This is a genomic window from Microbacterium sp. zg.Y1084 (assembly GCF_024623595.1).
GTDB lineage: Bacteria > Actinomycetota > Actinomycetes > Actinomycetales > Microbacteriaceae > Microbacterium > Microbacterium wangruii.
In genome coordinates, this window is sequence record NZ_JANJGV010000013.1 from 1 (window position 1) to 51,233 (window position 51,233).

Here is a 51,233-nt window from a genome sequence, read left to right on the forward strand (position 1 = left end):
AGGGAGCGCGTTTCGTCTCGCTCCGCTCGCTCAACGACCGGGAGGACGGCGCGCGTTTCGTCTCGCTCCGCTCGCTCAACGACCGGCAGGACGGCGCGGGTCGTTGAGCGAGGGAGCGGAGCGACCGAGACGAAACGCCGGAAGAAGCGCGCGTTTCGTCTCGCTGCGCTCGCTCAACGACCAGGGGGCGGCGCTCAAGGACCGGTGAGGGCGCGGCCCAGCTTTGAGTCGGATGCCGCGGGACGCCCGCCCGCGGCGGACACCAGGGCGTCGGCGGCGGCGAACAGCGCCGCCCGCCCCTCCGCATCGGCGGGCGCGGCGGGGCCGAGCTCCAGCTCCCACTCGCGCCACGACGCCTCGGTGCCGCGGCGTTCATCGCGGGCGGTGACGTGATCGTCGACGAACTCCGCCACCAGCGCACCCTCGGCGTCACGCAACGCGTAGGCGTGACGCTCGTTGCGAATCCGCGCGAGCGCGGCGAAGGGCGGCGACGCCCACTGTGCCAGCGCGGCGACCACCGGTTCGGGAACCGGCAGATCGCTCACGTCGGCCGCAGGCTCGGCGCCGAGGGGCCACGCCCACTCGTGCTTGCCCTCGGGCGTGGAGATCTTGATGTGCCAGCCGGCGTCGGGACCGCCGGAGCGACGCCGCACCGCGACGCCCGACCGGGCGAGATGTCCCTCCGCGGTGTCGAGGTAGCGGGCGTCGAGTCGTCGGTGCTCGGCCTCACCGACGCCCGCGACTCCGGGCAGTGCCGTCCAATCGGGCACGACCGTCGCGTCGTCGACGTCGTATTTGCGCTCCACTTCCAGCGAGCGCTGCGGCTCGGCGGCTGCGGCGCGGTCGGCGCTGTCCTCCATGCGGTTACGGCAGGTCAGGGTGGTCGTCGGGGTCGGGGTCGATGTCGTCCTGCGACTCGACATAACGGAAGACCGCCTCGGTCGGGCCGTCGTCGTCGCCGGTGTTCTCCGGTGCGCCCTCCCGTTCGTAGACGACCTGCGTCTCGCTGTAGGGCAGGATCAGCCGGTCCATGTCGGGGTCGTCGAGGGGAAGCATCTGTCCGTCGAGCGGACCTCCGTGCATACGTGCAATAGCCATGATGTGACCTCCTGATCCGACCCTAGACCCGGGTGCCCGGGTGCTCCGCGTCGTTGCCCGGCGAGGTCGGAAATGCTAGGCGCGAGCGCCCTCCCAGCCCTGCAGCGTGCCGTCGGGCGAGGCGAAGCGCGCCATGAGCGTGCAGTCCTTGCCGCCCAGCCCTTCCGCGGCGAGCTGCTCGAGCTGCGCCAGCGCGAGCTGCGCCGCAGGCAGGTGCACACCGGTGGCCTCCCCCGCTGCCACCGCCAGCGCGGCATCCTTGCGCGCCAGGTCGACGGAGAACGTCGCATCGAAGTCGTGGTTCGCGGCTGCGGTCGGCACGACGCCCGGCACGGGGTACCAGGTGCGCTGCGCCCAGGACTGGCCGGACGAGGCATCCACCACCTGCCAGAACACGTGCGGATCCAGGCCGAGCCGCTGGGCGAGCTGCGACCCCTCCGACATCGCCAGCACGCTGATGAACAGCATCATGTTGTTCGCGAGCTTGGCGGCGATGCCGCTGGTGGCCTCGCCGCACGCGATCACCGTGCGCGCCATCGGGTCGACGATCCCGCGCGCGCGCTCGACGTGGTCGGGGCGGCCGCCGAGCAGGAACGACAGCGTGCCGCCTTCCGCTCCCGCCGTCCCGCCCGAGATCGGGCTGTCCACGAACGCGAGTCCGCGTGCGGTCGCCTCGTCGTGGCACCACTGCGATGTGCCGACGTCGACCGTCGAGGTGTCCAGCAGCAGCGTGGTGGATGCCGCGTGCGCGAAGATGCCGCCCTCTCCCCCGTACACGGCGCGCACCTGGTCGGGGCCGGGAAGCGAGGTGAAGCAGGCATCCGCCCCTGCCAGCGCAGCGGCGAGGCCGTCGACGACGTCGATGCCGCGTGCGGCAGCCGCGTCCCGCGCGGCGGGTGATGGGTCGGCGCCGCGCACCGTGTGACCGGCGGAGACGAGGTGGGCGGCCATGGGCGCACCCATGTGGCCGAGACCGATGAAGGCGATGGTGGACATGGGGTTCTCCCTGCGACGTCGTCGTCGCGGCCGCGGGGTGTGCGACCGACACCAGCCACCCTAGGGCGCGCCGCGCGCCCGATCGAGCATCGACCGCTCCGGCAGCGGCGTCGGCACCGTTCGGGCGGCGGTGCACGGCGGAATAGACTCGTGCCGATGAAGCCCTTCCTGCTGTTGGCGACCCGCGCCGAAGACGTGCCCGCCGACGAGGAGTACGCGCTGTTCCTGCGCTACACCGGGCTGGACGAGCGCGATCTCGAGCGCCGACGCCTCGAAGCGGAGTCCTTGGGCCACGTGGACCTCGATGCCTACTCCGGCATCTTCGTCGGCGGCGGACCGTTCAACGCCTCCGATCCGCCGGAGAAGAAGTCCGCCGTGCAGCGCCGCGCCGAGACGGAGGTCGCAGGGCTGCTCGACGAGGTGGTGGCGCGCGACTTCCCGTTCCTCGGCGCCTGCTACGGGGTCGGCACGCTCGGCGCCCATCAGGGCGCGGTGATCGACCGCACCTACGGCGAGCCGATCAGCGTGATCGAGGTGCAGCGCACGCCCGAGGGTGCCGCCGACCCGCTGCTGGCCGGCCTGCCCGACGCGTTCGCGGCGTTCGTCGGCCACAAGGAGGCCATCACCCGGCTCCCCCCGTCGGCGACGCTGCTGGCGACGTCGACGGCGTGCCCCGTGCAGATGTTCCGCGTCGGACGGAATGTGTATGCGACCCAGTTCCACCCCGAATGCGACGTGGAGGGCATCTCCACGCGCATCCGCGCCTACGCCCGGCACGGGTACTTCGCTCCCGACGAGCTCGACCTGACCCTCGACGCGGTCAGGAGGCTGCCGGTCACCCACACCGGCAGCATCCTGCGCACGTTCGTCGAGCGCTACGCCCGCTGAGCCGCGCCGCCGGCGGCTCAGGCCACCGGCGAGGCGTGCCAGATGCGGTCGAGATACTCCCGCATGGAGCGGTCGGACGAGAAGTACCCGGTGCGTGCGACGTTGAGGATCGCCGAACGGGTCCACGCGTCGCGGTCGGCGTAGGCGGCATCCACCCGCGCCTGCGCGTCGAGGTAGGAGCGGTAGTCCGCCAGCACCATGAACCGGTCGTCGTAGAGCAGGTTCGACACGATCGGCTCGAACACCGAAGCGTCTCCGCCGGAGAACGCCCCCGAGGCGATGAGGTCGATGGCACGACGCAGGTCGTCGTCGGCCTGGTAGAACTCGCTCGGCCGGTAGCCGGCGACAGCCAGCGCCTCGACCTCGGGCTCGCGCATGCCGAACAGGAAGAAGTTCTCGTCGCCGACGAGTTCGCGGATCTCGATGTTCGCGCCGTCATCGGTGCCGATGGTGAGCGCGCCGTTGAGGGCGAACTTCATGTTCCCGGTACCCGACGCCTCCTTGCCCGCGAGCGAGATCTGCTCGGACAGGTCGGCGGCGGGGATCACCCGCTCGGCGAGGGTGACGTTGTAGTTCGGGGGGAACAGCACCTGCAGGCGCCCCTCGACGCGGGGGTCGGTGTTGACGACCGAACCGACTGCGTTGATGAGGTGGATGATGCGCTTGGCCATGCCGTATCCCGGCGCCGCCTTCGCGCCGAAGATCACCGTGCGAGGCTGCACGTCGGACGCAGCGAGCCGTCCCGACACGATGCCCTCGTAGAGGGTCACCACGTGCAGCAGCTTGAGGGTCTGGCGCTTGTATTCGTGCAGGCGCTTGACCATCACATCGAGCAGGTGGCCCTCGCGCACCTCGAGCCCGTCGCGGGCGCGCAGCACCTCGTCGAGACGGCGCTTATTGCGCGCCTTGACGTCGGCGAAGGCGTCTCGGAAGGCGGGGTCGTCGGCGTAGGGCTCGAGCTCGCGCAGCCGCTCCAGGTCGGTCTCCCAGCCGTCGCCGATCGCGGCGGTGATCAGCGCCGACAGCTCGGGGTTGGCCAGCCGCAGGAAGCGGCGGGGCGTCACCCCGTTGGTGACGTTGGTGAACTTGCCGGGGAAGAACTCGTCGAAGTCGTGCAGCACGGTCTCGCGCAGCAGCTGCGAGTGCAGCTCGGCCACACCGTTGACCTTCGACGCGGCGACGGTCGCGAGGTACGCCATGCGCACCGACCGCTCGGGGAACTCCGCGATGATCGACATGTCGCGCACGCGCATCTCGTCGTTCGGGTAGGCCTCCCGCACCTCCGCGAGGAAGTCGGCGTTGATGCGGAAGATGATCTCCAGGTGGCGCGGCAGCAGCCGGCCCAACAGGTCCACCGGCCAGGTCTCGAGCGCCTCGGGCATGAGCGTGTGGCAGGTGTACCCGAAGCACTGGCGGGCGATCTCCCACGCGGCATCCCAGTGCATGCCCCGCTCGTCCACGAGCACCCGCATGAGTTCGGGCACGGCGATGACGGGGTGGGTGTCGTTGAGCTGGAAGGCGACGCGGTCGGGCAGCGTGCGCAGGTCGGCGTCACCCATGTCGTGCATCACATCGGCGATGGATGCCGCGACGAAGAAGTACTGCTGCTGCAGGCGCAGCTGCTTGCCCTGGGGCGTGGAGTCCTCGGGGTAGAGCACCTTGGAGATGTTCTCGGCGTAGGTCTGCGCGCGCACGGCCTCTTCGTAGTCTCCGGCGTTGAAGATGCGCAGGTCGAAGGCATCCGTCGCCTGAGCGGACCACAGCCGCAGGGTGTTCACGCGCCCGTTGCGGTAGCCGGGGACCATGTAGTTGTACGGCACCGCCCGCACGCTCCAGTCGGGGATCCAGCGCGTGCGCGTCTGCCCGCCGTCGTCGTAGGTCTCGGTGTGACCGCCGAACGAGACGGTCTGAGCTGCCTCGGGGTGCGGGAACTCCCACGGCGAGCCGAGAGCGAGCCACGCGTCGGGCTGCTCGACCTGCTGTCCATCGACGAACGTCTGACGGAAGATGCCGTACTCGTACCGGATGCCGTAGCCGACGTTGGGCACGCCCATCGTGGCGAGCGAGTCGATGAAGCAGGCGGCGAGGCGCCCCAGTCCCCCGTTGCCGAGGCCCGGCTCGACCTCCACGGCGCGGAGCTCGTCGATGTCGACGCCGCAGGCCGCCATCGCCTCGGTGGCGATGCCGGTCAGGTCGGCGGCGAGCAGATTGTTGTCGAGCTGGCGCCCGAGCAGGTACTCGGCCGAGAGGTAGCAGACCGTCTTGGCCCGCGTCTCGCGCTGCGCGCGGCGGTCCTCCAGCCAGCGGGCGACGAGGTAGTCCCGCACGGTGGTGGCCAGGGCGACGTAGCGGTCGTTGACGGTGGATGCCGACAGCGTGACCCCTCGTTCGAGGTTCAGGTTCTGCAGGAACTCCTGCACGAAGCCGTCGACCGTGGGTTCCGGCGGCGTCACGGGCTCCAGTGCCAGGGGGTGCGTCGCCCCGAGCGGGTGGGCGGGAATCTGGGTCTCGGACTGTTCTGTCACAGGTACGACGCTACCCATCCCGGAGGCGTGCGCGCACCACGGTGCCCTCTGCGCCACCCGAAGGGCACGGGTGGCCGTGTCAGCGAGCGCCGTCGAAGAGGTCCACGTCGCCGGTCGCGACCGCTTCGTCCTCGGGGAGGCGCAGCCCCAGGTCGACCAGCACGATGCGTCCCGCCCGTCGCGCGCCCTCCGCGCAGACGAGTCCGGCCTTGACGGCGCCGAACGTGACGGTCACCGCTGCGGGCAGCACGACGTCGTCGCCGACGGTGCCGTCGTCGGGCTGAACGCCGCTGGGGATGTCGACCGCGACCACGCGGGAGCGGCCGGCGCGCACCGCAGGCAGCAGCCGCGCCACCGCCTCTCGCGCTCCGCCACGCAGGGTGGGGTCGGCGGACGAGCCGATGCCCACGATCCCGTCCACGATGAGGGCGTAGTCCGGCCCGGCCACCGCTTCGTCGAGGCTCACCACGCGCGCGCCGGCATCCCGCGCGGCGGCCAGGCCCCGCGGATGCGCGGCATCCGCCGTCAGCAGCACGTCGACGTGCACTCCCGCGCTCGCCAGCGTCGCGCCGGCCAGCAGCGCATCGCCGCCGTTGTCCCCGCGGCCGGCGACGACGAGCACCCGCCCCACCGGGGGAAGCTCCGCCCGCAGCACCGCGGCCAGGGCGGCGGCGGCTCGGTCCATCAGCGGCTCCCCGGCGGCGAGCAGCGGCGCTTCGGCAGCCCGCACCTGTGCGGCGGTGTAGGCGCGTACGCGGGTCATGCGTCCACCTTCTCGCTGGCCTTCTCGGCTTTCTCCTGCGCCGCGCGGCGCTCTTCCGCCTCGGCGTCGCGGGCGGCGTCGAGTTCGCCGGACGCGACGACGACGGCGTTCTCGGCGCGGCGCACCCGCCGCTGCGCGAACGTCTGCGCCCCGTAGCGAGCGCGCACCCGGTCGGCCTCCTCCTCCACCCCGGTGACGATGTAGGCGCTGGCGATGAGGATCACCTGGGCCGACAGGTTGAACCACAGCAGCAGCGCGATGAGGGAGGCGAACGTCGCCAGCAGGGGGTTGGCGGATGCCCCGCCGACGAACAGTCCCGACAGCACCTGCAGCACCGTCAGTCCGATTCCACCCACCACGGCGCCGCTCCACAGCGCCCTGGCGGAGGCACGCAGACCCGAAAGCACGCGGAAGGACGCGGCGACGATGGCGGTGTCGAGGACGAAGACGACGACGATCGTGAGCGCGCGACCGCCGATCTCCAGCAGCGCCGACGACGAGGAGACGCCGAACCAGTCGGCGACGATCGCGAGCCCGGTGGTGCCGAGGAACGTGATGGCCGCGGCGGCGACCAGGCCGAGCCCGATGCCGATCGCCAGGGCGAGGTTGCGCAGCAGCACCCACACGATCATGAGGTCCTCGGTGACCCGGTCGGCGATCATGCGGATCGCCGCGCGCAGCGTGCCCACCGCACCGATGGCCGCACCGATCAGTCCGACGAAGGAGAGGATGCCGGTGACGGTGAAGCTCACCGGCACGGCGACGGACCGCGGGTCCTCGATGATGCCTCCGTCCCCGACGATGCCGGGGATGACGCTGTCCACGGCGTCGATCAGCGCGTCGAAGGCGGCGGGGTTGCCCGCCAGCCAGAGGCCGGCCACCGAGAAGCCGAGCAGCACGCCGGCGAAGACGCTGAACAGGGTGCGGTACGTGACGCTGTCGGCGAGGACCGGACCACGGTGCTCGAGGTAGAGCAGCAGCGCGCGCACCGGCTTGATGGAGAGGGCCCAGGCGATGACGCGCGGCAGGTTCATCGCGCCAGGGTATCGGGCGGGTGGGACCGGGACGCGGACCTTGACAGGAGTTCGAGGGGTGGGCCGCGTTCGGGTCGCCGCCCACCCCAGCCTGGGTCACGACGTGGGCATCAGCACCCAGGTCACGCCGGTGATCGTCAGCGAGCTCTGCTCGCCTCCCCGGTAGTCGCTGCCGCCGATCGTGATGACGCGCGTCGAGCCCTGCAGGTTCGCGGCGAACCTCTCCAGGTCGGGCCGCGGGCCTTCGGCGGTGAGAATGAGCGGTACGCCGATGAAGCCGCCGGTGGGAGCGTCCAGACCCACGCCCTCGGGTCCGGCGAAGCTCACCGCCGGCTCGAACGTCAGCGACCGGATGCCGACGCCTGCCGCAGCGGCAGCGGCGTCGATCTGGTTGATCAGCTCCTGCTGGGCGCGCGCAGCGGGAATCCGCTCCTGCCGTGCGGCGAGCTCTGCTTTGTACGTGTCGAGGTTGTCGTTGTCCACGGCCAGCGCGCGGTTGCGCTGCTCCTGCACGTCGTTGGTCTGCCGGATCGAGGTGGTCTGCGCGTCCGCGCGCGTCATGCGATCGAGCTGGGGCTGCACGCCGAGGAACCACCCGCCCAAGACGATGGCGACGGCGAACACGCCGATGACGATGAGGCTGAGCCTGTGCTTGTCCATCGGTCACTCCCCCGCTTCTGTGGCGTCGGTGAGGTCGCTGACGTCGTCCGCTTCGGCTGCGGCGTCGGCCGCCTCCAGCGCGGCTCCGGTCGCCACCGCTTCGAGCGCGAGCTGCAGCGCCGCGATGACCTCGGGGTCGAGTGCCTCCGCCCGCGCGGTTCCGCCGAGCGCATCGGCCCCGAGCTGGATCACCCCGGTGACGACGTACCCTGCCTCGCCCGTCGCCGAGACGGCGTCGACGGTCGCGCTGACGTACCCGGTGAGCCCGCGCAGCGCGTTGAGCAGCGGGGTGGGCGAGTCGAAGCGGGCGGCGGTGGCGGTGAAGGTGATCTCGATGACACCCTGCGCGTCCAGTCCCGTGCCGCCGGCGCCCCCCCGCGTGTCGGCGCTCACGCCCTTGACCGTGATCGACTCCGCCGTGAGGGCGAAGTCCTCGGGCAGGGCGGTGTCGAGCTCTGTCATGAGCCGGAACCAGTCCGCCTCGGCGTAGAGGGTGACGACCTCAGCGAGCTCGTGATCGGCGAGCTGCGATTTCACCGTGGCCAGATCGGTGTACTTGGCCTGCTCGATGAGCAGCAGCTGCGTCCGGTTGCGCTCCGCGGCGAGGTGCCCCTCGGCGGTGGTGGCCAGCAGCGACACGGCGACAGCAGCCATGACGACGACGACGAGCAGAGCGATGAGTCCCAGGGACAGCAGTCGGACCGTTCTCCCCTGCCGGCGCCGGACTTCGACGATGGGTGGCAGCAGGTCGACGCGCGCCACCGAAAGGGTGGAGCCGGTCGGCCACGTGATCGGCGGCTCCGACTGGCGCCGCTCGCGGCGCTCCCTCACCTCGGCGGTCACTTGTGCGCCCCTTTCGTCTTGGCCTTCGCCTTGCCCTGCGCTGCTGCGCTGCGCGGGCCGGTGGCGGCGGGACGCGTGCCCCTCGCGGATGCCTCGGCCCTCTTGCGTGCCTTCGCCGCGGCCTTGTCCTCGACGTGCGTGCTGGTCTTCGCACCGACCGCGACACCCAACGGCGCCGCGAGCTCGAGCCCCCAGTCGTACAGGCCGGAATCGCGCAGCTTGGATGAGACGGTGAACCCCGCGAACGGGTCGCCGTAGGTGGTCGGAACGCCCAGCGCCCTCGTCAGCACGGGGGCGAGGCCTGTCAGCCGACTGCCGCCGCCGGTGAGCACGACGCTCGCGACCGGGTGATCGGGATGCGCGTTGACCCAGAAGTTGAGGGTGTTGCGGATGCTGTCGATGATGTTGGCGACGTTCTCGCGCAGCACGGTCTCGGCCTCGATGTCGCGCGGTGCCGTCGCGCCGCCCTGCAGCCCACGGGCGATCTTGTCCTGCTCGGCCTCGGCGAAGCTGACCCCGAGCGCACGCTCCATGCTGCGCGTGATGTCGTCGCCCCCGCTGGGCACGATGCGCACGAACTGCGGGCTGGCGGCCGCGGCGATGATCACCGTCGTGCACGACGCGCCGACGTTGACGAGGGCGTGGATGCCGCGCAGCGGTCCCGGCAGCAGGCGCAGCAGCGAGAACCCGGCGAAGTCGATCGCGTCGACATACCGGCCGGAGCGCTCGATGGCGTTGACGGTGGACTCCAGGCTGCTGCGCACCGTCGCCACGAGCAGACCCTCCTGGTGGGGGCCGTCGTCACCGTGGTGGTCGCGCATGGGCAGGAAGTCGAGGATCGCGTCGTCCAGATCGATGGGGATCTGCCCCTCCACGGCGAACCGCAGACCCGCCGCGCGGCGCGGCCCGGTGAGGGTCGGGAGCGTCACCTCGCGCACCACGACCTTGCGGTTGCTGACGCCGAACACGACCTTCTTGGTCGTGAAGCCGCCGACCTTCCACAGCTCCTTGATCGCCTTCACGGCGCGCTGCTGGTCGATGATCTCGCCGTCGAAGACCGTTCCCTCGGGCACCTCGACCGCGGCGAAGCGGGTCAGCTTCGGCCGTGCACTGTAGGGCGCGTCGATCTGCACGCCGCGCAGCCCGCCTCTGCTGAGGTCGAGCGCGACTACTGCTGCCATGTGTGTCCTCCGTGGGGTGTCATGCGAGTCCCGTCGCACTGAGATAGAAGCCGGCGATCGCCGGACCGGCGAAGACGCCGACCCACGACCCGAGAAGCATGAACGGCCCGAACGGAAGGCGGGATTTGCGCCCTGCCCTGCCCGCGACCATGAGCACGACGCCGACGATGCCGCCGATGACGAAGGCGCTGAATCCCCCGACGACCAGCTGCGGCCACCCCAGCCAGCCGAGCAGCAATCCCAGCGAGCCGGCGAGCTTGACGTCACCCAGTCCCATGCCCCCGCGGTAGGCGACGGCGAGCAGCAGGTAGAAACCGCCCAGCAGCGCAAAGCCGGCGGCCGCGGTCAGCAGCCTTCCGTACTCGCCGAGCAGGACGGATGCCGCGACGGCGAGCACCGCGGTGACGATGTAGGCCGGCAGGGTGATCACGTTCGGCAGCCGGTGGTGGTCCAGGTCGATGAGGGCCAGCGCGATGCCGATGGACGCCCAGTAGAGAAGGAGGGGCAGGATCGCCGCGGGGTACGTTCCGACGAGCGCTCCCCAGACGACGATCGCGAACGCGATACCCGTGCCGAGTTCGACCAGCGGGTAACGCGCGGAGATGTGCGTCGCGCAGTGGCGGCACCGGCCGCGCAGCACGAGGTACGACACGACCGGCAGATTGTCGTACCAGGCGATGGCTCGCCCGCACTGCGGGCAGGCGCTGCCGGGTCGCACGATGCTCTCGCCGCGCGGCACCCGCCAGATGACGACGTTGAGGAACGAGCCGATGAGGGCACCCAGCACGCCGGCGACGAGCAGGATGAGCGCCGTCGGGAGGGCCTCACCGTCGAGCAGAGCGACCGCTGCGCGGATGTCCACGGTCATCTCGCCGATCCGTCCGGGTTCCACACGGCTGCGCTCTCGATCCACGAGGTGACCCCGTAGGTGGTGGTGACGGGGCTCAGGAACTTCGGCGGCGCCTGCAGCTTGAACCGCGTGTCGTAGACGTAGTTCTTGGCGTAGCCGGTGACGATCCCCGCGCTGTTCCCCGTGCCCACCGGGCCGCGATACTTCTGCGCGATGGCACCCTTCACGGTGAGGGTGCCCTGCCTTCCGCCCTTGTCGTAATTCTGCACCTGGAAGGTGTGGGCGACCGAGAGGATCGCCGCCTCGATGGTGCGATCGTCGGGGAGGATGTTGTCGCCGTTGCTGCGGCGGGGGTTCCACACCCAGACGGCGTTGTTGCCGATGAGTCCCAGGATGTCGTCCTGGTTGTCGACGTAGGTGAGGTCCCCCACGACGAACACGAAGTTCTCGGCGGCGAGCGTCACCGCGCCGTTGAACCTGCCCTTGACGAACACGTCGCCCGCGCGGCACCCGTAGGTGGTGCTGCTCGGTGCCACCTCGGTGTGTGTCGTCATGGCAGAGATGCGGACGTCCGCGGGATAGCCCGACCGGCTGCCGCCGGTGCCCAGCGACCAGCCGCGCTTGCCCGAATCACCGCTGCTCACGCAGGTGAAGCCTGCGGGGTTGGTGGCGGCGGGCCAGTGGTTCACGTCGCCGCTGACTGCCGGCACGTTCTGCACGTAAAGCACGTTGTTGTCGATCACCGGGATCGTGGCGCCGGCGGGCGACTGCAGCTGCGAGATGATGCCGCACTCCGGCGGCGTCGAGCCGGCGGTGGCGGCCGCGTTGCCGATGCGTGTGGACTTCGTGAAGGGCGATTTGATGTTGACGGTGCCGTTGTCGAAGAACTCGAACTGGGTCGGTCCGGTGTAGAGGCACCCGGGACGCGGGACCTCGATCGGCAGATCGGTGCGGGTCTCCTTCTTCAGCTGCGCGTTGGTGGCCGGCATGCCGATCACGCCGCCGCTGAACGCGGGGTAGCCGGAGAGGGTGAACACGGCCGCACCGCAGGCGACGTTGCTGGCGTTGACGTTGCGATAGAACGGCGTGGTCGGCTTGGCGGTGGTCACCGTGCCGGTGAACCTCGAGCCGCAGGCACGGATGGTGTCGTTGGAGTGCACCGGTCCCTTGGTCTCGTCCGACTCACCGAACGAGATGTCGTTGCAGCCGGAGGTGGGGCGGCTCTCCCAGGCGTACTTGAGTCTCGTCCTGGCCGCGTCGCTGAAGCAGTTCGCGTTCGTCGATCCTGCCAGGGCCGGGTCCTGCACCTCGTAGTCGGTGAAGTACAGGAAGTCGATGAACCCCTCCTGCTTGAGGTCCGCGACCACCGTGCGCGTCGCCTGCCCCACCTTGCCGGTGGAGCGGATGCGGATGCGGCCCGTGGTGGGGTACTTCGAGTTGTCGACTTCGTAGCGGAACTGCGCCCGGTCGTCGCTGCCGGCGAGCGTCGCCCACGTTCCGCCCGCGCCGACCCCGAAGGCGAGGTTCGGGTCGGTCGCGGGAGGAAGCGACACCGAGCTGGTGCTGCTGAAGCTCGACGCAGGATTGCCGTAGCGGTAGTAGCTGGTGTCCGCCGACAGCCGGCTCTGGTATTCGTCGACCCCGGCATACGCGGCGGCCAGTGCGGCGTTCCAGTTGGCATCGGTGCTGGCCTGCTTGGTGCCGTTCACCGAGACGGTCACGAGCAGCGTCATGAGCATGGCCACGACCGCGCCCACCGCCACGACCATGATCATGGCGGCGCCTTGGTCCTCTGTCCGGTTCACGTTCATCCTCATCAGGGCACGTCCACGCGGGCGACGCCCAGGTTGGGCAGGCCCACCATGTTCTGGACCGAGACGGGTTCGACGCGCCCGCTCTCGTCCGCCTGCACACGCATGGTCACGCGCACGCTCGCCACGTTGCGGATCTGGGCGACGGTGAGGCTGCCACCCGCGGGCGGGGTGAGGGCGACGCCGTCTTTGTCGTAGTAGCGGAACAGCGGCGTGCTCGCGGTCGCCGGCGTCAGCGACCTCGCGATGAGACGCGTCGAGCTGGGGGTGGTGTCGAACGCCCAGTACGTCGTGTGCACGTGGTGGGCGGCCCAGCGCGTCTCCATCAGCTCGTTGCCGGAGCCTCGTGCGAACTGCACGCGCACCGGAGGCGCGTCGGGCGCCGTGCCGGCGTCGATGAAGGAGTGCATGATGATCTGCTCCGCTCCCGCGTAGACGAACACGGGGTCGTTGTCAGGGTTGTTCCACCGCGGAATCTCGGTGCCGGCGCGGATCACGCGGGTGACCTCGTTCATCGACGTCGAGGCGAGGCGGCTGTTCTCGACGACGCCCTGCTGATCGCTGAACGACCGTGAGGCGGTGACGAACATCGACACGATGAGCGCGAGCAGGATGCTCGACACCCCCATCGCGACGATGAGCTCGAGCACCGTCATGCCGGCGTCGGCGCGGTGCGCGTCGCGGGCGGTCCGGCGGCGGCGCCCCGCCGCGCGCGTCATCCCGGCCCCCGCGGGTCGAGCACGACGGTGCTGCCGCTGGCGGTGCCGCCGGACAGGACGGTGATGCCGGTCACCGGTGTCGCCTGGGCCGAGGCAGTGCCTCGGAACAGCTGCCACGTGCCGTAGGGCAGCGCTATGGTCGCCGAGCCGCCGGCGACGCTGCCGAACCGGTAGGTCATCCCCGCGGCGCAGCCCGGGTCGCCGGGGCCCCCGCCGACGTAGACGGCCTTGAGATTGTTGCCGGAGGCGGGCAGTGCGGGGATACGGATCTCGCCCATCGGCACCGCGGCGGCGACGGCGCCTCCCGGTGCCCCCGCAACCGGGTCGGGTCGCACGCCCACCTTGCCGGGTTCGGCGATCCACTGACCGGGGTCGGGCGCGAGGCAGCTGGCGCCCGGGTTGTCGGGGGCTTCGGCGTAGTCCCCCGCCAGCACGCTGTAGCCCGAGGGAACGGGGTAGAGCGAGTGCGCCTTCGTTCTGGCGTTGCCGGTGAGGTTCTGGGCGAAGGCGCCGTAGGTCGAGATGAACGTCGTTGTCAGCTCGGTCGGAAGGCGCACGCCGGGGGCGGCGTCGGGCGCGTAGGTGACGTCGAACCGGGTCTGCCGTTCCAGGGCGAAGCTGACGCGCGACGAGCCACCGGCGGTCACCGGCACTGATGCCTGGGGCTTTTCGACCTGCCGTTCACTGATGAAGCCCGTCTTCTCGGCAGTGACGGTGTACGTGCCCGCGGGAACCTTCAGCAGGTAGGCGCAGCCGTCGGAGTCGGTGGTGGCCGCGGCGACGCCGCCGCTGGGCGTCAGACTCACCTTTGCACCGGCGACGCCCGAACCTGCGGAGTCGAGCACCCCGACGAGCACGGTGCCGAGCGAGGGGTCGTTGATCTTCGTCTTCGGAGTGATGTGGGTGTCGCTGTAGACGGGCTGCGCACCTTCGCGCATGTTGTCCCAGGTCACTTCGATGCTCACGTGCTTGTAGGCCAGCGAGCCCACGGCCGCCCCCGCTTCGCAGCTGGCGGTGGTGCCGCCGGCGGCGACCCATTGCGTGCGCACGCGCACATGGAAGGTGTCGCCGTTGAGCTCCACGTCGCGGGTGGAATTGGTCACCGCGAAGGCGTCGGCGGCGGAACGCAGCACGTCGATCTGCTGAGAGGCGAGGTTCGCGGCGACGATTCGCGTGCGGGTGTCGCGCGTGGCGGTGAGGCTGGCCGTGATCGTGTAGACGAAGCCCGTCAGAATGATGCCGAAGACGAGCATGGCGACGATGACCTCGACGAGAGTGAAGCCGTCATCGCTGTCAGGCTGTTGCGTGCGCACGGGCATCCACTCCCTCCGTTCGGTCGCTGGTGACACGTTGTGGCGGCGCGGGAAACCCCGCCGGCCCAACCGGTCGGGTGGTGCTGAAACCCGTTGTGACCCGAGCCCCCCCCCCCCCCCGGGGGGGGCGGCGGGCGACGGGTGGGCCCCGCCCCCCCCCCCCCCCCCCCCCCACGGTTCGGGTGGTGCTGAACGCCTTAGTCCCCGGAGCCGCCAGGGGTCCAGTCGGATTCGAGTCCGCCCGCGGCGCTGTCGTACTTGAGGGTGTCATTACCGCTGTTGATGTTCTCGTTCGCGCCGACGATTACGTAAGCGTTGCCGTTCGGCGTGATCGTGAGCTTGTTTCCGTCGGTGACCGTGATGGTGCCGACCACAGCACCACCGGCCCCCTTCGTGATCTCGAGGTCCGCGCCCGCGAAGTCGGCGGAGCTGGGGATCGTCAGGCCCGAGAGCGAACCGTTGTTCTCGGTCACGGCGGCTTCGATCGCCAGCGCGGCATTCGACAGGTCGGATTCCACAGAGGAACGCCACGCACCCTCGCGCATGTTGAGGAAGACCGGGATGGCGACGGCGGCGAGGATGCCGATGATGATGACGACGACGAGAAGCTCGATCAGGGTGAAGCCCTTTTCGCCGTTCTCCTTTTTCGCGAGCGCCCGCGACACAGACTTGATCATTCTGAATTCCTTCTTCTTTGGGGGGAAATCGGGTTCGGTCAACTCCGTTGGGGCGTCGTCGACGACCTCAAGCTAGCAGTTTCCCTACCAAATTAGAAGGCTCTAATGTGCCAAATGTTCCAAATTGTTATCCAACTAAATCGCTTGGAAGACCATGAACATCGGCATGTAGAGGGCGAGGATCATGAATCCGAGAAGCGCGCCCATGAACACGATCATCAACGGCTCCAGCATGGCGGTGAGCTGGGAGCTCATCGTCTCGACTTCGTCGTCATAGAAGTCCGCGGTCTTCTCGAGCATGGTGTCGATGGCGCCGGACTCCTCGCCGATGCCGACCATCTGGATCAGCATTTCGGGGAAGATCTCCACCTCGGCCAGCGACTCGGCGATCGGCCGCCCCTGGCGCACGCCCTCCTGCACCCCCTGCAGCGACGACGTCACGACGTAGTTGCCGCTGGTCGCCCCCACGATCGCGAGGGACTGCAGGATCGGCACCCCGGAGGCGAGCATCGTCGAGAAGTTGCGGGTGAAGCGGGTGAGCGCGATCTTGGTGTTGAGCTGGCCGAACACCGGCACCTTGAGCTTCATCGGATCGACGACGCGACGCACCGCCTCGGTGTTCTTGTTCATCCCCCACCAGATCGAGAACGCGACGGCGACAACCACGATGATGGGCACGGCCACCGGCATGGCGTTGGACATGTTCACCAGCAGCTGCGTCACCGCGGGCAGCTCGCTGCCGAGATCCCGGAACATCGCGTCGAACACGGGCACGATGAAGATCAGCATGGCCGCGACGGCCACCAGCGCGATGATGAGCACGACGACCGGGTAGGTCAGCGCCGCCTTCACCTTGCTGCGCAGCTTGGTCTCGGCCTCGAAGTTGTCGGCGACCATCAGCAGCGAGCGGTCGAGGAAGCCGCCCGTCTCACCCGCGCGGATCAGGTGCACCATGATCGGCGGGATGACGCGCGGGAACTCCTCGAGGGCGACCGACAGCGCGGTGCCGCCCTCGACCTTCGACGCCGTCTCCTCGAGGGTGCGCCGCAGCTTCGCGTTGTCGGTCTGCGACGTCACGATCGTGAGTGCCCGCAGGATCGAGACGCCGGCATTGACCATCGTCGCCAGCTGGCGGGTGAGCAGCGCCAGGTCTTTCAGAGAAGGAGCGCGCTCCAGCCCCGGGATCGTGATCTCCTGCTGCAGACCCGTGCCGCCGCCCTTGCGGGACAGCGTGTCGGGCACCACCCCGCGCGCCTTCAGCTGCTGCACCGCGTGCGCCTCGCTGGGCGCCTCGAGCACGCCCTTGGTCTTCTTGCCGGAGGAGTCGAGTCCCTTGTAGGCCCACTGCGCGGGCTTCACCTTGGTCGCCATGGTCAGGCACCCCCTGCGACCTGACGGGTGCCCTCGGGCACCTCGGCATCGGCGGGGGTGCGGGCCAGACCGCGGTTGCGCACGAGCTGTTCGAACTCGGTCTCGTCCTGCGCGAGCTCCAGGGCCTGGGAGTGCTCGATCTGTCCCGACAGCACAAGCCGGGCCAGGTCCTGGTCGAGTGTGTGCATGCCGATGGAGTTGCCGGCCTGGATCGCGGTGCGCATCTGGTGGGTCTTGCCCGCCCGGATCAGCGCCTGGATCGCCGGGGTCGAGAACATGACCTCCGTCGCCACCGCGCGGCCGCGGCCTCCCGATCGGCGGATCAGGGTCTGCACGACGACGGCACGCAGCGTGGCGGCGAGCTGGGTGCGCACCTGCGCCTGCTGGTGCGCGGGGTAGACGTCGATGATGCGGTCGATCGTCTGTCCGGCATCCTGCGTGTGCAGCGTCGCGAACACGAGGTGACCGGTCTCGGCGGCGGTCAACGCCGTGGAGATCGTCTCCAGGTCGCGCATCTCACCCACCAGGATGATGTCGGGATCCTGACGCAGGGAGTGCTTGAGCGCCTCGCTGAAGCTGTGCGTGTCGGCGCCCACCTCGCGCTGGTTGATGATGCCGCGCTTGTGGTGGTGGAGGAACTCGATGGGGTCCTCGACCGTGACGATGTGGGCGGCGCGAGACGAATTGGCCTTGTCGATGATGGCCGCGAGCGTGGTCGACTTGCCCGAGCCGGTGGGGCCGCACACCAGCACCAGGCCGCGGGGCAGGCGGGCGAGGTCGACGAGTTCCGGCGGCAGGCCGAGCTGCACCACCGACTTGATCTGGGTCGGGATGATACGCAGCGCCGCCCCGAGGCCGCGCTGGTCCTGGAAGATGTTCACACGGAAGCGGGCGATGTCGCCGACGGAGTAGGCGAGGTCGAGCTCGAGATCCCGCTCGAACGCCTCCATCTGCTCTGCGGTCACGAGGCCATCGATGACGCGACGCACCCGGTCCTTGTCCCACACGGTGGTCTCGGCCACGGACTTCAGCTCGCCGTCCACACGCACGACCGGGGTCGACTCCGCCACCAGGTGAAGGTCGGAGGCACCGAGGTCGAGCACCGACGCGACCGACGAGATGAACTCGGGGTCGACCTCGGGGTTCTGCGCGCGCAGCACCTCGGCGACCTCATCGCGACGGGACTCCGGCTCTGCCGGCACCTGGGACGCGGCACTGCGCCCACCCAGGCGCGAGGCGACGGGCTCCGGATCGAAGAAGGACATCGTCGGCACCGTGGGCGACGGGATCACCGGCGCCGGCGGCAGGGGCTCCTGCGACGCCGCGGCCGGGTACGACACGGGTGCCGGCGACATCGGCATCGTCGCGGCCGTGGACACCGGCACCGTCGGCGCCGCCGGCACCGCGGGCTCCTCGAACGGCCATGACGTCGTCGGCTGCGCCACCGGCTCGGGCTCGGGCGCTGAGGGTTCGGCGCCCGGAAGCGTCACTCCCGGAACACCGGTGAGGAACGACCGCAGCGCAGGGTCGACCTCGTCCCCGCGCATGAGCGCATCGAAGCGCGAACTGCTCGTCATGCGCATCACACCGTCTTCGTCCGCCACCATGTCTTGTTCTCTTCTCTCCTTCAGGGTTCTGTGCTGCAACCGCTAGACGGTCACGCGCAGAATCTCGTCGATGGTGGTGTGTCCACGCAGCACCTTCGCCCAGCCATCCATGCGCAGACGCATCATGCCGTTCGCCTCGGCGTGCGCGGCGATCTGGGCGGTCGGCGCGTTCGCGACCGCCAGCCTCTCGATCTCGTCGTCGACGGCCATCACCTCGTGCAGGGCGATGCGGCCGCGGTAGCCGGTGTTCGAACACTGCGAGCAGCCGGTCGACCGATACACCTTCGGCGGTCCCGCCGCGGGGTCGACCGCCACACCCAGGATCGCCAGTTCCGTCCCGGTCGCCACCGACTCGACCTTGCACTTCGCGCACAGCCGTCGGGCCAGGCGCTGAGCGACCACCGAGTCCAATGCGGAACCGACCAGGAACGGCTCGACACCCATCTCGATGAGACGCGTGACCGAGCTCGGGGCGTCGTTCGTGTGCAGGGTCGAGAGCACCAGGTGGCCGGTCAGCGAGGATTCGATGGCGATCTTGGCCGTCTCCTCGTCGCGGATCTCACCGATGAGGATGACGTCGGGGTCCGACCGCAGGATCGAGCGCAGCGCCGCGGCGAAGGTCAGTCCCGCCTTCGGGTTCACCTGCACCTGGTTGATCCCCGACATCCGGTACTCGACCGGGTCCTCCACGGTGATCACATTCACGGTCGGCTTCGAGATGGTGGCGAGCGTCGTGTACAGGGTCGTGGACTTGCCGGAACCGGTCGGACCGGTGACGAGGATCATCCCGTACGGCTTGGAGAAGCTGGCCCGGAAGACGTCCATGTTGCGCTCGAGCATGCCGAGGTCATCGAGCTTGAGGCTGGCGACCGGGGAGTCGAGGATTCGGGCGACGACCTTCTCGCCCCACACCGTCGGCAGCGTCGCGACACGCAGATCGACGGTGCGCCCGGCGTGGCCGACGGAGATTCGGCCGTCCTGCGGCTTGCGCCGCTCGCCGATGTCGAGTTCCGCCATCACCTTGAGCCGGCTGATCACGCCGGGGATCATCGACCGCGGCACGGTGTGCACCGTGGTCAGCACGCCGTCGATGCGGTACCGCACCCGCAGCTCCTCACGGCCCGGCTCGATGTGGATGTCGGACGCGCGGTCCATGATCGCCTGGCTGATGATGACGTTGACGAAGCGGATGATGGGGCCTTCGTCGGCCGCCGAGTCGCCGACGTCCTGACTCCAGGCATCCTCTTCGGCGGTGCTCTCGAACGACGAGGTCAGCTCGTCCATCTCCGCATCCGCGCGGTGGTAGCGGTCGATCGCCGCGAGGATCGCCTCCGGCTCGGCGACGGCCGCGACGATGGGCGCCCGCACGACCGCCGCGACGTCGTCGAGCACCACGACGTTGCCGGGATCGGACACCACGACCATCAGCCGCTCCCCCACGCGGGAGATCGGCAGCACCAGGTGCTTGCGGCACATCTGGTCGGGGATGAGGTGCACCACCGTGGGATCGACCGCGAACTCGGTGAGGTCGACGTAGGCCAGGCCGTGCCGGGCCGCCAGCGCGACGGCGAGCTGCTGCGGGGTCTGCTCGGGCTCCGGCTCGAGCTCGGGCACCGGCGCCGGCGCCGGTGGGGGAATCGAGGGGCCGGCGGGGGGCGCGGCCGGCGCCACGGGGGGCGCGGCCCCGGCCGAGGCCACGTGCACCGGCTGCCCGGGGCGCGTCGTCGCGGCGAACTCCGCGAGCATGGCGAGGTCGCTGCCGTGCCCGCCGGCGGCGGGCGCGGGCGCGGACGGCGGGGTCTGCTGCGGGGCGCGTGCCTGAGGCAGGGACTGCGCCGGGGCCGAGGGTGCGTTCGGGGCGGCGGGCGCGACCGAGGCAGGGGCGGCGGGCGCGACCGCGGCCGGGGCGGCCTGCGGCGGCTGAGGGCCCCGCGCGGAAGCAGCACCGAACGCCGGTGCGCCCGACGAGGCGACCATGCCGGCACCGGCATCGTGGCCGATCGGCCGTGGGGCCGGCGGGTGGCCGACGGCGGGGCGCTCGGCCGAGGCGACCAGGATGGGGGCGTCGCCTACGCGAGTCTCCTCCTGCGAGGAGAGCGCCCGCTGCCGACGCCGCGTGCGCAGCGCGACGGGAGCCGTGTCCGCCACCGGCTCCCTCACCGGTGGGTGCGCCGCGGAGACCGACGAGGCTGCCGCGTGCGCGGCTGGCGCCGACAGCGCAGACGGTTCCCGCCGCTCCGCCGCTGGGCGGGACGGGGTGTGGGCGCCGAGCATGGCGTTCCAGATCTGGTCCTCCGGCGCCGGTTGTCCCGCGGCGCTGTCACTGCGGGCGCTGCGCCGCCGCCGTTCGCCGTCGCCACGGGCCGCGTGCCCCGAATCGTGTGATGAGAACTCCATCGTCCTATCCCCCTGCCCCGCTCATACCGGCGCGCGGGCGGGCCGGTGGCCGATCCGCTCCGGCTCGTCGGCTCACGTCGAGAGACCCGCCCGGCCGCCGGGCGGCCGCCGCCCGGCACCCTGGCCGCGGGAGCGGTCGCCGCGCGCGCCGGACCACGGTCACCGGCGCGCGAAGCGCAAGGGGTGCCGGAAGAAGTGCGGCCATCGCAGGTTCCGTTCGAGCGGAGGTGGGGGGAACTACTCGAAACGTAACGCGGCCGGTCGTCCCGACTCGGGCGTCCCGGACGGACGACCGCGTACGTGATCACTATGGAGGAAGATGCCCTCCCTGCGCCAATCCGCCGCACCGACCGGCGCCGTGACCCGGCCGCGCGGCGGCCGGCAGCCCTTACCAGAGCGGGTGGATGTCGGCGCGCAGGTACCGGTCGTACACGTCGCGCACCGCGGCGTCGAACGCCTGCACGTCGAACGCGTCCGACTCCATCAAGGCCGCCGCGGCGGCGTTGGACGCCGCCTGCCCGACGTTGCGCGCGCCGGGGATGACACTGGTGACCCCGGGGCGCGTGGCACCCCAGACCAGCGCCGCCGCCGGCAGCGGCAGGCCCTCGGGCAGCGCCTCGGTGAGCGCAGCCACGGCGGCGAGGCCGGTCTCATAGTCCACGCCGGAGAACGTCTCGCCCCGGTCGAACGACTCCCCGTGACGGTTGTAGCTGCGGTGGTCGTTCTCGGCGAACGTCGTCGCCCGGGTGTACCTGCCGCTGAGCAGGCCCGACGCGAGCGGCACACGGGCGAAGATCGACACACCGGCATCCGCCGCGGCCGGCAGCACCTCGTCGAGGGGCTTCAGCCGGAACGGGTTGAGGATGATCTGCACGTTGGTGACGTTGGGCCGCGCGATCGCCGCGAGCGCCTGCGCGCACGTCTCGACCGAGACGCCGTACGCGGCGATGGCGCCGTCGGCGACGAGCGCGTCCAGCGCGTCGTAGGTGGCATCCGCCTCGATCACCTCGGTGGGCGGGCAGTGCAGCTGCACGAGGTCGAGCGTGTCGACCTTCAGGTTCGCGCGGGACCGATCGGTCCAGGCGCGGAAGTTCTCCGGCGTGTAGTTGGCGGGTTCCTGCGCCATGCGCCGGCCCATCTTGGTCGCGACGGTGACGCCGTGGCCGGGACGCTGGGCGAGGAACGCGCCGATGATCGTCTCGCTGCGCCCGTCGCCGTAGACGTCGGCGGTGTCGAAGAGGGTGACTCCGCTCTCGAGCGACGCCTGCAGCACGGCCAGCGCATCGACCTCGTCGACCATTCCCCAGTCGGCTCCGAGCTGCCAGGTTCCGAGTCCGATGGCTGAGACGGATCGACCGGTGCGGCCGAGGGGGCGCTGCTGCATGAAAGCTCCTTTGACCTGTCCAGGATGCCACGCCCGCCGAGCCCCGCGCGCACCAAGCCGGTCCGCGGGGCTGCGGTCTCAGCTCGTCGGCCGCCGGAGTGGGCGCCGTCGCCGCACCCCCGCCGCGACGGCCGTGTCGGCGAGGACCGCGACGGCGATCGTCAGCAGGTAGACGAGCAGGTCGCGGGGGTCGAAGACGGTGCCCAGCAGCAGCATCGCCGGCGGGAACGCCGCGCCGAGACGCTCCGGGGCACCCGTCAGCTGCAGCAGTTCCACCGCGGTGCACCAGGCGACGGCGGCGACGGCGATGAGCCACGGGCGAGGCCGCGGGAAGATCATCACGAGCCCGGCGTAGGCGGCGAGCGCGTACAGCGCATCTCCGGCGATGTCGGATGCCGCGGTGTCGGCAGCCCAGCGGTGCACGGCCAGTCCCGTCGCGACCGTCGCCACCAGCGCGAGGGCGGCGATCAGGCGACGGCGGGCGGGGCGCGGCATCCGGTCACTGTACGCCGTCGACGACCCGCGACCCCGACGGGCGGGGATGCGGGAGGATCGGGGGATGGATGCCGCGCTCCCCGGACTGACCCGCCTGCCCGCACCGCAGTTCGTCATGACCGCCGACGGCGACCGCATCGCCACCTACACCTGGGGCGACGAGACCGCCCCGACCGTGCTGTGCGTGCACGGGTTCGGCTCCAGCACCCGCGACAACTGGGTGGCCACCGGCTGGGTGCGCGACCTGCTCGCCGCCGGCATGCGCGTGCTCGCCGTCGACCAGCGCGGCCACGGCGCCAGCGACAAGCCGCATCTGCCCGGGTCGTACGGCATGAGCGCACTGGTGGGCGACCTGGTCACCGTGCTCGACACCTACCTTCTCGACACCGTGCGCTACGTCGGCTACTCGCTCGGCGGACGCGTCGGATGGCAGACCGCCGTGGACGTGCCGCACCGCATCGAGCGCGCGGTGCTCGGCGGCATCCCCGACGGCACTCCCCTGGCGCGCATGCGCATCGACCAGGTGCACGCCTACCTCGACAGCGGCGAGCCGGTGGCCGATGAGGTCACCCGCCGATACGTGTCACTGGCCGAGCGGGTGCCGGGCAACGACCTGCGAGGTCTGGTGGCGCTCGCCGAGGGGATGCGCGACGGGGACGCCGACCCCGACCCCGCGTCGCCGCCGGTGCAGCCGGTGCTGTTCGCGACGGGAACGGACGACCCGATCCTGGAACAGTCGCGGCGACTGGCGTCGGTCGCCCCGCAGGGGACGTTCCTCGAGATCCCGGGCCGCACGCACGTCAACGCGCCGGGATCGCGTGACTTCCGCCGGGCCGGGGTGGCGTTCCTCGCAGCCTGACCGGGGCGAGACAGGGCGGGGCGAGACGGGGCGGGTCTTCGCGCCGTTACGGGTCACTCGCCGGCAGCGGGGCGACGATCGCCGTCTCGTCGGGGATGCCGAGCCCAACGTCGCGCAGCCCGTCGCGGCCCCACTGCCGATACGCGGTGAACGCGATCGGCACGCCACGCGCGACGCGCAGGTCGGCGCTGTCCATCGCCTGCACGTGCACGTGCGGCTCCGTGGAGTTGCCGGAGTTGCCGCACTGCGCCATCTGCTCCCCCACGGCGACCATCTCACCCACCTCGACGCGCACCGACCCGCGCCGCAGGTGCACGACCGCGACGAACATCCCGCTCGCCTCGTCACGGACGATGACGTGGTTGCCCGCCACGGCGGCCACCCCGGCCCGCAGTCGGCCCGCCTGCCCCAGGGCGTAGGCGAGCAGCGCAGGCTGCGAGCGCCGCGCTTCGTGGTCGGGCTCCCCGTCGTGCGTGGCGACGACGGTGCCCGCCGCGGGCGCGAGGATCGGCATCCCGAACCCCACGAACCGCTCGGGCGGCTCGGTCGCCAGCGCGGTGCGCCAATCCCGCGTCGCCGAGGTGCGGCCGCGCCCGTCGACCGCCACGAAGTCGATCGCGTAGCGCTGCCCGAGCACATCGACGCCGTGACTCGGCACGCGCCGGGCGGGACTGTTCTGCACCAGCCAGCGGCCGGTGAAGGGAAGCGCGAGGGCGAGCGGCGACGGCATGGCACCTCCCGGTGGTCGTGCGCCGCGAGCGCACTCCGCGGGATGAAGAGCCACTCGCGATCCCTGCCGTGTCCAGGATATCGGCGGGGTGGGGGCTTGCGGCAAGCCCCCCTCGCGGAGGCAGGATGGCCGCCGCGAAGAAGGGGGCACCATGTGGGATGTCGCGATCGTCGGCGGCGGGCCGACCGGGATGATGCTGGCCGCCGAACTGCGGCTGCACGACGTGAGGGTGGTCGTACTCGAGCGGGATGCCGTGCCCTCGCCCCAGGTGCGCGCCCTCGGCCTGCACGTGCGCACCATCGAACTGCTCGACCAGCGCGGCCTGCTCGAGCGCTTCCTCGCGCACGGCACACAGCACCGGGTCGGCGGGTGGTTCGCGGGTGTCGACGCCCCGTGGCCGGACGACCTCGACACCGCACACGGCTACGTGCTCGGCATCCCGCAGCCGGTCACCGACCGTCTGCTGACCGCGCACGCCGTCGCGCGGGGCGCGGAGATCCGCCGTGGCGAAACGGTCATCTCCCTCAACCAGGATGCCGAGGGCGTCACGCTCGACCTGGCGGACGGAACCGCCGTGCGCGCCCGCTTCGTCGTCGGCTGCGACGGCGGCCGCAGCACCGTGCGCCGACTCGTCGGCATCGGTTTCCCCGGCGAACCCGCGACGATGCAGTGGTTGCTCGGCGAGATGGAGCTCACCGCGCCGCCGGAGACGGTCGCTGCGGTGACCGCCGAGGTGCGCCGGACACAGCGCGGGTTCGGCGCCGGCCCGTCGGGTGAGGGCCGCTACCGCGTCGTGGTGCCCGCCGACGGGGTCTCGGAGGACCGCGTCACCCCGCCGAGCCTCGCGGAGTTCGCCGCGCAGCTGCGGCGCCACGCGGGCACCGACTTCGGCGCCCACTCCCCGCGGTGGCTCTCCCGCTTCGGCAATGCCACGCGCCTGGCCGACCGCTACCGCACGGGCCGGGTGCTGCTGGCCGGCGACGCGGCGCACGTGCACCCGCCGCTCGGCGGCCAAGGACTCAACCTCGGCATCCAGGATGCCGTCAACCTCGGCTGGAAGCTGGCCGCCGAGGTCGACGGCTGGGCGCCACCCGACCTGCTGGACACCTATGAGTCCGAGCGCCGCCCCGTCGCCGACGACGTCCTCACCCTCACCCGCGCGCAGAGCGAGCTCACCCGGCTCGACGCCGGACCGCAAGCCGTGCGCCAGGTGATCGCCGACCTCATGGACATCCCCGGGGTCAACCGGCGACTCACCGAGCGGACCACCGCCATCGGCATCCGTTACGACTTCGGCGACGACGACCCGCAGGTCGGACGCCGACAGCGCGACGTTTCGCTGCCGCGCGGGCGCCTGTACGACCGCATGCACAGCGGGCGCGGGCTGCTTTTCGACCGCGACGGCACGCTCGACATCGACGGGTGGCAGGGACGCGTGGATCGCATCGTCGACCACGGCGACGAACCGGATGCCGCGGCGGTGCTGCTGCGGCCGGACGGCCACATCGCGTGGCGGGGAGAGGATGCCGCCGGGCTTCGCCACGCGCTGTCGCGGTGGTTCGGGGCCCCCGTCGGATGAGCGTTTCGTCTCGCTGCGGCCGCTGGGTCCTGCGGGAGCGTTTCGTCTCGCTGCGCTCGCTCAACGACCGCGCGGCCGCCACACCGCGGGTCGTTGAGCGAGGGAGCGCAGCGACCGAGACGAAACGCTCCCGACCGGGCCGGCAGGGGCGTTTCGTCTCGCTGCGCTCGCTCAACGACCGGCCCCGAGAAAACCGAGCACGTCGCGGGCGTAGCGCCGGTGCAGCGTCGTGCCGAGGTGTCCGGCACGGGGGTACACGATCGATCGGCCGCCGGGGATGGCCGCGGCCGTGTCGCGGAAGAGCGCGGGTGAGTAGAACCGGTCGCGCGCGGCGCCGATGACGAGGGTGGGAGCGGTGATCTCCCCCAGCCGCTCGCTCACGTCGAAGTCGTCCTCGGCTTCGATAACGGCGAGCAGCTCGGCGCCCGCCTCGGCGAACGTGCTGCGGCCCATCACCCACCCCGCCGCGCCGAACAGCGCCGAACTCACCGCCGACGCCGCGACCTCTCGCGCCATCACGGCACCGGCGCGGCGGGTGTGCCCCGCATGCACGGCCGCAGCGAGCTCCTGCTGCACCCGCCTGCCGTGGTCGCTCAGTCGCGCCGCCGCCGAGACGACCACCAGCCGGCGGACGAGATGCGGGCGATCCAGCGCGAGCTGCAGCGCAAGGCTGCCACCGGTGGACACCCCCACCACGTCGACCGGACCCGGCAGGTGAGGGCCGATCGCCGCCGCTGAAGCCGCCGCGATCTGCGCCATCGTCACCGGTGGCGCCAGCTCGTGCGACCAGTGGACCCACACCACCGCACGGTGTCGCGTGAACGGGGCGAGCAGTCCGCGCTGCAGCAGCAGCCCGCCCCCTGACGGCAGGTGAGGACTCGCCGACAGGCCCGACAGGTACACCAGCGTCGCCCCCGCCCCGAAGCGCAGATACGGGATGCCGGGCGGCCACTCCCCCCTTGCGACCGAGGTCTTCGTCACGGGATGCGACCTCCAGGGCGAGCGGTGGGCCGGACGACTGCCCACAGCATCCCGCCCGCGCCGAACCGGCGCAAGGATGCACGCCACCCTTGTCGGTGCCCACCCCGGATCGGGATGATGGGGCGATGCAGCCACCCCCTCTGGGCAGATACCAGGAGATCGCCGACACCCTCGCCCGCCACGGGTTGGGGTTCCTCGCCGCCGAGCTCGGTATCACTCGGTTCCACCCCGCACGACGGGGCGCATCGGTCGGCGCCGATCACCGGCCGACCGATGCCGCGACGCAGCTTCGGCTGGTGCTCGAGGACCTCGGCCCCACGTTCATCAAGCTCGGCCAGCTGCTGTCGACGCGCCCCGACCTGCTGCCACCCGCCTACATCACCGAGCTGTCGAAGCTGCAGGATGCCGCGCCTCCCGTGTCCGCCGAGCAGATCCGGCAGACCATCCGCCAGGAACTGGGCAGCGACCCCGACGACCTGTTCGCCACGTTCGACTGGACGCCCATGGCATCCGCCTCCATCGGACAGGTGCACGCGGCGACGCTCGCGGACGGCACATCGGTCGTGGTGAAGGTGCGCCGGCCCGAGGTGGTGCGCAAGGTGCAGGACGACCTCGACATCATGAACAACCTGGCCGAACGGGCGGCGCGCATATCGTCGATGGCGCGCGCGTACAACGTGCCGGGCATCGTGAAGGAGTTCGCCGACACCCTCCGGGCCGAGCTGGACTATCTGCGCGAAGCCCGCAACGCCGAGCGGTTCGCAGAGAACTTCGCCGATCGCCCCGGGGTCGTGATCCCCCGGGTGTTCTGGGAGACCACGACATCGCGAGTGCTGACGCTCGAGCGGATGACCGGGGTCAAGGTCAGCGACCCCCGCGCGCTCGAGGACGCCGGCATCGACCCCGGCGCCATCGCCGAGGCGGGGGCGACGGTCGTGCTGACGATGATCTTCGAGGACCGTTTCTTCCACGCCGACCTGCACCCGGGCAATGTCTTCGTCCACCCTGACGGCCGCATCGCCCTCATCGACTTCGGCATGGTCGGCGAGATGACGGAGGAACTGACCGAGCAGCTGGCCGATGTGTTCATCGCGTCGGCGACGCGCAACTCGGAATCGCTCGCGAGCGCGCTGATCGAGCTGTCGGTGTCGCCGGGGCCGGTGGACCGCCGGGCGCTGCGCGCAGGCCTGGCCTCCTTCTTCGCGGAGTTCTCCGACAAGCCCCTCGGCGACATCCACTTCACGCGGCTGATCACCGACCTGCTGCGCGTGCTGCGCGTGCAGCACCTGCAGCTGCCGCATGAGATCTCGCTCGTCGTGCGGGCCCTCATCGTCACCGAGGGTGTCGGGGTGCAGCTCGACCCGCAGTTCGACCTCAACAGCGTCCTGACCCCCTACGCCCGGCGACTCATCCGCCGCCGCCTCTCCTTCGAAGCGGTGGCCAAACGCGTGAGCCGAGCGTCGGTGGATGCCGGCGCGCTGATGCTCGAGCTTCCCACCAAGCTGCGGCGTCTCATGGAGTCGGTCGACGAGAACGGCATCGAGGTGCACCTGCGCGCAGCGGAGCTCGTCCCCGTCGTCGCGCGGGCCGAGCGCATCGGCAACCGCGTGGTCGCCGGCATCATCACGGCAGCGCTCATCAACAGCATCGGGCAGCTGATGGGCCGTGACAGCCGGCTGCAGACGTGGCAGCGCGCCATCACCGGCCTCGTGCTGACCTCGTTCACGAGCCTCACCGGCTACCTGCTGTGGACGGCACGGCGCAAGCGCGACTGACGCCCGCGGCGGCGACCCGGGCGGAGCCGCGGTCCCCGTGCCCGCGCCCGCGCCTGCGCCCGCGCCCGCGCCCGCGCCCGCGCCCGCGCCTCAGGCGTCCAGCACCCACAGCCCGACCGTGACCGGGCCGCCTTCGTCGAGGCCTTCCGCCTCACGCACCGCCCGCTTGAGCGGCAGCCAGTAGCGGCCGGACGCGCTGGGGAAGATCGACGTGCGCCACGTTGTCGCACCCACGGTCGCCTCCACCCGCACGGCCCCGAACCCGCGGGTGAACGGTCCGGTGAGCTCGGCGATCTGCTCGCTCAGCTCCTCGGGGATGTCGGTGAACAGCCACACCTCGGCGCGGGCGTCCCACCGGAACACCACGGACTCGAACTCGATGCGCACCTGCTCAGTCTCCCCCTTTCGCGGCCGCGTGGGCGCGGTTGCGCGGGGCCGACCGCGCGGGGACCTGCGCCTGGGGGGCGCCGACCCCCGGCGGCCACCGCTCACACGGCGGCGGCGGCGCGCACGCGATGGGCCGTCGTCGTGATGACGGCGAACTCCCGCGCGCCGAGAACGCTTTCCGTCCGGCGCATCAGGTCCTCCCCCGACAGCGCTGCATACCCCGGACCTGCAGCGATCGGCGAGGTGGTCGTGGCATCCGTCACGAACTCGACCGCGAAGCCCAGGTCGCCCGCGACGCGCGCGGTGGTCTCGCAGCACTGCTCGGTGCGGATGCCGCAGACGACCACCGTGCCCACCCCGCGTGCCGCGAGCTGCGCCTGCAGGTCGGTGGAGGTGAACGCGTTGACCGTCGTCTTGGTGACGTGGATCTCGTCGGCCCGGGGATCGAGCTCGGCGACGACGCGGACGAACCCGGAATCGGGGTCGAAGACGCCCCCGGTGCCCGGCTCGGCGTGCGTCACCCAGACCACGGCGTCTCCCGCCGCGCGGGCGTGTTCGACCAGCAGCGCGATGTTGTCGAAGACCTGCGGGTTGGCCGTGGCCGCCCAGTCGTCGGGCCGCTGCCGGAAGGACTCCTGGGCGTCGATGACGAGAAGGGCGGTGTCTGACGTGCGGGGCATGCCTCCAGCGTGGTGCGCGCCGGCGCGGCCCGAAAGGCGCAAGGCGGTCACCCTGCGGCGGGATCCTGCCGCCTGGCTGGTGAGGGGGTCGACCCGGATGCGGGGATTCGCCCGGATGAGGACCGATCACCCCGACGGGTCCGCATCCGGGCAGATCCCCTCATCTCGGCAACCGGAGGCGCGCACGGAAGCCCCGCACGGCGGCGAGCGCGAGCACCGCTCGACCCCGCAGGCCCTCCCCCACCACCGCCTTCAGGACACGGATGCCGGCGGTGAATCGAGCGCCGGCCCCACCCGGGCGAGGCGGGCACGCAGGAACAGCACGTAAGGAATCATGACCACCGCGATGACGGCGACGGTGATGGCATCCGCTCGCACGGTGGAGGGCGTGAGCGCTGCGCCGAGGTTGAAGAGGGCGTGGAAGACGATGCCGGGCAGGATGCTGCCGGTCAGGACCGCGCAGTAGGCCAGCGCGATGCCGATCACGACGGCTGCGACGATCTGCAGCAGCTGCTCGGCGAGCGCGTATCCGCGCAGGAGGTTCACCACGTGTCCCACACCGAAGGTGACCCCGGAGATGAGGATGGCACTCGTCGTGCTGCCCTGGCTGCGCAGCGCCTGGAGCAGGAAGCCGCGGAAGAGCAGCTCCTCGACGAAAGCCACACCGGCGACCAGCAGCAGCGCGGACAGCACGCTCGGCGCATCGACACCGACCGCGAAGCCGTTGACGTACGGCACGAGCACGATCGCGAACAGCGGGACGTACCAGAGGGTCGAGCGCCCCCTGCCCGGCTGCACCCGACGGAGCCCGAAGAACGCGAGTCGGCGAGCCCCGCGCAGGGAGACCACGAGCACCACCGAGAGCACGATGAGCAGGATGCCGGTCAGCGAGGGGAACGCGAGCAGCTCGCCGACCGCGTCGCCGATGTTCACCGCCACGATGTAGACGGCGATCCAGATGAGCGCGTGCGCGAGCGGGTGGGTGTCCAGCAGATTCCGCATGCGCCTCCTCAGCAGGACCGTACGCCTCGTGATCCGGCTCACCGTAGCCTGCCCGCGAAACGCCGGCCAGGGCGAACACTGCGGCCGGGCACGCGCGGCATCCGCTATGAGCCGTCGAACGCACGCGCAACCCCCTCGGAAACGGGTGCCGTGACGGTGAGGATGAGGCATGCCGACGACACGCCTCGACACGTTCCGCCGCGGAGACCTGCGCTTCGATGTATCCGACGACGGGCCGCTCGATGGGCCGGTCGTCGTGCTGCTGCACGGCTTTCCCGGGTCCCGTCGCACCTGGGATGCCGTCACACCGCTCCTCACCACCGCAGGGCTGCGCGTGGTCTCCTTCGACCAGCGGGGGTACTCCCCCGGCGCCCGGCCACTGCGGCGCCGCGACTACCGCGCGGCCGATGTCGTGGGCGATGTGATCGCCCTGCTCGACGCCCTCGAGGTCGGGCGGGTGCACCTCGTCGGCCACGACTGGGGCGGGTTCGTCGCCTGGCGCATGGCCGCGACGGCGCGCGAGCGCCTGACCGGAATGACGGTGCTGTCGACGCCGCATCCGCAGGCGATGCTGCGCTCGCTGCTGTCGTCGGCGCAGGCCCTCCGCTCCCTCTACATGGGCTTCTTCCAGCTGCCGTGGGTGCCCGAGGCGCTGTTGCGACCCCGCCTGGCCCGCCTGCTGATGGCCTCCGGCCTGCCGGCGGATGCCGCGCGCGAGTATCAGCGGTTCCTCTCCGGGCCGCACGCGCTGCGCGGCGCGCTCAACTGGTATCGCGGCATGTGGCTGCCCGATCGTCGGCGCGGGAAGGCGGCGCCCGACACCATCGGCGTCCACACCACCTACATCTGGGGCAACGGCGACCAGGCGCTCGGTCGTCGAGCCGCCGAGCTCACCGGACGGCACGTGGATGCCGGGTACCGCTTCGTCGAGCTGGACGAGAACCACTGGCTGCCCGAGCGCGCGGCAGCACGCGTCGCCCGGGAAGTGATCACCGCGCTGCGGCCGGATCACTCCGGCGCGGATGCCGGCCGGTAGGGCACCTGCGGGCGGTTGCGCTTGCCGGAGCGGTGCGCGAGATCGGTGACGCCGACGTCGACGAGGCGTCGCGGCCCGCGCCGCGCGGTGCCATCATGGGTCGATCTCACGGCGACGAAGACGTCCGCGGGAATGGAGAGAGCATGAGCGACGACGCGCAGAGCCCACCGAGCGGCGGCACATCCGGCACGTCCCGCACCCACACGATCGTCGGCCGGGTGATCGGCGGAGTCGTGGCCGCGGCCGCAGTCGGCGTGGCGGCCTTCGGCTCCATCACCTCGGCGGCAGAGGGCGGCGAGATCAGCGCCTCGATGACCATCATCGCGCCCGCCGCGGCCGGCGGCGGCTGGGACGGGGTGGCGCGCGAGCTGCAGCAGGCGCAGAAGGCCAACGGCCTGGTCAACAACGTGCAGGTCGTCAACATGCCCGGCGCCGGTGGCACGATCGCCCTCGGCAACGTGTCGGTGCTCACCGGCCAGCCCAACAACCTGCTCGTCGGCGGCACCGGGCTGCTGGCGGCGACCATCCAGTTCGACTCCGCGGCGACGCTGGCCGATGTGACCCCGCTCGCGGTGATCGTGGAGGAGTACGACGTGATCGTCGTGCCGGCCGACTCCCCCTACGAGACGCTCGACGATCTCGTGGCGGCCTGGCGGGAGGATCCGAAGTCGATCCCCTGGACCGGGGGCGGGTCGTTCGACCAGCTGGTGGTCACCGACCTCGCGCTCGCCGCGGGCATCGACCCGCTCGACACGACCTACATCTCCTCCGATGGCGGGGGCGAGGCGATCCAGGCGCTGCTGAACGGCACGGCCGCCGCGGCCGCAGGCGGGTACCCCGACAACATCGACCAGATCGAGGCGGGGCGACTGCGCGCGCTGGCGCTGGTGGCGACCGAACCGATCGACGGCATCGACATCCCCACCGCGGCGGAGCAGGGCTACGACATCTCGCTCACCAACTGGCGCATGCTGGCCGCGCCCTCGGGCCTCGACGACGACGACGTCGATGCCCTCACCGAGCTGGTGCTCGACAGCGTGGAGACCCCCGAGTGGCAGGACGCCATCACCCGGTACCGCTGGACCGAGCGCGTCATCACCGGCGACGACCTGACGGCGTTCCTCGGCGACGAGGAGACCCGCATCCGCACCCTGTACGAGGAGATGGGCCTGTGACCTTCCCCACGAATCCCACCGCGGCATCCGCCGTCATCGGCGGCCGTTACCGGCTCACCTCCGGCCCCAGCCGCACCGCGATGCTGCTGAAAGGGCTCACGATGCCGGTCGTGATCGCGGCGTTCGCGACCTACCTGCTGGTCGGCATCCTCACGATGAAGGTGCCCGAGGGCACCGCCTTCCCCGGGCCGCAGTTCTTCCCCGCCATCATCACCGCGGGGCTGTACGCGTTCGCGGTCGTCCTCGCGGTCACGGCGCTGCGGGAGATGCGCGCGCCGCAGACTCCCCCCGTCGACCCCGTGGAGGCCTTCCTCGACGAGGACACCGTCGACGCGGCATCCGCCCCGCCACGCCCCGTGCGCGTCGACGTCGCGTCGCTGGCCTGGGTCGTCGGGTCGTTCCTGGTCTTCGCCTTCGTGCTGAACCTGCTCGGCTGGATCATCGCCGCCGGGCTGCTGTTCTGGTGCGTCGCGCGCGGGTTCGGCTCCACCAAGCCGTGGCAGAGCCTCATCACCGGGTTCACGGTGAGCGCGCTCGCCTACATCGCCTTCGACATGATGCTCGGGATGCCGCTTCCCTCCGGCATCCTCGGGGGGTTCTGACATGGATGTGCTGCAGCTTCTGGGCGAAGGCTTCGCCGGCGCCCTGACCCCGGCGAATCTGCTGTGGGTGCTCGTCGGGTGCCTGCTCGGCACCGCCGTCGGCGTGCTCCCGGGCCTCGGGTCGTCGATGGCGGTGGCGCTGCTGCTGCCGGTGACCTTCTCGCTGGATCCCACCGCCGCCTTCATCATGTTCGCCGGGGTGTACTTCGGCGGGCTGTTCGGCGACTCGACCATGGGCATCCTCATGAACACGCCCGGTCAGGCCTCGGCGATCGCCTCCACCTTCGAGGGCCACAAGATGGCGCTCAACGGCCGGGCCGCTCAGGCGCTCGCCACCGCCGCGATCGGCGCGTTCGTCGGCGGGTTCATCGCGTCGATCGTGGTCGTGTTCGTCGCCCCCGCCCTCGCGGACTTCTCCAGCCGGTTCGGCCCGGCCGAGTTCTTCGCCCTCGCCGTCTTCGCGTTCGCCGCCACGTCGTCGGTCGTCACCGACAACGTGATCAAGGGCCTCACCGCCCTGTTCATCGGGCTGGGCATCGCGGTGATCGGCATCGACGGGGTCTCGGGCGCACCGCGGTTCACGATGGACTCGCCGCAGCTGTTCGACGGCGTGTCGCTGGTGACCGTCACCGTCGCGATCCTTGCGCTGGGCGAGGTCATCTACGTGGCATGCCTCGAACGGCATACGTCGGACAAATCGCTCATCCGCCCGTCTGGACGCCCGTGGCTGAACCGCACGGAGCTGAAGGAGGCGACCCCCGCCTGGCTGCGCGGCACCGCGATCGGCCTGCCCTTCGGCGTGGTGCCGGCCGGCGGCTCCGAGATCCCGACGTTCCTCGCCTACGGCGTGGAGAAGCGGCTCGACGCGCGCCGCAAGGATCCGCAGTTCGGCAAGGGCGCGATCCGTGGCCTGGCGGCGCCCGAGGCCGCGGGCAACTCGACCACCGGCATGGCGATGGGCGCGCTGCTGGCGCTCGGGCTGCCGATTTCGGCTACCGCCGCCATCATGCTCGCCGCGTTCCGCCAGTACGGCCTGCAGCCCGGGCCGCTGCTGTTCGACCGCGCCCCCGACCTTGTCTGGTCGCTGTTGGCGAGCTTCTTCATCGCGATGATCGTGCTGCTGATCCTCAACCTGCCGTTCGCGATGCTGTGGGCGAAGCTCCTGCTCATCCCCCGCCCGTACCTCTACGCCGGCATCACCGTATTCTGCGCCCTCGGCATCTATGCGACCTCGGGGTCGACGTTCGACCTGCTGATGCTGCTCGGCATCGGCGTGCTCGGGTTCCTCATGCGGGCGATGGACTACCCGCTGGCGCCGCTCATCATCGGCATGGTGCTGGGTCCGCTGGCCGAGACGAGCCTGCGGGATGCCGCCATGAGCGCGAACGGCGACTTCTCGGTGCTCGTGCAGGGTCCCATCACGATCTCGCTCTACGCGCTGCTCGCGATCGTGCTGGTGTTCTCGGTGCGCAACCGCGTGGTCGCGCACCGGCGGGCCGCCCAGGCGGAGAAGGAGCTCGTGCGGCAGTGACGGGCGGTGGATGCCGGTCAGCCGGCATCCACCAGCAGCGCGACGAACACCGCGAGCCCGCCCGGTGCGTGCCGACTCAGCCGGCATCCACGAGCAGCGCAACGAACACCGCGAGCCCGAACACGACGACCGACCACCGCAGCAACGGCACGGGCAGCCGGCGCCCGACCGCGGCGCCGAGCCAGCCGCCCAGCAGACCGGCCACCGCCATGATCCCCGCCGCCGGCCACGACACCTCGGCGAAGATCGCAAAGAACACCAGCGACACCGCGCTGGCGACCACCGACAGCACGCTCTTGAGCGCATTGAGCCGCTGCAACGATTCGCGCAGCGCCACCCCGAGCACGCCCAGCATCATGATGCCGAGACCCGCGTTGAAGTAACCGCCGTAGACCGCGACGCCGAACTGCCCCACACCCGCCCAGCGCAGGCGTTCGGCGCGGGGCGCGGATGCCGCGGCGGGTTCGGTGCGGCGGGCGACCAGGGCGCTCAGGTACGGCTGCGCGGCGAGGAGGAGCGTCGATGCGAACACCAGCCACGGCACGACCGCGGTGAACGTGCCCTCGTCGCCGGCGAGCAGCAGCGTCGAACCGACGAGCGCGCCGATCACGGTGATGATGCTCAGCACGACGATGCGCCGCCGCTGGCCGGCGAGCTCGCGGCGGTAGCCCCACGCGCCGCCGACGTAGCCGGGCAGCGCCGCCACCGTGTTGGTGACGTTCGCGATCACGGGCGGATACCCGAGGGCGAGGAGTGCGGGGAAGGTGACGAGCGATCCGCCACCGGCGAGCGCGTTGATCGCGCCCGCTGCCGTGCCGGCGAGCGCCAAGAGCACGATCGCACCCGCGTCCATCTGCCACCTCCGCGCCTTCCACTCAAGCAGACGCCGACCGCGGCGGCCATTCGTCGGGGGCGCTCCCGCGCCCGCGTCGCCGAGCCACACCGTGTCACCGAACCACCGCATCGCCGAGCCACACCGCGTCGCCGAAACAAGGGGATCTGCCGAAACGCGGACCCCTGGCGCACAGGCATCCGCATCTCGGCAGATCTCCGCACGCGGGCAACGGGACCACCGCGGGCGCACCGGCCACCGCGTCACCGGCCACCGCGTCGCCGAGCCTCCGCGTCACCGCGTCACCGAGCCACCACGTCGCCGAACCACCGCGTCGCCGAAACAAGGGGATCTGCCGAAACGCGGACCGCTGACGCACAGGCATCCGCATCTCGGCAGATCTCCGCACGCGGGCAACGGGACCACCGCCGCGTCGGACCCCGGCCCACGGTCCGACCCATCGACGTAGGCTTGACGCGTGAGCTTCTCGGAGGTGGTCGGCGCCCGTATCGCCGGCATCAGGGCGTGATGCCCCCGGTCGCGTCGTCCGACGCGGCCGCCGTCACCGACCCTTGAACCCTCCGCCCGCGCGGTGCGCGACGACGCACCCGGGCATCACCGAAAGAGATCACGATGCTTCCCATCACGGAGAAGACCCTCCGCGCATCCTTCGTCAACGCGTCGCGTAAAGAGGTCAGCGACCTCGGCCTTCCGGCAGGCTTCGAGACGCTCGACTGGGAGCGGCTGGACTACCTCGGCTGGCGCGACCCGAAGATCGGCCGCCGCGCGTATGCCGTGGTGCCGTCGCTCGACGGCGAGCTCATCGGCATCCTGCTGCAGCAGTCCACGACCTCGCCGCGCTCGCGTGCGCAGTGCGCGTGGTGCAACGACGTCACGCTTCCGAACGGCGTGGTGTTCTTCAGCGCCAAACGCTCGGGCAAGGCAGGGCGCAACGGGAACACCGTCGGCACGCTCGTCTGCGAGGAGTTCCAGTGCTCGCGGAACGTGCGCCGCACTCCCCCGCTCGCGTACGAGGGGTACGACGTCGACGCGGCCCGCCAGCGACGGATCGAGGACCTGCAGGTTCGCGTCGCGTCGTTCGCTGCGGAGGTCTAGGAGGAAGCGCCTCGTGGCGCTTTCGATGCGCGGGCTCAGGAGTTCACGAAGCGGACCAACGCGGCATTGACCTCCTCGGCGTGCGTCCAGAGCAGGCCGTGCGGCGCTCCCTCGATCTCGACGTACTCGGCCTCGGGGAACGCGGCGTGGAAGCGACGCGCGGTCGCGTCGATCGGCAGGATGTTGTCCGCCGTCCCGTGCAGGATCAGTGCCGGCTTGCCGCTGGCGCGCACCGCCTCCACGTCGGCGCGGAAGTCCTCGATCCAGGATGCCACGACGGCGTAGGCCGCGACGGGGGCGCTGGAGACCGCGACGTTCCAGCTGGCCGTGACCGCTTCCGCGCTGATCCGCGCGCCGAGGTTCTCATCCGCGTTGTAGAAGTCCGAGAAGAACTGCGTGAACCAGGCGTAGCGGTCACCGCGCGCGGCCTCTTCGATGCCGTCGAAGACGTGCTGCGGCACCCCGTCGGGGTTGTCGTCGCGGGCGACGAGGAACGGCTCCAGCGAGGCGAGGAAGGCCAGCTTCGCCACCCGGTCGTGCCCATACCGGGCGACGTAGCGGGCGAGCTCTCCGGTTCCCATCGAGAATCCCACCAGCACCACGTCGCGCAGGTCGAGGGTCTCGAGGATCGTGTTCAGGTCCGCCGCGAACGTGTCGTAGTCGTAGCCGGAACCGGCTTTCGACGAGTGCCCGAATCCGCGGCGGTCGTACGTGATGACCCGGTAGCCGGCGGCCAGCAGCTCGCGTGTCTGGCGCTCCCAGCTGTGCCCGTTCAGCGGGTAGCCGTGGATGAGGACGACCGGCTGGCCGACGCCCTGGTCCTCGTAGTACAGGTCGACGGGGGTGCTGTTCTCGTCGCCGACAGTGATGTATCCCATGTTCTCGCCCTTCTGTGTCGCCCGACCCGATGCCGGGAGTTCACGACAAGAGAAACCTGTGTGGTCGCCACACGGTCAAGCGCCTGTCGGCCGCCAGGGACCGGCCTCCTCGCCTGCCGCTTGACCCTGTTGTGAGAACACGGCCTTGGCTTGATCACCGAGGCGATGAGCACGCCGACCACCCCGGTGCGGCCGCACCTCGCCGCATCCGATCGATCCAAGGAGCACCCCATGCCGACCGTCCACCACCGCACCCTCGCGCTCGATGACCTCGAGGTCTTCTACCGAGAAGCGGGCCCCGCCGACGCTCCCGTGCTCCTGCTGCTGCACGGATACCCGACGAGCTCGCACATGTTCCGGCATCTGATCCCGGCGCTGGCCGACCGATACCGCGTCATCGCGCCCGACCACATCGGCTTCGGCCGCTCGTCCGCTCCCGCCGTCGACGACTTCCCGTACACGTTCGACGCGCTCGCCGATGTCACCGCCCGGTTCCTCGAAGAGGTCGGCGTCACGCGATACACCGTCTATGTGCAGGACTATGGCGCGCCGGTCGCCTGGCGGCTGGCGCTGCGCGATCCGGCCGCGATCGAGGGGACCATCTCGCAGAACGGCAACGCCTACGAGGAGGGTTTCGTCGAGGACTTCTGGGCGCCGATCTGGGCGTATGCAGCCGACCCCTCCCCCGAGAACGAGAGCGCGCTGCGCCCGGCGCTCGAACGGGCAGCCGTCGAATGGCAGTACACCCACGGTGTGCCCGACCCGACGACGGTCGATCCGGATGCCTGGGAGCACGACATCGCCCTCTTGCGCCGGCCCGGAGTGGACCGAGCCCAGCTGCACCTCTTCGGCGACTACGGGACCAATCGCGAGCTCTACCCGCGCCTGCACGCCTGGCTGCGCGAGACGCAGGTGCCCGTCCTGGCCGTGTGGGGTCGCAACGACGAGATCTTCGGCGCCGCGGGAGCGACGGCTTTCCGTCGGGATGTGCCGAACGCCCGCGTCGGGCTGCTCGACGCGGGGCACTTCCTGCTCGAGTCGAACCTCGACGACGTCGTGGAGATCATCCGCGACTGGCGCGGCGGCTTCTGACGCGCGACCACAGACAAGCGGGCTGCCGGTTCCCTTCCGCACCCGCGGCCGGATCGCGGTCGGCTGTCGACCCGCACCGATGCGTCGCCCGCGCCCGAGACCGTGGTGCGTGTGGCTCGGATGCCGCTGGCATCCGCCCCTGGATCTCCGAAATCCGGACGAACGCGTCCCGTGTGCTGGGCAAGGGGTAGCGTGGATGGTGCCGAGGACATCAGGACGAACGCCCGAACGTTCATCCGAGACCATCTCGTGTGGTGGTGTTCCGGCCGGTCTCCGCAGCCCCCGAGCGTCCCCCCGCGTTCGATGAGGCCGGGACCGACAATGGCCGCGCCGTCCCGCGATCGGCATGGCGCGCGCCGAGAGACCCGGTGCCTCGCTCCCCCGCGGGGCGCCGGGCCGCGAACCTCCCGCTGATCAGGGCGGCGACAGCTCACCCGCGGGTGGTGGGAGCGGCCCGCCGGCGATCGCCTGACGAATCCGCCACACCGGAAGACCACTCAACGCACCGGGAGCCGGATCGTTCGTGTCGCGCTGGACCCTGATCCCGTCCAGGTTCAGAGCAGCTGGCGCCAGTTCGCTCTGGCGAGATCGAGCAGCTCGTCGCCGCGGCCGGACATGACGGTGCGGATCGCGTAGAGCGCGAAACCTCTGACCTGTGCGGCCTCGATCGCCGGCGGCATGGAGAGCTCCTGCCGTTCGGTGACGACGTCGAGCAGGGCGGGCCCGTCGTGGTCGAGGACCTCCCGCAGAGCATGTGGAAGGTCCTCGCTGCGCTCGACGCGACGCGCGAAGATTCCCATCGCCTCGGCGATCGCGGCGAAGCTGGGGTTGGCCAGCCCTGTCCCGTAGGTGACGAATCCGGCCGCCTTCATCTCCAGCTCGATGAAGTTCAGGGAGGAGTTGTTCACCACGATCGTCTTCACCGGCAGCGCGTTCTGGGTGAGGGTGAGCAGTTCCCCGAGCATCATCGAGAGTCCGCCATCGCCGGCGAGGGCGACGACCTGGCGGTGCGGATGCGAGACCTGCGCGCCGATCCCGTGAAGCAGCGCGTTCGCCATCGACCCGTGCGTGAACGAGCCGATCAGGCGCCGCCCCTCCGTCATGGACAGATAGCGGGCGGCCCACACGGTTGGCGAGCCGACGTCAGCGGTGAAGATCGCGTCGGCGGCGGCCTGCTCGTTCAGGAGGCGGGTGAGGTACTGCGGATGAATGGGACGCGTGCGTTTCGCCGGCACGGCCAGCTCATCGAGCTTCGCCCGTGTCTTCCGGTAGTGGGCGGTGGCATCGTCCAGGTGCCTGCGATCATCGCGCACGGCAAGTCGCGGAAGGAGTGCCGCAGCCGTCGCGCCGGCGTCGCCGACGAGCCCGAGGTCGAGTGGATGCCGTCTGCCGAGCTGCGACCCACGGATGTCGACCTGGATGGTCGTGGCGTGCTCGGGGTAGAACTGCTCGTACGGAAAGTCGCTGCCGAGCACGAGCAGAGCATCTGCGGCATCCATGGCGCGGTAGCCGGAAGCGAATCCGAGCAGACCCGTCATCCCCACATCGAACGGGTTGTCGTACTCGATGAACTCCTTGCCCCGCAGGGAATGCACGATCGGTGCGGCCAGCCGGTCGGCGAGAGCGACGACCTCATCATGCGCGCCCTCCACGCCCGCTCCGGCGAGGATCGTGACCTTGCGCGCGGCATCCAGAAGCCCGGCGGCCTTGTCGAGCTCGGCGTCGCTCGGCACGATCACCGGCTGCGATCGCTCGATCACGACAGCGCGGTTGTCGCCGATCTCGGCGAGGGCGACGTCCCCTGGGATGACGAGCACTGCGACGCCACGCTGCTCGATCGCCGCCCGCATCGCGATTTCGAGCAGCCGCGGCATCTGCTGGGGGTCGGCGACGTACTCGACGTAGACGCTGCACTCCCGGAAGAGCTTCTGCGGATGCGTCTCCTGAAAGTACCCCGTGCCGATCTGTGCCGTCGGGATGTGCGCGGCGATCGCGAGCACGGGGACACGCGAACGGTTGGCGTCGAAGAGCCCATTGATCAAGTGCAGGTTGCCGGGCCCGCACGATGCCGCGACGACGGCCAACTGGCCCGTGAGCGCGGCATCCGCGGCCGCAGCGAACGCCGCAGACTCCTCATGCCGCACGTGCAGCCAGCGGATCGTGCCGTCCCGACGAAGCGCATCCGTGAACGCGTTCAGCGAATCCCCCGGAAGGCCGTACACACGATCGATCCCGTTGGCGTGCAGAGCCTTCACGATGTTCCCAGCGACAGTGGCCATGACAGATCATTCCTTCGGGGTGGGGAGTTGTGCGGTTTCGAGCTGAACCCGAGTCAAGACCGTGTTCCAGCCACAAGGTCAACTGCCAGACCGTTCCTTCCCGTCACCGGTTGTCGTGGCGTTCGGCGAAGCTCCACGCGAGGCGCGCTCGCGCGACGCCGGCCAGGAGCGCCGGCTCCCCCGCGTCGCGGATCTGGTTGCGCGCGTCCGCGGAGTTCCAGCAGTTGACCGAGTTCTCGAAGGGACGCTGGGTCGGATAGACGACGATGAAGCCCTCCCGATCGGCGAGCGCGGTGAACTGCGTGGATGCCTTCATCGAGTTCCACCCGAATCCCGTCATCCCGCACCCGTGGATGGCCATCATCACCGGTAGCGGCGTCGAGCCGTCATGCTGCGGCGGCACGTGCACCTGGTAGTGCTGACGCGCACCATCCGGCGACACGTAGACGTGGTTGTGGTCGCCGTCCCCGCTCCACCACGGGAGCCCGAACTGGAAGACGAGCGCGAGCACCACGGCGGCGGTCGCGAAGAAGGCGGTGCCGCCGAGAACCCACGGCCACCGACGCCGCCGAGGACGATCACTGTTCGCGGCCATCTCACGCCACTCCTTCTTCTGCCCTCACCTCGCCCGCAGCGATCGCGGCGACGAGCTCGGCGTGATCTGCATGGGTCTGATCTGCGTACGCGCGCGCGAAGCGGAGGATCTCCTCCTCGAAAGCGACTCCTCGCCCGATGTACTCGACGACCGCCGCCGGGTCGCCGCTGCGGGCGTGCGCCTTCGCCAGGGTGCGACCGCACGCTTTGGCGAACTGAGGGAGGTACGCCGCGATCTGCGCTCCCTTGGGGATGATCTTCATGTCGCGGTACTGACGCACGTAGTAGTCGGTGCCGTCGACACGCATGTGGCCGAGGAAGATGTCGGCGGCGGACTGCATGAGACGGACGAGCCGACGCAGATGCGGCGGGATGGAGGCGAGGTAGGTGTCGTAGACCTGCCGATAGGCGCGAATCCGCTGTTGCTCGGTCATCCCTTCGTCGATCCGCTTCATCGGCTCCAGGACGATCTTGTGCTGTCCGTTGTCGTCGGCGACCAGCTTCTTCGCCGAGCCATGGTGCGTCTGCGTGCGCGACTGCTTCTCGATGGCGCGCGTTGCCGCATGGGCCGACTCCGAGGTCAGTCCCTTCAGCGGCACATCGGCGGTGATCTGGTCGTACCAGACGTCGAGCTCTCCCATCCGGGCGTACCGTCGCATCGCCTTGCGATATCCGGTCACGACGGCGGCTGCGGCATCCTCACCGCAGGTGCCGCCGAGTCGCTCCGCGTCGGCGAGCACGTAGACGCTGGTGATGAGGCGCTTCAGATCCCATTCGAACGGCCCCGGGAGCGTCTCGTCGAAATCGCGCGCTCGAACAGCAGCGTCCTCTCCGGCGAGGCCCACAGCCCGAAGTTGAGGATGTGCGCATCGCCGCACATCTGCACCGTGAGCCCCGAGTGCGGCGCACTGGCCAGATCGGCCGCCATGACAGCTGCGGCGCCGCGCAGGTACGCCCACGGGGAGGATGCCATGCGCGCATACCTCAGAGGCAGAAGCCGAGCGTCGCGGATCGCTTCTTGCGCACGCAGCCGATCGAAAGCTCGCACCTGCCGGACGGCGGGGTGCCATGCGACCGTCCGAGAGGGGGCGCTGCCGAGAGTGGTCATCGGCCGCGCTCCTCGGCGATGGAGTTGGCGCCGTCGATCGTGATGAGCTGCCCGGTGACGACGATCCCGGCCTTCGCCGCGTGGTAGGCAGGGTCGCCCCCATAGGCGGCGACAGGGCCCGACACCGAGGACACGTTCACGATGCGGCCGTAGCCGGCGGCCCGCATGGCGCCGGCCACCGCACGGGTCATCAGGAAGGTCGTGGTGAGGTTCCGATCGAGCGAGGCGTGCCAGTGGTCGAGGACTGTTCTGCCGAGCCCGCCCGGCTTGTGCGCGTCGGACACGGCCGCCATTCCGGCGTTGTTGACGAGGATGTCCACTCCCCCGAACACATCCCGCGCGCACGCGACGACCGCGTCCGCGCCGCCCTGCTCGGTGAGGTCGGCGACCACCCCTTCTGCCCGGATACCGGCATCGCGCAACTCTGCGACGCGCTCGAAGATGCGATCCGTCGTCGACGTGATCACCAGATCATCGCCGGCGGCGCCGAGAAGGCGGGCCGACGCGAACCCGATGCCCCGAACGCTTCCCGCGCCGGTGACGATCGCGACGCGCTGTGTTCCAGTCGCCATGGTGACGCTCTCCCCTCGGTGGCCGACCGTCGAAACGGCCGGACGACGTCGATGTGCCGAGTCAAGGCCGTGTGGTCGCCACAGGGTCAAGCATCTTTTCGGGTGGGCCCCGTCCGCGGTCGCCACGGTCTCGCCGTGGCTACGCTGGCAGCATGACCGCTCTCCGCGACGCGCACCTCAGGGTCGCCCGACCCACCGTCGACATGGATGCCGCCGTGCGTTTCTGGGTCGACGGGCTCGGCATGGAGGTCGACGGGCGCCAGCCTGGCACGACCGGCACGCTCGAGGAGCTGGCGTTCCTCGGCTGGCCGGGGGCGAGCTGGCATCTGGAGCTGGTGCGCGATGCCGAGGTGCGCCCCGCGCCCACCGACGAGGACCTCCTCGTGCTGTACCTGAACGAGCCGATCGACGAGCACCTGCTGGCGCGCATCGAGCAGGCCGGCGGCCGACGCGTCGGCGCACGGAATCCATACTGGGACGCCAACGGAGTCACGGTCGTCGACCCTGACGGCTATCTGCTGGTCCTCGCGACGCGCGCCTGGCCTTGACGCCCAGCAGGCCACGGCATCGCGGTCGCGCGCCCAGTGCGCGTGGTGCAACGACGTCCCGTGCCCGAACAGCGTCGTGTTCTACGGCGCCGGCGCTCGGAGACCGGCAACAACCCCGCACACCTAGGACAATCCAGCGCGCCCGAAACCGGGCCCGTGCCCTCACCGACGAGCAGCGGGAACTCGTCGCGAGCCGGCGCGCCGAGGGCAAGAGCCTCCGCCAGATCGCGGCGGTGCTCCGCGTCTCGCGGTCACGCGTCACCCGCGTCCCGCGCTACGACGACAGGCCCACGGTCTGAGCGGGAGCTCGCGCCGCGCGCGGAAACCACGACGGCCCCGCCTTGCGCGGGGCCGTCGTGGTTTCGGGGTGGCGAGGTTCAGCGCAGGGCGCTGCGGCGTCGCGCCATGATCAGCGCGCCGCCGAGGAGCACGGCGAGCACACCGGACGCGAGCAGCGGCACCGGCGAAGACCCGCCGGTCGCCGGCAGGGTGTCACCCGCCGGCTTGACAGGATTGCTCGGGTCGGTCGGGCCGGTGGGATCGGTCGGCTCCGCCGGGTCGACCGGCGCCGGCGCAGCCGTCACCGTGTACGCCACCGTCGCCGCCGTGTCGGCGAGGCCCACGATCTCCGGCACGAACACGATCCGCAGGGACCCGGATCCCGCCGGGAGCCCCTCGACCCGCAGCTCCGCATCCCCCGTCGCGGGGTCAACGTCCGCCGAGCCGATGACGTCACCGCCGCGGTAGGCGACGAGCACGCCCTCGGCATCCGGCGCCCCCGATGCCTGGCGCATGAGCGGGCCGCCAGTGTGACCGAGCACCTCGACGTGGCCCGTGAAGACCGCCGCGGCGCCCGCGGCGAGCTCGATGGCCCGGGGTGTCACGGTGAGCCGCGTCTCGTGATCGTCGAGGCGCAGCGCGACCCGGGTGGATGCGGAGGCCGCGTATCCGTCGCCCGGGACGAAGCGCGCCTGCAGTTCGAGGTCGCCGGCGGGGAGGTGGTCGGTGTCGAAGGCGTAGGAGACCGTCCCGTCGTGGCGCGCCGCGTCGTCATCCGTTCCGATCGCCGCGCTCGCGAAGACCTCGCCGTCGACCAGCAGCTCGACGAAGCCCGAGGGCTCGCGCACGCTGCCCGCCTCCGCGGACACCGTGGCCTGGATCGCCGTCACGTCGCCAGCGTGACCGGTGAGGCTCGCGACGTCGAGCACGGTCGCGGTCGCGGCATCCGCGACGCTGATCGGCCAGGCGGACGAGACCGCCGCCTCGTAGACGGCGTCCCCCGCGTACAGCGCGCGCAGCGACGACGAATGCGGGTGCGGGAAGACTCCGGAGAAGGTCGCGGTGCCGTCGGCGGCGAGCGTCGCGACGCCGATGAGGTCGTCCTCGTCGGCGATCGCGACGAAGCCGGTGGGCGCCGGCCCCCAGCCGTCGGCCGCACTGACCTGCGCGACGACGTCGATGGGCGTCCCGTAGACGACGGCGGAGGAGGAGACGCTCGAGATGGCCACCTCGGTGCGCTCGTCGACGACGGTGATCGGGATGACGAGCGCGGGGGCCTCGAGGAAGAGAGGCGTCGCCTGCGACGTCAGCGTGAGGGTGTGGGCGCCGACCGGGACCCCCGTGATCGTCAGGGCGAAGTCACCCGACGCCAGCGTCGTCGCCGTGGCGGCCGGTGTGCCGTCGACCGCGACGGCGACGGGCACGAGGCCCGGAACGGCGCTTCCCTCGCTCACGAGCGCACCGGCCACGCTGATCGAGGAGCCCGCGGCGAACACATGGTCGGCCATGTCCACGTCGAACACCACGGCGTCGAGGCCGCCGATCCCGCCACCCGCCGGAGCGACGGTCACGGTCCACGTCGCCTGGACCGGATCGTGGCCGGATTCGGTGAAGACATGCTCGATCGTGTGGATGCCGGCGGGCAGCTCGAGCGGGACGAACGCGAGTGCGGTCTCCTCGTCTGCGAGCACCTGGCCGCCCGACGTCAGCTGGTGCCGTCCGAGGAGCGACGTGCCGTCATTGTCGACGGCGGTGACGCGGGCGAACGCCTGCTGGCCTTCGGTCATGGGGGCCACAGCGAACTGCAGCGTGACGGGCACCTCGTAGGTGATGCGGACATAGCCGTCGGTTCCCGGATTGGTGCCGAAGGTCCCGGAAAAGCGCGGATCGACCCAGTTCGAGCCGCCACCGCCGCCTCCGCCTGCGTTGGAGTGACTGCCGCCGTGCTTGCCTGAGCCGCCGCCGGCGCCGGACTCCCACCCGCCGCCGCCGCCGCCGCCGCCGGCACCCCAGGAGAACCAGGCGCCGGGCGTTCCGTTCTGGCCGCTCTTGCCCGGAAGGGCCGCCCCGGCACCGCCCTTGCCCGGCTTGTTGCTGCTGTACCAGACCGACCCCGCCAGCCCGTCCTGCCCGGCGTCGCCGCCGTGGCCTCCGTGCACGGGCTCCGGGGGGGACCAGTTGTCCTTGCGCTCGGAGGTCAAGGCAAGGCCGCCGGCACCACCCCCTCCGCCTGCAACGGCGAGGACCTTTCCGTCGAGCACGATCGCGGCGGCACCGCCGCCACCGCTACCCGGCGCTGCTTCGTCGCCGGACCTGTCCCCGCCGCGGCCTCCGGTGCGCCAGCCCTTGCCACCGTTGCGGTCGGAGCCTGCGGTCGCCCCATAGAACGTGAGCTCCGCACCGTCGGGAACCACCATCACGAAGCTGACCAGGCCGCCCCGCCCGCCGCACGAATTCAGGCGGCAGAAGAGGTACTGGCTGCCTCCCTTGCCGCCGGCCATCTCGACGGTGATGCGGCTGACGCCGGCGGGCGCGGTCCAGCGCGTGCCCGCCGGGTCGGTGAAGGTCTTGGTCTGCGTGTGCGCGGCCGCGTGCGCGGGCTCGGCGCCCGGACCGGCAGCGATCACGGCGACGGCGAGCGTCGCGGTCAGAAGGGCGGCGATACCGCGTGAAAGGCGACCTTGCCGCGCGGGGCGAACAGCGCTGTCGATGTGGGCCATAAGGGAGAGTGTACAAAACTTGGACACCCATCCAGGTTTTTGGTCCGCGTAACTGCGTGAACCCGCCGCATCCACGGCATCCTGCGCTGGACGCCGCGATCCGACTGACCCTAAAGTTGGACTGTGATCCAACTTTTCCACTCTCCCCGGAACGAGCGAGGACGCACGGAAGCGTCGTCGCGCCCGAGCCCGCGGCTTCGCAGCCGTGTCGCCGTCGTCACCGCTGCAGCCGTCGCGCTCAGCAGCCTCGGCTTCGGCGTGGCCACTCCCGCGTACGCGGCTCCGCTCTCGCAGCAGATCTGGGAGTTCTCGAACACGGAGGACTGGCACGTTCCCGCCGGTGTCAGCAAGATCGTGGTCGGCCTCCGCGGCGGCTACGGCGGTAACGTCGATCGGGTCAACGGTGGCCGGGGCGCCGACTTCGCGGTCGAGCTCCCCGTGAGCCGCGGTGATGTCGTGACGGTCGTCCCCGGCAAGCCGGCGAACAAGCGCAAGGGCGGCGACGGCTGGATCAAGGGCGGCGACGGCGGCAAGAGCAGCCTCAGCGGCGCCGAGGGCGGCGGTGGCGGCGGCGCTGCGGCAGTCATCGTCAACGGACAGGTCGTCGCGGTCGCCGGCGGTGGTGGTGGCGGCGGCGGATACACCGGCAACCCGGGATTCTCGATCACCCCGTGGGGTCTCCTCAAGATGCTCGAGGCCTTCGGCGGCTACTCAGGCAGCAGCGACACCGGGAGCGGCCTCACCTTCGTCCCAGGCGGAGATGGCGCCAGCTCGGGGCAGGGCTCCAGGGACGGCTACACGGTCACCATGTACCCCGCCACCTGGGGGGCGGGGCCCCACTCGACCAAGCCGGGCGAGAACGGACGGGATGACACGAAGTTCGCGCGATACCACAAGGACGGCGGCAACGGCACCTCAGCCGCCACGAGCACGGCCGGCGGTGGCGGCGGCGGGGGTGGCGGCGGCTGGCCGGCATCAGGCACGGGCGGCGGCCCCGGGCGCAAGTTCATGAGCTACTCGGCCGGCTCCGGCGGCGGCGCCGGCATGAGCTGGGTCGACCGTAGCTACCCCGGCGCCCACATCACGTCCGACGCGCGCAGACCCGAGGACATGCACGACTACTTCGGCCCGCTGGCGGACAGCGGCACCGTCCGCATCATGGTTCCGGTGACGACCACGACGACCATCACCGGTCCGTCGCAGGTCGAGGCCGGCCAGGACTTCAGCCTGCGCGTGCGCACCTCCGACACCCGCACGCCGAACACCCCGCTCGACACCTGGGTGGATGTGTACCGCGACGCCACGCGGGTGGCTTGGCGCAGCACGGATGGGGACGGCACCTTCGAGATCCCCGGTCTTCCGGCCGGCACGTACCAGTTCCGAGCCGCGTCCCGGCCGCACACCGACCAGCGCGACTTCCGCTTTCAGTCCACCCTTTCCGAGGCGACGATGACCGTCACCGTCTCCGAGCCGGTGCCGCCCCCGCCGCCAGGTCCGTCGGAGGTGGCCTCGACGACCACAATGGACATCGGCACGGCACCGGCGACCTTCGGCGACACCCTGTCGGCCGAGGTGTCCGTCGAGGTCGCCGGCGGGATCGATGTGAGCGGCGAGACGGTCACGATCGAGGTGGACGGCGTCGCCGTCGGCGCCGGCACGCTCGCCGATGCAGGCGATGGGGTCTTCACGACCGTCGCGCCCGTGACGCACGTGCCGCACGTCGGGCCGCACGAGGTCGTCGCCCGCTTCGACGGTGTGCAGGACTCCGACCCGGGCACCACCGATGTGCTGCCCTCGGTCAGCACGACCGAGTCGTTCACCGTGGCCCGCGCGGCGACGAGCACGACGATCACGCAGGCGCGGACGAGCGTCCGCGCCTTCGGCAGGATCGACGTCACGGCGACTGTGCAGGCCGGAAGCACCCCGGTCGGCGGCCAGGTCGCTCTGCAGGCGGACGGGGGCCCCCTGGCATACGGCACCGCCGACAGCGCCGGCGAGGTGCTGTTCGAGGACGTGGTGCTGCCGTGGGGAACGGAGGACCTCACGGTCGCGTTCCTCGGCGACGCCGACGGGGACTACGCGCTGTCGACGTCCGCCCCGCACGGGATCACTGTCACGGCGATCGGCACGATGACGACGCTGACGCTCTCGACGGCATCGCTGCGCGCCGACGACCCGCTGACGCTCTCGGCGACCGTGACGAACGCGATGCTCGGGGTCGACACCGACCCGCGCGGTTCGCTCGAGATCCTCTTCGACGGCGAGGTCGTGTACTCCATGTCCACCGGCATGGACAGTGACCCGGATGCCGATGACGGCGAGGCACGGTACGTGATCGCGCCCGACACCCTCCCCGTCGGGTCGCACAGCGTGACGGCGCGCTTCGTGCCCGCCCCCGGCTTCGCTGCCTCGACGTCGACCGCGACGCCCCTGGAGGTCCGCGGCATCCCGACGGCCCTGACGCCCCGCGCGACCGAGGTGTCGGGCACGACGAAGAAGCCGGCGACGATCGAGGTCGACGCCGTCGTGGCGCTGGGTGCCTCGGCTCGCACGGCGGCGGCCGCCGGGCCCGTGAACACGCTCGGCGCATCGGCGGGCGACCCGGTCGGAGGCCACATCGAGGCATACCTCGGAGCCGACCCCCTGGCGGCGGCGGAGGTCGCCGACGGTGCCGGACAGCTCGCGCTGTCGGGGCTGCCGGTGGGCACGCACGAGGTGCGCCTGCGCTTCGTGCCCGACTCGGCGGAGATGCTGGAGAGCTCCGCAACCGTCACGGTCACCGTGACCGCACCTGCCGACGGCGGCGGGTCGGATGACGGCGGCGACCCGGATGACAGCGAGACGGACGGCGGTGGTGGCGGCGGCGACCAGAGCGACGGCCCCGACGCCGGCGACCGCGACGCACTGCCGGCCACCGGCGGTGAGCTCGGCGGGCTGTGGGCTGTTGCACTCCTGCTCATCCTCGGCGGTGCCGTGATCCTCGCCGCATCCCGTCGCCGGCGGGCTGCCGCAGACCGCGCGTAAGCGGTGTCGACGACAGGGGCGGGCGGCCTAGGGGTCCCCGCCCCTCTCGCGTATCGTAAAGGCGGATGCGCAGACGGGGGGTGTCGTGAGCGAAGGTCTTCGGGAGCGCAAAGTGCGCCTCAGTCGATGGCGGATGGAGAAGGCCGCCGTCGACCTCGCCTACGAGAACGGCATCGGCTCGGTCACCGTGGAGCAGGTCTGCGCGGCGGCGGAGGTCTCGCGCAGCACCTTCTTCAACTACTTCCCCTCGCTCGAGACGGCGATCTTCGGCGCCCCGCTCGAATACGACCCAGCGCTCACCGAGCGGCTGCTGACCGTGCACGGCGGCGACCTCGTCGTCGCGGCGTCGCTCATCGTGACCGAGTCGGTGCGCGGGCAGGACAACGATGAGGTCGCCCGGCGCCGTCTCGCCCTCTTCGCCCGGGAGCCCGGCACCACGACCGCCGTGTCGTGGTCGAGTCATGTCAGTCGCGAGCGCCTCGTCGATGTCATTCGCTCGTGGCTGGAGACGCATCCCGAGCTCGCCCGCCTTCCCGGTGACCTCGACACCGAGGCCCGGCTCATCGTCGCGATGTCGATCTCGGTCTCTGACGAGGGCATTCGCGAGCTGGAAGAGGTCGACGGCGACGTGGTCATCGACCCCGAGCCGTACCGCCGCGCCCGCCGCTGCCTCGCCCGCGTCCTCGCCGACCCGGAGTGACCGTCACGCGCCCTCGGGGTCGCGGTCCGCGATGGCGGCCTGACCTGCGCGAACGACGATTCCCGCTTCAACGCGATTGCAACGACGTCGTCCCGGAACTCCTTGGGGAACGGCTTAGGCATGAGGACATCCTTCGAGCGGTGCAAATCACCACAGATCATGAGTCACCTAAACCTTCAGCAGTCCCTTTTCACCCTCAGCACGCGAAGCGCACCTACCCAAACACCTCGGCGAGAGCCCGGGCACCCAGAAAACGGCCGTTTTGCAATCAGTATTGCCAACAGCCCACCGGTGGGCTGTTGGCAGAACCTGTCCTGGCGCGGATCGCGGCGCCGGCCTTAGTGGTGACGGAGACAAGCGGGCGCTGGGCTGCCCGGCGGGGTGCTGTGCGCTGAGCACGGTGCCGGGAGGGCCGACTGAATCGGCCTGACTTTCGTTCCGTTCTTCAAGTAAGGATGGAACACGATGAACAGGAAGTATTCCCCGGAGATGCGTGAGCGGGCGCTCAGGATGCTCGCGGAGACGCGGCCGTCGCACCCGAC

Annotated in this window: 46 protein-coding genes and 1 pseudogene; 14 read left to right on the forward strand and 33 right to left on the reverse strand. The window is 70.9% G+C overall.

Features of this window, described 5'->3' with window-relative positions; genetic code table 11:
* Positions 1-194 precede the first annotated feature (194 nt).
* From NQ165_RS13960 to NQ165_RS13970, 3 genes are all read right to left on the reverse strand, one after another.
* Positions 195-860 carry a CYTH domain-containing protein gene (locus NQ165_RS13960; RefSeq protein WP_257533935.1) on the reverse strand — a complete coding sequence of 222 codons (666 nt, stop codon included), beginning with the start codon at positions 858-860 and terminating at the stop codon, positions 195-197.
* 4 nt (positions 861-864) lie between these two features.
* Positions 865-1,098 (reverse strand): response regulator, encoded by a 234-nt coding sequence (locus NQ165_RS13965; RefSeq protein ID WP_257533936.1) that lies wholly within the window; start codon positions 1,096-1,098, stop codon positions 865-867.
* Between the two features lie 75 nt (positions 1,099-1,173).
* Positions 1,174-2,094 carry an NAD(P)-dependent oxidoreductase gene (locus tag NQ165_RS13970; protein ID WP_257533937.1) on the reverse strand — a complete coding sequence of 307 codons (921 nt, stop codon included), beginning with the start codon at positions 2,092-2,094 and terminating at the stop codon, positions 1,174-1,176.
* 156 nt (positions 2,095-2,250) lie between these two features.
* Here NQ165_RS13970 and NQ165_RS13975 point away from each other — a divergent pair, with 156 nt between their 5' ends.
* On the forward strand, positions 2,251-2,982 hold the full coding sequence (locus NQ165_RS13975; RefSeq protein ID WP_257533940.1) for a glutamine amidotransferase: 732 nt from the start codon (positions 2,251-2,253) through the stop codon (positions 2,980-2,982).
* 17 nt (positions 2,983-2,999) lie between these two features.
* Here NQ165_RS13975 and NQ165_RS13980 read toward each other — a convergent pair whose 3' ends face one another.
* The 16 genes from NQ165_RS13980 to NQ165_RS14055 all read right to left on the reverse strand — a co-directional run bounded on the left by NQ165_RS13980 (position 3,000) and on the right by NQ165_RS14055 (position 22,612).
* The gene (locus tag NQ165_RS13980; RefSeq protein ID WP_306816836.1) at positions 3,000-5,450 is read right to left on the reverse strand and encodes a glycogen/starch/alpha-glucan phosphorylase; all 2,451 of its coding nucleotides are present in this window, start codon (positions 5,448-5,450) and stop codon (positions 3,000-3,002) included.
* A 136-nt stretch (positions 5,451-5,586) separates the two neighbouring features.
* Positions 5,587-6,270: an NAD(P)H-hydrate epimerase gene (locus tag NQ165_RS13985; protein WP_257533941.1), complete on the reverse strand. Its 684-nt coding sequence runs from the start codon at positions 6,268-6,270 to the stop codon at positions 5,587-5,589.
* Positions 6,267-7,304: a YihY/virulence factor BrkB family protein gene (locus NQ165_RS13990; protein WP_257533943.1), complete on the reverse strand. Its 1,038-nt coding sequence runs from the start codon at positions 7,302-7,304 to the stop codon at positions 6,267-6,269. Before NQ165_RS13990 ends, NQ165_RS13985 begins: the two co-directional genes overlap by 4 nt.
* A gap of 96 nt (positions 7,305-7,400) precedes the next feature.
* Entirely contained in the window at positions 7,401-7,964 is a 564-nt protein-coding gene (locus NQ165_RS13995) for a hypothetical protein (RefSeq protein WP_257533945.1), read from the reverse strand.
* Positions 7,965-7,967: 3 nt separating this feature from the next.
* Positions 7,968-8,807 (reverse strand): hypothetical protein, encoded by an 840-nt coding sequence (locus NQ165_RS14000; RefSeq protein ID WP_257533947.1) that lies wholly within the window; start codon positions 8,805-8,807, stop codon positions 7,968-7,970.
* Positions 8,804-9,988 carry a type IV pilus assembly protein PilM gene (gene pilM, locus NQ165_RS14005; protein WP_257533949.1) on the reverse strand — a complete coding sequence of 395 codons (1,185 nt, stop codon included), beginning with the start codon at positions 9,986-9,988 and terminating at the stop codon, positions 8,804-8,806. The genes NQ165_RS14000 and pilM overlap by 4 nt, the downstream gene beginning before the upstream one ends.
* Before the next feature lie 19 nt (positions 9,989-10,007).
* Positions 10,008-10,856 carry an A24 family peptidase gene (locus NQ165_RS14010; protein ID WP_257533951.1) on the reverse strand — a complete coding sequence of 283 codons (849 nt, stop codon included), beginning with the start codon at positions 10,854-10,856 and terminating at the stop codon, positions 10,008-10,010.
* Entirely contained in the window at positions 10,853-12,649 is a 1,797-nt protein-coding gene (locus tag NQ165_RS14015; protein WP_257533953.1) for a hypothetical protein, read from the reverse strand. The genes NQ165_RS14010 and NQ165_RS14015 overlap by 4 nt, the downstream gene beginning before the upstream one ends.
* 5 nt (positions 12,650-12,654) lie before the next feature.
* Positions 12,655-13,368, reverse strand: a complete 714-nt coding sequence (locus NQ165_RS14020; RefSeq protein WP_257533955.1) for a PilW family protein — start codon at positions 13,366-13,368, stop codon at positions 12,655-12,657.
* Positions 13,365-14,687: a carboxypeptidase regulatory-like domain-containing protein gene (locus NQ165_RS14025; RefSeq protein ID WP_257533956.1), complete on the reverse strand. Its 1,323-nt coding sequence runs from the start codon at positions 14,685-14,687 to the stop codon at positions 13,365-13,367. The genes NQ165_RS14020 and NQ165_RS14025 overlap by 4 nt, the downstream gene beginning before the upstream one ends.
* Before the next feature lie 191 nt (positions 14,688-14,878).
* Positions 14,879-15,358 (reverse strand): type IV pilin protein, encoded by a 480-nt coding sequence (locus tag NQ165_RS14610; protein WP_286057795.1) that lies wholly within the window; start codon positions 15,356-15,358, stop codon positions 14,879-14,881.
* A 135-nt stretch (positions 15,359-15,493) separates the two neighbouring features.
* Positions 15,494-16,729 (reverse strand): type II secretion system F family protein, encoded by a 1,236-nt coding sequence (locus NQ165_RS14035; protein WP_257533958.1) that lies wholly within the window; start codon positions 16,727-16,729, stop codon positions 15,494-15,496.
* A 2-nt stretch (positions 16,730-16,731) separates the two neighbouring features.
* Positions 16,732-18,336 carry a type IV pilus twitching motility protein PilT gene (locus NQ165_RS14040; RefSeq protein ID WP_257533960.1) on the reverse strand — a complete coding sequence of 535 codons (1,605 nt, stop codon included), beginning with the start codon at positions 18,334-18,336 and terminating at the stop codon, positions 16,732-16,734.
* A 42-nt stretch (positions 18,337-18,378) separates the two neighbouring features.
* Positions 18,379-20,484, reverse strand: a complete 2,106-nt coding sequence (locus tag NQ165_RS14045) for a GspE/PulE family protein (RefSeq protein WP_257533962.1) — start codon at positions 20,482-20,484, stop codon at positions 18,379-18,381.
* A 637-nt stretch (positions 20,485-21,121) separates the two neighbouring features.
* Positions 21,122-22,117, reverse strand: coding sequence for an aldo/keto reductase (locus tag NQ165_RS14050; RefSeq protein ID WP_257533963.1), 996 nt, complete (start codon positions 22,115-22,117; stop codon positions 21,122-21,124).
* Between the two features lie 78 nt (positions 22,118-22,195).
* Positions 22,196-22,612, reverse strand: coding sequence for a DUF2809 domain-containing protein (locus NQ165_RS14055; RefSeq protein WP_257533964.1), 417 nt, complete (start codon positions 22,610-22,612; stop codon positions 22,196-22,198).
* 64 nt (positions 22,613-22,676) lie between these two features.
* Here NQ165_RS14055 and NQ165_RS14060 point away from each other — a divergent pair, with 64 nt between their 5' ends.
* Positions 22,677-23,471, forward strand: coding sequence for an alpha/beta fold hydrolase (locus NQ165_RS14060; RefSeq protein ID WP_257533966.1), 795 nt, complete (start codon positions 22,677-22,679; stop codon positions 23,469-23,471).
* Positions 23,472-23,517: 46 nt separating this feature from the next.
* Here the strand turns inward: NQ165_RS14060 and NQ165_RS14065 are convergent, their stop codons facing one another.
* Positions 23,518-24,201, reverse strand: coding sequence for a M23 family metallopeptidase (locus NQ165_RS14065; protein WP_257533968.1), 684 nt, complete (start codon positions 24,199-24,201; stop codon positions 23,518-23,520).
* 151 nt (positions 24,202-24,352) lie between these two features.
* Here NQ165_RS14065 and rox point away from each other — a divergent pair, with 151 nt between their 5' ends.
* A complete protein-coding gene (gene rox, locus NQ165_RS14070) occupies positions 24,353-25,780 on the forward strand; it encodes a rifampin monooxygenase (protein ID WP_257533970.1) in 1,428 nt (475 codons plus the stop codon).
* A gap of 171 nt (positions 25,781-25,951) precedes the next feature.
* Here the strand turns inward: rox and NQ165_RS14075 are convergent, their stop codons facing one another.
* On the reverse strand, positions 25,952-26,761 hold the full coding sequence (locus NQ165_RS14075) for an alpha/beta fold hydrolase (RefSeq protein WP_257533971.1): 810 nt from the start codon (positions 26,759-26,761) through the stop codon (positions 25,952-25,954).
* A gap of 125 nt (positions 26,762-26,886) precedes the next feature.
* On the opposite strand from NQ165_RS14075, the gene NQ165_RS14080 reads away from it, so the two are divergent.
* Entirely contained in the window at positions 26,887-28,536 is a 1,650-nt protein-coding gene (locus NQ165_RS14080; protein ID WP_257533972.1) for an AarF/ABC1/UbiB kinase family protein, read from the forward strand.
* Between the two features lie 90 nt (positions 28,537-28,626).
* Here the strand turns inward: NQ165_RS14080 and NQ165_RS14085 are convergent, their stop codons facing one another.
* The 3 genes from NQ165_RS14085 to NQ165_RS14095 all read right to left on the reverse strand — a co-directional run bounded on the left by NQ165_RS14085 (position 28,627) and on the right by NQ165_RS14095 (position 30,605).
* Positions 28,627-28,923 (reverse strand): DUF1905 domain-containing protein, encoded by a 297-nt coding sequence (locus tag NQ165_RS14085; RefSeq protein ID WP_257533974.1) that lies wholly within the window; start codon positions 28,921-28,923, stop codon positions 28,627-28,629.
* Positions 28,924-29,024: 101 nt separating this feature from the next.
* Positions 29,025-29,603 carry an isochorismatase family protein gene (locus NQ165_RS14090; protein WP_257533975.1) on the reverse strand — a complete coding sequence of 193 codons (579 nt, stop codon included), beginning with the start codon at positions 29,601-29,603 and terminating at the stop codon, positions 29,025-29,027.
* A 252-nt stretch (positions 29,604-29,855) separates the two neighbouring features.
* Positions 29,856-30,605: a CPBP family intramembrane glutamic endopeptidase gene (locus NQ165_RS14095; protein WP_257533976.1), complete on the reverse strand. Its 750-nt coding sequence runs from the start codon at positions 30,603-30,605 to the stop codon at positions 29,856-29,858.
* 169 nt (positions 30,606-30,774) lie between these two features.
* Between NQ165_RS14095 and NQ165_RS14100 the strand changes: the two genes are divergently transcribed.
* Positions 30,775-31,641 (forward strand): alpha/beta fold hydrolase, encoded by an 867-nt coding sequence (locus NQ165_RS14100; protein ID WP_257533977.1) that lies wholly within the window; start codon positions 30,775-30,777, stop codon positions 31,639-31,641.
* On the opposite strand, the gene NQ165_RS14105 is transcribed toward NQ165_RS14100, so the two are convergent.
* On the reverse strand, positions 31,614-31,751 hold the full coding sequence (locus tag NQ165_RS14105; protein WP_257533978.1) for a hypothetical protein: 138 nt from the start codon (positions 31,749-31,751) through the stop codon (positions 31,614-31,616). The two genes, NQ165_RS14100 and NQ165_RS14105, sit on opposite strands and share 28 nt — an antisense overlap.
* A 33-nt stretch (positions 31,752-31,784) precedes the next feature.
* Between NQ165_RS14105 and NQ165_RS14110 the strand changes: the two genes are divergently transcribed.
* The 3 genes from NQ165_RS14110 to NQ165_RS14120 are packed head-to-tail and all read left to right on the forward strand — an operon-like array spanning position 31,785 to position 34,949.
* Positions 31,785-32,816, forward strand: a complete 1,032-nt coding sequence (locus NQ165_RS14110; protein ID WP_257533980.1) for a tripartite tricarboxylate transporter substrate binding protein — start codon at positions 31,785-31,787, stop codon at positions 32,814-32,816.
* A complete protein-coding gene (locus tag NQ165_RS14115; RefSeq protein ID WP_257533982.1) occupies positions 32,813-33,418 on the forward strand; it encodes a tripartite tricarboxylate transporter TctB family protein in 606 nt (201 codons plus the stop codon). Before NQ165_RS14110 ends, NQ165_RS14115 begins: the two co-directional genes overlap by 4 nt.
* Position 33,419: 1 nt before the next feature.
* The gene (locus tag NQ165_RS14120) at positions 33,420-34,949 is read left to right on the forward strand and encodes a tripartite tricarboxylate transporter permease (protein WP_257533983.1); all 1,530 of its coding nucleotides are present in this window, start codon (positions 33,420-33,422) and stop codon (positions 34,947-34,949) included.
* 76 nt (positions 34,950-35,025) lie between these two features.
* Here the strand turns inward: NQ165_RS14120 and NQ165_RS14125 are convergent, their stop codons facing one another.
* Complete coding sequence (locus NQ165_RS14125) at positions 35,026-35,802, reverse strand: sulfite exporter TauE/SafE family protein (protein WP_257533985.1); 777 nt, start codon at positions 35,800-35,802, stop codon at positions 35,026-35,028.
* Positions 35,803-36,414: 612 nt separating this feature from the next.
* Between NQ165_RS14125 and NQ165_RS14130 the strand changes: the two genes are divergently transcribed.
* Entirely contained in the window at positions 36,415-36,897 is a 483-nt protein-coding gene (locus NQ165_RS14130; RefSeq protein ID WP_257533986.1) for an FBP domain-containing protein, read from the forward strand.
* A 35-nt stretch (positions 36,898-36,932) separates the two neighbouring features.
* Here the strand turns inward: NQ165_RS14130 and NQ165_RS14135 are convergent, their stop codons facing one another.
* On the reverse strand, positions 36,933-37,775 hold the full coding sequence (locus NQ165_RS14135; protein WP_257533987.1) for an alpha/beta fold hydrolase: 843 nt from the start codon (positions 37,773-37,775) through the stop codon (positions 36,933-36,935).
* Between the two features lie 231 nt (positions 37,776-38,006).
* Here NQ165_RS14135 and NQ165_RS14140 point away from each other — a divergent pair, with 231 nt between their 5' ends.
* Positions 38,007-38,867 (forward strand): alpha/beta fold hydrolase, encoded by an 861-nt coding sequence (locus NQ165_RS14140; RefSeq protein WP_257533989.1) that lies wholly within the window; start codon positions 38,007-38,009, stop codon positions 38,865-38,867.
* 554 nt (positions 38,868-39,421) lie between these two features.
* Here NQ165_RS14140 and poxB read toward each other — a convergent pair.
* From poxB to NQ165_RS14160, 5 genes and pseudogenes are all read right to left on the reverse strand, one after another.
* Complete coding sequence (gene poxB, locus NQ165_RS14145; protein WP_257533990.1) at positions 39,422-41,146, reverse strand: ubiquinone-dependent pyruvate dehydrogenase; 1,725 nt, start codon at positions 41,144-41,146, stop codon at positions 39,422-39,424.
* A 103-nt stretch (positions 41,147-41,249) separates the two neighbouring features.
* The gene (locus NQ165_RS14150) at positions 41,250-41,741 is read right to left on the reverse strand and encodes a PHB depolymerase family esterase (protein ID WP_257533991.1); all 492 of its coding nucleotides are present in this window, start codon (positions 41,739-41,741) and stop codon (positions 41,250-41,252) included.
* 1 nt (position 41,742) lies between these two features.
* Positions 41,743-42,174 (reverse strand): DUF2252 family protein, encoded by a 432-nt coding sequence (locus tag NQ165_RS14730; RefSeq protein ID WP_350310500.1) that lies wholly within the window; start codon positions 42,172-42,174, stop codon positions 41,743-41,745.
* Positions 42,151-42,848, reverse strand: a pseudogene (locus NQ165_RS14735) (DUF2252 family protein); the annotation flags it as partial. The gene NQ165_RS14730 and the pseudogene NQ165_RS14735, both read right to left, overlap by 24 nt.
* On the reverse strand, positions 42,845-43,420 hold the full coding sequence (locus NQ165_RS14160) for an SDR family NAD(P)-dependent oxidoreductase (protein WP_257533993.1): 576 nt from the start codon (positions 43,418-43,420) through the stop codon (positions 42,845-42,847). The gene NQ165_RS14160 and the pseudogene NQ165_RS14735, both read right to left, overlap by 4 nt.
* 152 nt (positions 43,421-43,572) lie before the next feature.
* Between NQ165_RS14160 and NQ165_RS14165 the strand changes: the two genes are divergently transcribed.
* Positions 43,573-43,968 (forward strand): VOC family protein, encoded by a 396-nt coding sequence (locus tag NQ165_RS14165; RefSeq protein WP_257533994.1) that lies wholly within the window; start codon positions 43,573-43,575, stop codon positions 43,966-43,968.
* Complete coding sequence (locus NQ165_RS14740) at positions 43,965-44,267, forward strand: helix-turn-helix domain-containing protein (protein ID WP_350310492.1); 303 nt, start codon at positions 43,965-43,967, stop codon at positions 44,265-44,267. Before NQ165_RS14165 ends, NQ165_RS14740 begins: the two co-directional genes overlap by 4 nt.
* Before the next feature lie 78 nt (positions 44,268-44,345).
* Here NQ165_RS14740 and NQ165_RS14170 read toward each other — a convergent pair whose 3' ends face one another.
* Complete coding sequence (locus tag NQ165_RS14170) at positions 44,346-46,967, reverse strand: Ig-like domain repeat protein (protein ID WP_257533995.1); 2,622 nt, start codon at positions 46,965-46,967, stop codon at positions 44,346-44,348.
* 123 nt (positions 46,968-47,090) lie between these two features.
* Here NQ165_RS14170 and NQ165_RS14685 point away from each other — a divergent pair, with 123 nt between their 5' ends.
* Positions 47,091-49,991 carry an Ig-like domain-containing protein gene (locus NQ165_RS14685; protein ID WP_257533996.1) on the forward strand — a complete coding sequence of 967 codons (2,901 nt, stop codon included), beginning with the start codon at positions 47,091-47,093 and terminating at the stop codon, positions 49,989-49,991.
* Between the two features lie 85 nt (positions 49,992-50,076).
* Entirely contained in the window at positions 50,077-50,691 is a 615-nt protein-coding gene (locus NQ165_RS14180; RefSeq protein WP_257533997.1) for a TetR/AcrR family transcriptional regulator, read from the forward strand.
* The last annotated feature ends 542 nt before the right edge of the window (positions 50,692-51,233 follow it).

Bases quoted from the DNA above. Each gene is read 5' to 3' on its own strand.
- NQ165_RS13960 (WP_257533935.1), bottom strand. From the start codon at position 860: ATGGAGGACAGCGCCGACCGCGCCGCAGCCGCCGAGCCGCAGCGCTCG.
- NQ165_RS13965 (WP_257533936.1), bottom strand. From the start codon at position 1,098: ATGGCTATTGCACGTATGCACGGAGGTCCGCTCGACGGACAGATGCTT.
- NQ165_RS13970 (WP_257533937.1), bottom strand. From the start codon at position 2,094: ATGTCCACCATCGCCTTCATCGGTCTCGGCCACATGGGTGCGCCCATG.
- NQ165_RS13975 (WP_257533940.1), top strand. From the start codon at position 2,251: ATGAAGCCCTTCCTGCTGTTGGCGACCCGCGCCGAAGACGTGCCCGCC.
- NQ165_RS13985 (WP_257533941.1), bottom strand. From the start codon at position 6,270: ATGACCCGCGTACGCGCCTACACCGCCGCACAGGTGCGGGCTGCCGAA.
- NQ165_RS13990 (WP_257533943.1), bottom strand. From the start codon at position 7,304: ATGAACCTGCCGCGCGTCATCGCCTGGGCCCTCTCCATCAAGCCGGTG.
- NQ165_RS13995 (WP_257533945.1), bottom strand. From the start codon at position 7,964: ATGGACAAGCACAGGCTCAGCCTCATCGTCATCGGCGTGTTCGCCGTC.
- pilM (WP_257533949.1), bottom strand. From the start codon at position 9,988: ATGGCAGCAGTAGTCGCGCTCGACCTCAGCAGAGGCGGGCTGCGCGGC.
- NQ165_RS14010 (WP_257533951.1), bottom strand. From the start codon at position 10,856: ATGACCGTGGACATCCGCGCAGCGGTCGCTCTGCTCGACGGTGAGGCC.
- NQ165_RS14015 (WP_257533953.1), bottom strand. From the start codon at position 12,649: ATGAACGTGAACCGGACAGAGGACCAAGGCGCCGCCATGATCATGGTC.
- NQ165_RS14020 (WP_257533955.1), bottom strand. From the start codon at position 13,368: ATGACGCGCGCGGCGGGGCGCCGCCGCCGGACCGCCCGCGACGCGCAC.
- NQ165_RS14025 (WP_257533956.1), bottom strand. From the start codon at position 14,687: ATGCCCGTGCGCACGCAACAGCCTGACAGCGATGACGGCTTCACTCTC.
- NQ165_RS14610 (WP_286057795.1), bottom strand. From the start codon at position 15,358: ATGATCAAGTCTGTGTCGCGGGCGCTCGCGAAAAAGGAGAACGGCGAA.
- NQ165_RS14035 (WP_257533958.1), bottom strand. From the start codon at position 16,729: ATGGCGACCAAGGTGAAGCCCGCGCAGTGGGCCTACAAGGGACTCGAC.
- NQ165_RS14040 (WP_257533960.1), bottom strand. From the start codon at position 18,336: ATGGTGGCGGACGAAGACGGTGTGATGCGCATGACGAGCAGTTCGCGC.
- NQ165_RS14050 (WP_257533963.1), bottom strand. From the start codon at position 22,117: ATGCAGCAGCGCCCCCTCGGCCGCACCGGTCGATCCGTCTCAGCCATC.
- NQ165_RS14055 (WP_257533964.1), bottom strand. From the start codon at position 22,612: ATGCCGCGCCCCGCCCGCCGTCGCCTGATCGCCGCCCTCGCGCTGGTG.
- NQ165_RS14060 (WP_257533966.1), top strand. From the start codon at position 22,677: ATGGATGCCGCGCTCCCCGGACTGACCCGCCTGCCCGCACCGCAGTTC.
- NQ165_RS14065 (WP_257533968.1), bottom strand. From the start codon at position 24,201: ATGCCGTCGCCGCTCGCCCTCGCGCTTCCCTTCACCGGCCGCTGGCTG.
- rox (WP_257533970.1), top strand. From the start codon at position 24,353: ATGTGGGATGTCGCGATCGTCGGCGGCGGGCCGACCGGGATGATGCTG.
- NQ165_RS14080 (WP_257533972.1), top strand. From the start codon at position 26,887: ATGCAGCCACCCCCTCTGGGCAGATACCAGGAGATCGCCGACACCCTC.
- NQ165_RS14090 (WP_257533975.1), bottom strand. From the start codon at position 29,603: ATGCCCCGCACGTCAGACACCGCCCTTCTCGTCATCGACGCCCAGGAG.
- NQ165_RS14095 (WP_257533976.1), bottom strand. From the start codon at position 30,605: ATGCGGAATCTGCTGGACACCCACCCGCTCGCGCACGCGCTCATCTGG.
- NQ165_RS14100 (WP_257533977.1), top strand. From the start codon at position 30,775: ATGCCGACGACACGCCTCGACACGTTCCGCCGCGGAGACCTGCGCTTC.
- NQ165_RS14110 (WP_257533980.1), top strand. From the start codon at position 31,785: ATGAGCGACGACGCGCAGAGCCCACCGAGCGGCGGCACATCCGGCACG.
- NQ165_RS14120 (WP_257533983.1), top strand. From the start codon at position 33,420: ATGGATGTGCTGCAGCTTCTGGGCGAAGGCTTCGCCGGCGCCCTGACC.
- NQ165_RS14125 (WP_257533985.1), bottom strand. From the start codon at position 35,802: ATGGACGCGGGTGCGATCGTGCTCTTGGCGCTCGCCGGCACGGCAGCG.
- NQ165_RS14130 (WP_257533986.1), top strand. From the start codon at position 36,415: ATGCTTCCCATCACGGAGAAGACCCTCCGCGCATCCTTCGTCAACGCG.
- NQ165_RS14135 (WP_257533987.1), bottom strand. From the start codon at position 37,775: ATGGGATACATCACTGTCGGCGACGAGAACAGCACCCCCGTCGACCTG.
- NQ165_RS14140 (WP_257533989.1), top strand. From the start codon at position 38,007: ATGCCGACCGTCCACCACCGCACCCTCGCGCTCGATGACCTCGAGGTC.
- poxB (WP_257533990.1), bottom strand. From the start codon at position 41,146: ATGGCCACTGTCGCTGGGAACATCGTGAAGGCTCTGCACGCCAACGGG.
- NQ165_RS14150 (WP_257533991.1), bottom strand. From the start codon at position 41,741: ATGGCCGCGAACAGTGATCGTCCTCGGCGGCGTCGGTGGCCGTGGGTT.
- NQ165_RS14730 (WP_350310500.1), bottom strand. From the start codon at position 42,174: ATGACCGAGCAACAGCGGATTCGCGCCTATCGGCAGGTCTACGACACC.
- NQ165_RS14160 (WP_257533993.1), bottom strand. From the start codon at position 43,420: ATGGCGACTGGAACACAGCGCGTCGCGATCGTCACCGGCGCGGGAAGC.
- NQ165_RS14165 (WP_257533994.1), top strand. From the start codon at position 43,573: ATGACCGCTCTCCGCGACGCGCACCTCAGGGTCGCCCGACCCACCGTC.
- NQ165_RS14170 (WP_257533995.1), bottom strand. From the start codon at position 46,967: ATGGCCCACATCGACAGCGCTGTTCGCCCCGCGCGGCAAGGTCGCCTT.